Origin of the sequence: Serratia sp. BFP-2025 (assembly GCF_050880365.1) — a bacterium.
Classification (GTDB): domain Bacteria; phylum Pseudomonadota; class Gammaproteobacteria; order Enterobacterales; family Enterobacteriaceae; genus Serratia; species Serratia surfactantfaciens.
The window spans coordinates 451,660-508,800 of sequence record NZ_JBPAFV010000003.1; the positions used below are offsets into that span (position 1 = coordinate 451,660).

The 57,141-nt window shown below is 59.6% G+C and carries 49 protein-coding genes and 1 pseudogene (2 of these 50 cut by a window edge); 29 read left to right on the plus strand and 21 right to left on the minus strand.

The window, feature by feature from the left end; genetic code table 11:
* Positions 1–208, minus strand: the 5' portion of a protein-coding gene (locus ACRAWE_RS20165) for a DUF721 domain-containing protein (RefSeq protein WP_019455076.1). It extends 308 nt beyond the left edge of the window; 208 of the gene's 516 nt are visible here — the first part of the coding sequence; it begins with the start codon at positions 206–208; the stop codon falls past the left edge of the window.
* 26 nt (positions 209–234) lie between these two features.
* Here ACRAWE_RS20165 and secM point away from each other — a divergent pair, with 26 nt between their 5' ends.
* The 3 genes from secM to mutT all read left to right on the plus strand — a co-directional run bounded on the left by secM (position 235) and on the right by mutT (position 4,041).
* Entirely contained in the window at positions 235–765 is a 531-nt protein-coding gene (gene secM, locus ACRAWE_RS20170) for a secA translation cis-regulator SecM (protein WP_043128869.1), read from the plus strand.
* 82 nt (positions 766–847) lie between these two features.
* Positions 848–3,556 carry a preprotein translocase subunit SecA gene (secA, locus tag ACRAWE_RS20175; protein ID WP_025159645.1) on the plus strand — a complete coding sequence of 903 codons (2,709 nt, stop codon included), beginning with the start codon at positions 848–850 and terminating at the stop codon, positions 3,554–3,556.
* A gap of 80 nt (positions 3,557–3,636) precedes the next feature.
* Positions 3,637–4,041, plus strand: a complete 405-nt coding sequence (gene mutT / locus ACRAWE_RS20180; RefSeq protein ID WP_019455079.1) for an 8-oxo-dGTP diphosphatase MutT — start codon at positions 3,637–3,639, stop codon at positions 4,039–4,041.
* Between the two features lie 39 nt (positions 4,042–4,080).
* Here the strand turns inward: mutT and yacG are convergent, their stop codons facing one another.
* Together yacG and zapD are read right to left on the minus strand one after the other, a co-directional pair.
* Positions 4,081–4,272, minus strand: a complete 192-nt coding sequence (yacG, locus tag ACRAWE_RS20185; RefSeq protein WP_019455080.1) for a DNA gyrase inhibitor YacG — start codon at positions 4,270–4,272, stop codon at positions 4,081–4,083.
* A gap of 51 nt (positions 4,273–4,323) precedes the next feature.
* Positions 4,324–5,064, minus strand: a pseudogene (zapD, locus tag ACRAWE_RS20190) (cell division protein ZapD); the annotation flags it as partial.
* Here zapD and ACRAWE_RS20195 point away from each other — a divergent pair.
* On the plus strand, positions 4,952–5,182 hold the full coding sequence (locus ACRAWE_RS20195) for a hypothetical protein (protein WP_227414610.1): 231 nt from the start codon (positions 4,952–4,954) through the stop codon (positions 5,180–5,182). The pseudogene zapD and the gene ACRAWE_RS20195 sit on opposite strands and share 113 nt — an antisense overlap.
* Here ACRAWE_RS20195 and coaE read toward each other — a convergent pair.
* Positions 5,082–5,696, minus strand: a complete 615-nt coding sequence (gene coaE, locus ACRAWE_RS20200; RefSeq protein ID WP_019455082.1) for a dephospho-CoA kinase — start codon at positions 5,694–5,696, stop codon at positions 5,082–5,084. The two genes, ACRAWE_RS20195 and coaE, sit on opposite strands and share 101 nt — an antisense overlap.
* A gap of 351 nt (positions 5,697–6,047) precedes the next feature.
* Between coaE and ACRAWE_RS20205 the strand changes: the two genes are divergently transcribed.
* Positions 6,048–7,091: a GMP reductase gene (locus ACRAWE_RS20205; RefSeq protein ID WP_432525808.1), complete on the plus strand. Its 1,044-nt coding sequence runs from the start codon at positions 6,048–6,050 to the stop codon at positions 7,089–7,091.
* 54 nt (positions 7,092–7,145) lie between these two features.
* Here ACRAWE_RS20205 and hofC read toward each other — a convergent pair whose 3' ends face one another.
* The 4 genes from hofC to nadC all read right to left on the minus strand — a co-directional run bounded on the left by hofC (position 7,146) and on the right by nadC (position 11,308).
* Positions 7,146–8,345 (minus strand): protein transport protein HofC, encoded by a 1,200-nt coding sequence (gene hofC, locus ACRAWE_RS20210; RefSeq protein WP_432525809.1) that lies wholly within the window; start codon positions 8,343–8,345, stop codon positions 7,146–7,148.
* The gene (gene gspE / locus ACRAWE_RS20215) at positions 8,342–9,784 is read right to left on the minus strand and encodes a type II secretion system protein GspE (protein WP_019455084.1); all 1,443 of its coding nucleotides are present in this window, start codon (positions 9,782–9,784) and stop codon (positions 8,342–8,344) included. The genes hofC and gspE overlap by 4 nt, the downstream gene beginning before the upstream one ends.
* A gap of 5 nt (positions 9,785–9,789) precedes the next feature.
* A complete protein-coding gene (gene ppdD, locus ACRAWE_RS20220; RefSeq protein ID WP_063918162.1) occupies positions 9,790–10,227 on the minus strand; it encodes a prepilin peptidase-dependent pilin in 438 nt (145 codons plus the stop codon).
* Positions 10,228–10,417: 190 nt separating this feature from the next.
* Positions 10,418–11,308 (minus strand): carboxylating nicotinate-nucleotide diphosphorylase, encoded by an 891-nt coding sequence (nadC, locus tag ACRAWE_RS20225; RefSeq protein ID WP_074055940.1) that lies wholly within the window; start codon positions 11,306–11,308, stop codon positions 10,418–10,420.
* A gap of 84 nt (positions 11,309–11,392) precedes the next feature.
* Between nadC and ampD the strand changes: the two genes are divergently transcribed.
* Both ampD and ampE read left to right on the plus strand, forming a co-directional pair.
* Positions 11,393–11,989 carry a 1,6-anhydro-N-acetylmuramyl-L-alanine amidase AmpD gene (ampD, locus tag ACRAWE_RS20230; RefSeq protein WP_211129890.1) on the plus strand — a complete coding sequence of 199 codons (597 nt, stop codon included), beginning with the start codon at positions 11,393–11,395 and terminating at the stop codon, positions 11,987–11,989.
* Positions 11,989–12,843 carry a beta-lactamase regulator AmpE gene (gene ampE / locus ACRAWE_RS20235; RefSeq protein ID WP_063918164.1) on the plus strand — a complete coding sequence of 285 codons (855 nt, stop codon included), beginning with the start codon at positions 11,989–11,991 and terminating at the stop codon, positions 12,841–12,843. Before ampD ends, ampE begins: the two co-directional genes overlap by 1 nt.
* Positions 12,844–12,903: 60 nt before the next feature.
* On the opposite strand, the gene hemL is transcribed toward ampE, so the two are convergent.
* The gene (gene hemL / locus ACRAWE_RS20240) at positions 12,904–14,193 is read right to left on the minus strand and encodes a glutamate-1-semialdehyde 2,1-aminomutase (RefSeq protein ID WP_154747101.1); all 1,290 of its coding nucleotides are present in this window, start codon (positions 14,191–14,193) and stop codon (positions 12,904–12,906) included.
* A gap of 174 nt (positions 14,194–14,367) precedes the next feature.
* On the opposite strand from hemL, the gene clcA reads away from it, so the two are divergent.
* Positions 14,368–15,807: a H(+)/Cl(-) exchange transporter ClcA gene (clcA, locus tag ACRAWE_RS20245; RefSeq protein WP_432525810.1), complete on the plus strand. Its 1,440-nt coding sequence runs from the start codon at positions 14,368–14,370 to the stop codon at positions 15,805–15,807.
* 89 nt (positions 15,808–15,896) lie between these two features.
* Positions 15,897–16,241, plus strand: coding sequence for an iron-sulfur cluster insertion protein ErpA (gene erpA, locus ACRAWE_RS20250; protein ID WP_019455090.1), 345 nt, complete (start codon positions 15,897–15,899; stop codon positions 16,239–16,241).
* A gap of 56 nt (positions 16,242–16,297) precedes the next feature.
* Here erpA and ACRAWE_RS20255 read toward each other — a convergent pair whose 3' ends face one another.
* The 4 genes from ACRAWE_RS20255 to mtnN form a co-directional block, all read right to left on the minus strand.
* Positions 16,298–16,531, minus strand: coding sequence for a hypothetical protein (locus tag ACRAWE_RS20255; protein WP_432525812.1), 234 nt, complete (start codon positions 16,529–16,531; stop codon positions 16,298–16,300).
* Between the two features lie 201 nt (positions 16,532–16,732).
* On the minus strand, positions 16,733–17,347 hold the full coding sequence (locus ACRAWE_RS20260) for a TRIC cation channel family protein (RefSeq protein WP_019455092.1): 615 nt from the start codon (positions 17,345–17,347) through the stop codon (positions 16,733–16,735).
* On the minus strand, positions 17,347–18,102 hold the full coding sequence (gene btuF / locus ACRAWE_RS20265; protein ID WP_154747225.1) for a vitamin B12 ABC transporter substrate-binding protein BtuF: 756 nt from the start codon (positions 18,100–18,102) through the stop codon (positions 17,347–17,349). Before btuF ends, ACRAWE_RS20260 begins: the two co-directional genes overlap by 1 nt.
* A gap of 52 nt (positions 18,103–18,154) precedes the next feature.
* The gene (mtnN, locus tag ACRAWE_RS20270) at positions 18,155–18,856 is read right to left on the minus strand and encodes a 5'-methylthioadenosine/S-adenosylhomocysteine nucleosidase (protein WP_019455094.1); all 702 of its coding nucleotides are present in this window, start codon (positions 18,854–18,856) and stop codon (positions 18,155–18,157) included.
* A 128-nt stretch (positions 18,857–18,984) separates the two neighbouring features.
* Between mtnN and dgt the strand changes: the two genes are divergently transcribed.
* Together dgt and degP are read left to right on the plus strand one after the other, a co-directional pair.
* Complete coding sequence (gene dgt, locus ACRAWE_RS20275; RefSeq protein ID WP_432525813.1) at positions 18,985–20,502, plus strand: dGTPase; 1,518 nt, start codon at positions 18,985–18,987, stop codon at positions 20,500–20,502.
* Between the two features lie 181 nt (positions 20,503–20,683).
* Positions 20,684–22,123, plus strand: a complete 1,440-nt coding sequence (degP, locus tag ACRAWE_RS20280; protein ID WP_154747098.1) for a serine endoprotease DegP — start codon at positions 20,684–20,686, stop codon at positions 22,121–22,123.
* Positions 22,124–22,189: 66 nt separating this feature from the next.
* Here degP and barA read toward each other — a convergent pair whose 3' ends face one another.
* Complete coding sequence (gene barA, locus ACRAWE_RS20285) at positions 22,190–24,916, minus strand: two-component sensor histidine kinase BarA (protein ID WP_019455097.1); 2,727 nt, start codon at positions 24,914–24,916, stop codon at positions 22,190–22,192.
* Between the two features lie 66 nt (positions 24,917–24,982).
* Here barA and rlmD point away from each other — a divergent pair, with 66 nt between their 5' ends.
* The 3 genes from rlmD to mazG all read left to right on the plus strand — a co-directional run bounded on the left by rlmD (position 24,983) and on the right by mazG (position 29,468).
* Complete coding sequence (gene rlmD / locus ACRAWE_RS20290) at positions 24,983–26,332, plus strand: 23S rRNA (uracil(1939)-C(5))-methyltransferase RlmD (protein WP_432525816.1); 1,350 nt, start codon at positions 24,983–24,985, stop codon at positions 26,330–26,332.
* Between the two features lie 9 nt (positions 26,333–26,341).
* Complete coding sequence (gene relA / locus ACRAWE_RS20295) at positions 26,342–28,573, plus strand: GTP diphosphokinase (protein WP_025159647.1); 2,232 nt, start codon at positions 26,342–26,344, stop codon at positions 28,571–28,573.
* Positions 28,574–28,673: 100 nt separating this feature from the next.
* Positions 28,674–29,468: a nucleoside triphosphate pyrophosphohydrolase gene (mazG, locus tag ACRAWE_RS20300; RefSeq protein ID WP_063918170.1), complete on the plus strand. Its 795-nt coding sequence runs from the start codon at positions 28,674–28,676 to the stop codon at positions 29,466–29,468.
* Between the two features lie 97 nt (positions 29,469–29,565).
* Here mazG and ACRAWE_RS20305 read toward each other — a convergent pair whose 3' ends face one another.
* Positions 29,566–30,126, minus strand: coding sequence for a recombinase family protein (locus ACRAWE_RS20305; RefSeq protein WP_063918171.1), 561 nt, complete (start codon positions 30,124–30,126; stop codon positions 29,566–29,568).
* A gap of 279 nt (positions 30,127–30,405) precedes the next feature.
* Here ACRAWE_RS20305 and xyeA point away from each other — a divergent pair, with 279 nt between their 5' ends.
* From xyeA to ACRAWE_RS20355, 10 genes are all read left to right on the plus strand, one after another.
* Entirely contained in the window at positions 30,406–30,561 is a 156-nt protein-coding gene (gene xyeA, locus ACRAWE_RS20310; RefSeq protein WP_071891933.1) for a XyeA family cyclophane-containing RiPP triceptide, read from the plus strand.
* Positions 30,562–30,626: 65 nt separating this feature from the next.
* A complete protein-coding gene (gene xyeB / locus ACRAWE_RS20315; RefSeq protein ID WP_063918172.1) occupies positions 30,627–31,805 on the plus strand; it encodes a cyclophane-forming radical SAM/SPASM peptide maturase XyeB in 1,179 nt (392 codons plus the stop codon).
* Positions 31,802–32,665 carry a hypothetical protein gene (locus ACRAWE_RS20320; protein ID WP_063918173.1) on the plus strand — a complete coding sequence of 288 codons (864 nt, stop codon included), beginning with the start codon at positions 31,802–31,804 and terminating at the stop codon, positions 32,663–32,665. The genes xyeB and ACRAWE_RS20320 overlap by 4 nt, the downstream gene beginning before the upstream one ends.
* 4 nt (positions 32,666–32,669) lie before the next feature.
* Complete coding sequence (locus tag ACRAWE_RS20325; RefSeq protein ID WP_432525818.1) at positions 32,670–33,887, plus strand: HlyD family secretion protein; 1,218 nt, start codon at positions 32,670–32,672, stop codon at positions 33,885–33,887.
* 3 nt (positions 33,888–33,890) lie between these two features.
* On the plus strand, positions 33,891–36,014 hold the full coding sequence (locus tag ACRAWE_RS20330; RefSeq protein ID WP_063918175.1) for a peptidase domain-containing ABC transporter: 2,124 nt from the start codon (positions 33,891–33,893) through the stop codon (positions 36,012–36,014).
* 303 nt (positions 36,015–36,317) lie between these two features.
* Positions 36,318–37,955 (plus strand): glutamine hydrolyzing CTP synthase, encoded by a 1,638-nt coding sequence (gene pyrG, locus ACRAWE_RS20335; RefSeq protein WP_004932674.1) that lies wholly within the window; start codon positions 36,318–36,320, stop codon positions 37,953–37,955.
* 81 nt (positions 37,956–38,036) lie between these two features.
* A complete protein-coding gene (gene eno, locus ACRAWE_RS20340; RefSeq protein WP_004932670.1) occupies positions 38,037–39,332 on the plus strand; it encodes a phosphopyruvate hydratase in 1,296 nt (431 codons plus the stop codon).
* A gap of 297 nt (positions 39,333–39,629) precedes the next feature.
* Positions 39,630–40,820 (plus strand): NAD(P)/FAD-dependent oxidoreductase, encoded by a 1,191-nt coding sequence (locus tag ACRAWE_RS20345; RefSeq protein WP_049242070.1) that lies wholly within the window; start codon positions 39,630–39,632, stop codon positions 40,818–40,820.
* Positions 40,817–41,221, plus strand: a complete 405-nt coding sequence (locus tag ACRAWE_RS20350) for a hypothetical protein (protein ID WP_080286892.1) — start codon at positions 40,817–40,819, stop codon at positions 41,219–41,221. Before ACRAWE_RS20345 ends, ACRAWE_RS20350 begins: the two co-directional genes overlap by 4 nt.
* A gap of 30 nt (positions 41,222–41,251) precedes the next feature.
* Positions 41,252–42,448 (plus strand): methionine gamma-lyase, encoded by a 1,197-nt coding sequence (locus tag ACRAWE_RS20355; RefSeq protein ID WP_063918176.1) that lies wholly within the window; start codon positions 41,252–41,254, stop codon positions 42,446–42,448.
* A 36-nt stretch (positions 42,449–42,484) separates the two neighbouring features.
* Here the strand turns inward: ACRAWE_RS20355 and ACRAWE_RS20360 are convergent, their stop codons facing one another.
* The 4 genes from ACRAWE_RS20360 to ACRAWE_RS20375 form a co-directional block, all read right to left on the minus strand.
* Positions 42,485–43,879 (minus strand): amino acid permease, encoded by a 1,395-nt coding sequence (locus ACRAWE_RS20360; protein ID WP_025159648.1) that lies wholly within the window; start codon positions 43,877–43,879, stop codon positions 42,485–42,487.
* A 102-nt stretch (positions 43,880–43,981) separates the two neighbouring features.
* Positions 43,982–45,517 (minus strand): histidine ammonia-lyase, encoded by a 1,536-nt coding sequence (gene hutH / locus ACRAWE_RS20365; RefSeq protein ID WP_432525820.1) that lies wholly within the window; start codon positions 45,515–45,517, stop codon positions 43,982–43,984.
* The gene (gene hutU, locus ACRAWE_RS20370; RefSeq protein WP_025159649.1) at positions 45,514–47,205 is read right to left on the minus strand and encodes a urocanate hydratase; all 1,692 of its coding nucleotides are present in this window, start codon (positions 47,203–47,205) and stop codon (positions 45,514–45,516) included. The genes hutH and hutU overlap by 4 nt, the downstream gene beginning before the upstream one ends.
* A gap of 376 nt (positions 47,206–47,581) precedes the next feature.
* Positions 47,582–48,922: an MFS transporter gene (locus tag ACRAWE_RS20375; RefSeq protein ID WP_019455103.1), complete on the minus strand. Its 1,341-nt coding sequence runs from the start codon at positions 48,920–48,922 to the stop codon at positions 47,582–47,584.
* 323 nt (positions 48,923–49,245) lie between these two features.
* Here ACRAWE_RS20375 and queE point away from each other — a divergent pair, with 323 nt between their 5' ends.
* Complete coding sequence (gene queE / locus ACRAWE_RS20380; protein ID WP_063918177.1) at positions 49,246–49,917, plus strand: 7-carboxy-7-deazaguanine synthase QueE; 672 nt, start codon at positions 49,246–49,248, stop codon at positions 49,915–49,917.
* Positions 49,918–49,947: 30 nt separating this feature from the next.
* Here the strand turns inward: queE and queD are convergent, their stop codons facing one another.
* Positions 49,948–50,307, minus strand: coding sequence for a 6-carboxytetrahydropterin synthase QueD (gene queD / locus ACRAWE_RS20385; protein WP_004932638.1), 360 nt, complete (start codon positions 50,305–50,307; stop codon positions 49,948–49,950).
* 436 nt (positions 50,308–50,743) lie between these two features.
* Between queD and cysJ the strand changes: the two genes are divergently transcribed.
* The 3 genes from cysJ to ACRAWE_RS20400 all read left to right on the plus strand — a co-directional run bounded on the left by cysJ (position 50,744) and on the right by ACRAWE_RS20400 (position 55,057).
* Positions 50,744–52,546 (plus strand): NADPH-dependent assimilatory sulfite reductase flavoprotein subunit, encoded by a 1,803-nt coding sequence (gene cysJ / locus ACRAWE_RS20390; RefSeq protein ID WP_432525821.1) that lies wholly within the window; start codon positions 50,744–50,746, stop codon positions 52,544–52,546.
* Positions 52,546–54,261: an assimilatory sulfite reductase (NADPH) hemoprotein subunit gene (gene cysI / locus ACRAWE_RS20395; protein ID WP_432525822.1), complete on the plus strand. Its 1,716-nt coding sequence runs from the start codon at positions 52,546–52,548 to the stop codon at positions 54,259–54,261. Before cysJ ends, cysI begins: the two co-directional genes overlap by 1 nt.
* A 61-nt stretch (positions 54,262–54,322) precedes the next feature.
* Positions 54,323–55,057, plus strand: coding sequence for a phosphoadenylyl-sulfate reductase (locus tag ACRAWE_RS20400; protein WP_016929052.1), 735 nt, complete (start codon positions 54,323–54,325; stop codon positions 55,055–55,057).
* A 56-nt stretch (positions 55,058–55,113) separates the two neighbouring features.
* On the opposite strand, the gene ACRAWE_RS20405 is transcribed toward ACRAWE_RS20400, so the two are convergent.
* On the minus strand, positions 55,114–56,184 hold the full coding sequence (locus ACRAWE_RS20405; RefSeq protein WP_025159651.1) for an aminopeptidase: 1,071 nt from the start codon (positions 56,182–56,184) through the stop codon (positions 55,114–55,116).
* Positions 56,185–56,444: 260 nt separating this feature from the next.
* Between ACRAWE_RS20405 and cysG the strand changes: the two genes are divergently transcribed.
* A protein-coding gene (gene cysG / locus ACRAWE_RS20410; RefSeq protein WP_432525824.1) for a siroheme synthase CysG crosses the window boundary here: on the plus strand, positions 56,445–57,141 show its 5' end (the start). It continues 734 nt past the right edge of the window; 697 of the gene's 1,431 nt are visible here — the first part of the coding sequence; it begins with the start codon at positions 56,445–56,447; the stop codon falls past the right edge of the window.

Here is a 57,141-nt window from a genome sequence, read left to right on the forward strand (position 1 = left end):
CATTTGCCGTTTCGAGCACTAAAATACCCTGTCGGAAATTCGCGACGCGGCACCAGGGATGCAGGGGAGCGGGCAACAGGCCCTTCACTGCACGGTTAAGCTTGAGCAGCGCCACCGCGCGTTGCTGGACGTTATGCAGCGGCCCTTTGCTGCCGGCAGACGCGTCGTCGAACAGGACATCTAATAATTGTGGACGGCTATCGCGCATAATGGGCTCCGGCGGATTATAAACTCGTGATCGGTATTCTAAATCGTTGGCGACAATTTGGCAGACGTTATTTCTGGCCCCATCTCCTGTTAGGGATGGTTGCGGCCACGCTTGGCGCGTCTTCCAATTTGTCCGGCGCTCCCGATCAGGCCGCACTGCCGAGCACATCGTCCAGCCTTAACCGGCAAAATTCGGCCAACGGCGCCTTCAACAGCCTGGCCCTGCTGCAGGACGCGCATCGCCGCCCTACCTTCAGCGTAGATTACTGGCAGCAGCATGCGCTGCGCACCGTCATTCGTCACCTCTCTTTCGCGCTGGCGCCGCAGGCGGTTTATGCGCGGGTGCAGGAGAGCGAAGCCGAAGCGGAACCCCCTTTGCAGGTGGCGCAACTGGCGCTGCTTTCTACTCTCAACGCGCTGCTGACGCACGAGCCGAAGCCGCCGACCATCATTCGTCACACACACCTTGAGGTGCTGCCAACGCTGGCGCGGCACCAGACCGGCCTGTGGGTGGCGCAGGTACAGGGCATTCGTGCCGGGCCTGCCGCGCTCGTCTGACTCCGCCCTTAGGGCACAAAAACCATAAATAATAGCAAGTTGACTGCCGTATTCGGCCGTCATGACAGAGATATCAAACATCATGTTAGTGAAATTATTAACCAAAGTTTTTGGTAGCCGTAACGATCGTACCCTGCGCCGCATGCGCAAAGTGGTTGAGCAGATCAACCGCATGGAACCGGACATGGAAAAACTGTCCGATGACGAGCTGAAAGCGAAAACCAACGAGTTCCGCGCACGCCTGGAAAAGGGCGAGTCGCTGGAAAGCCTGATCCCCGAAGCCTTCGCCGTGGTGCGTGAGGCGAGCAAGCGCGTGTTCGGCATGCGCCACTTCGACGTGCAGCTGCTGGGCGGCATGGTGCTGAACGACCGCTGCATCGCCGAGATGCGCACCGGTGAAGGTAAAACCCTGACCGCGACGCTGCCGGCTTATCTGAACGCCCTGAGCGGCCGCGGCGTGCACGTCGTGACCGTCAACGACTACCTGGCGCAGCGCGACGCCGAAAACAACCGTCCGCTGTTCGAGTTCCTCGGCCTGAGCATCGGCATCAACCTGCCGGGCATGCCGGCGCCGGCCAAGCGCGAAGCTTACGCCGCCGACATCACCTACGGCACCAACAACGAATACGGCTTCGACTACCTGCGCGACAACATGGCGTTCAGCCCGGAAGAGCGCGTGCAGCGCAAACTGCACTATGCGCTGGTGGATGAGGTGGACTCCATCCTGATCGATGAAGCGCGTACGCCGCTGATCATCTCCGGCCCGGCCGAAGACAGCTCCGAGATGTACATCAAGGTCAACAAGCTGATCCCTAAACTGATCCGCCAGGAAAAAGAAGACTCCGACACCTTCAAGGGTGAAGGGCACTTCTCGGTGGATGAAAAGGCGCGTCAGGTGCACCTGACCGAACGCGGCCTGATCCTGATCGAAGAGATGCTGGTGGAAGCCGGCATCATGGATGAAGGCGAGTCGCTGTACTCACCGACCAACATCATGCTGATGCACCACGTGACCGCCGCGCTGCGCGCCCACGTGCTGTTCACCCGCGACGTCGATTACATCGTGAAAGACGGCGAAGTGATCATCGTTGACGAACACACCGGCCGTACCATGCAGGGCCGCCGTTGGTCCGATGGTCTGCACCAGGCGGTGGAAGCCAAAGAAGGCGTGGAGATCCAGAACGAGAACCAGACGCTGGCTTCGATCACCTTCCAGAACTACTTCCGTCTGTACGAGAAGCTGGCCGGCATGACCGGTACCGCCGATACCGAAGCCTTCGAATTCAGCTCGATCTACAAGCTGGACACCATCGTGGTACCCACCAACCGTCCGATGATCCGTAAGGACATGCCGGATCTGGTGTACATGACCGAGAAAGAGAAGATCGGCGCCATCATCGAAGACATCCGCGAGCGCACCGCCAAAGGCCAGCCGGTGCTGGTGGGCACCATCTCAATCGAGAAATCCGAAGTGGTTTCCCATGAGCTGACCAAAGCGGGCATCGAGCACAAGGTGCTGAACGCCAAATTCCACGCCATGGAAGCGGACATCGTCGCCCAGGCCGGCCAGAGCGGCGCGGTGACCATCGCCACCAACATGGCGGGCCGTGGTACCGATATCGTGCTGGGCGGCAGCTGGCAGGCCGAAGTGGCGCTGCTGGAAGCGCCGACCGAAGAGCAGATCGAAGCCATCAAAGCCGCCTGGAAAGTGCGCCACGACGCGGTGCTGGCGGCGGGCGGCCTGCATATCATCGGTACCGAGCGCCATGAATCGCGCCGTATCGATAACCAGCTGCGCGGCCGTTCCGGTCGTCAGGGCGACGCCGGTTCATCCCGCTTCTACCTGTCGATGGAAGATGCCCTGATGCGCATCTTCGCCTCGGATCGCGTGTCCGGCATGATGCGTAAACTGGGTATGAAAGAAGGCGAAGCGATTGAGCACCCGTGGGTGACCAAGGCGATCGCCAACGCCCAGCGCAAGGTGGAGAGCCGCAACTTCGACATCCGTAAGCAACTGCTGGAGTACGACGACGTCGCCAACGATCAGCGTCGCGCCATCTACAGCCAGCGTAACGAATTGCTGGACGTGTCCGATGTGAGCGAAACCATCGCCAGCATCCGCGAGGACGTGTTCAAGAGCACCATCGACAACTACATCACACCGCAATCGCTGGAAGAAGAGTGGGACATTCAGGGGCTGGAAGAGCGCCTGAAGAACGACTTCGATCTGGAGATGCCGATCGCACAATGGCTGGACAAAGAGCCGGAGCTGCACGAAGAAACGCTGCGCGAACGCATTCTGGAGAACGCCAAAGAGCAGTACCAGCGTAAGGAAGAAGTAGTCGGCAGCGAAATGATGCGCAACTTCGAGAAGGGCGTGATGCTGCAGACGCTGGACTCCCTGTGGAAAGAGCACCTGGCGGCGATGGACTACCTGCGTCAGGGCATCCACCTGCGCGGTTATGCGCAGAAGGATCCGAAGCAGGAGTACAAGCGTGAATCCTTCAACATGTTTGCCACCATGCTGGAATCGCTGAAATACGAAGTGATCAGCGTGCTGAGCAAGGTACAGGTGCGGATGCCGGAAGAGGTGGAGGCGCTGGAACAGCAGCGTCGTGAAGAGGCTGAGCGCCTGGCACAGCACCAACAGCTGAGCCACCACGACGAAAACGCGCTGGTGACCGAAGATCCGAATGCCCCGGCGATCGCCGAGCGTAAAGTGGGCCGCAACGATCCTTGCCCATGCGGCTCCGGCAAGAAGTTCAAGCAGTGCCACGGCCGCCTGCAGTAATGCCGGCCGCGGTTAACCGATAACATCCAGGGGTTCAGCTTGCTGAGCCCCTGTTTTTTGGCACCCATCAGGAGGGTGAGATGAAACATCTGAATATCGCCGTGGGCATTATCCGCAATGCTCAACAGGAGATCTTTATTACCCGCCGCGCCGCCGATGCGCACATGGCCGGTTTTTGGGAGTTTCCCGGCGGCAAGATCGAACAGGGTGAAACACCTGAACAGGCGCTGAGCCGTGAGCTGCGTGAAGAGACCGGTATCGAAGCCGAGCGCGCCGAACTGCTGGAGGTGGTGGAGCATCGCTTCAGCGATCGCATCGTGACGCTGAATTTTTATCTGGTTGAGCGTTGGGCGGGCGAGCCGTTTGGCCGCGAGGGGCAACCGATGCGCTGGGTCAAACAGGCGGAGCTGCAAGAAGAGGAGTTCCCGGAAGCCAACGCCGGTATTATCCAACTGCTGGTGGCACAGGCGAACGCCGCGCAATAACAAGATTGGCCTGGCGGGCGCCAGGCCTTCAACCGGCGACTAGCGGTCGTCGAGTTCGCTCCAGTCTTCGCTTTCCGACAGATCGCTGTTGCTCGGAATACGCTTCTCTTCATCGGCCCATTCGCCAAGATCGATCAGCTGGCAGCGCTTGCTGCAAAACGGCCGGAACGGGCTGACATCGCCCCAAACCACGCCGGTGCCACAGGTTGGGCATTTCACTACGGTCGTCATAACGGTTCCTTACGCCTTCTGACAGTGCTGAGAAGGCTTTCTTTCACGGGTTCAACAACAGGCCAGTTCGAACGTCAGGCGTTCAGGCACCACGCCGTTTTCACTGTCGAGCGGCAGGAAACGGATGGCGTAACGCGTCTTGTGGCCGGAAATCTGCGGATAAAGCTGCGGCGCCAGATGGAGACGCAGACGCAGCAGATCCGCCCCTTCGGCGTTGTCCTGGAAAAAGCCGTTCAGGCTGATTTGGTTGCGGAACGGCCCGGATTGACGGATCAGATCCAACACCATGATCAACGCTTGATTCAGCGGCTCCAGCGATTGCAGCCAGGCGGCGACGTCGGCGTCGCGATCCTGCTGCGGCGCGTGCATCCACATGTGCAGGGTCGGCAGATCGAAGCTGCAGCAGCCGCCAGGGATGTTCAGCCGCTGGCGCACCAGGGCGATCAGCCGATCTTCACGCAGCGCCTGACCGAGGCGAGGCGCCGCCATCAGCGCTGATGAACGCGACTTCAGCTGGCCGCGCAGCTGATCGATCAGCGCCATATCCACGCCCGGCACATCGGCCCAGGCCAACAGTTTCTGCTGCTGACGTTCCAGCTCCTTGAGCAGTTCGGTGCGCACCTCGCCACGCTCCAGTACGTCCAGCAAATCGGAGACGGTGCGGAAAAAGGTGAGGGCGATAGCGGTTTCACTCAGGGCACGTTGGCCGTGCAGCTGTTGCAGCAAAAATTCGATGCGCAGCCAGGTGCGCATCTTCTCGTTCAGCGGGTGTTCAAAGAGAACGGTTGGGGAAACATCACTCATGCAGTTTAATCCTGTTGGGGCGCTGTTGCCGCCAGTTCAAGGTAGCGACGATGCAGTGCGGCGACCCGTGGCTCTATCCCCTGAGCGGCGCCGCTGTTGTCAATAATGTCATCCGCCACGGCGAGGCGCTGCTGGCGCGTGGCCTGGGCGGCGAGAATGCTTTGCGCTTGCTCACGGCTGACGCCGTCGCGCGCGATGGTGCGAGCCAACTGGGTTTCGGCATCGACGTCGATCACCAGTACGCGATCGGCGCGATCCTGCAGGCCGTTTTCCACCAGCAGCGGCACCACCCACAGCGCGTAAGGGCTGGCGGCCTGCGCCAGCTGGCGCTGGGTTTCGCGGTGTATCAGCGGATGCAGCAGTTGGTTCAGCCAGGCTTTGTCATCGGGGTGGCTGAAAATGCGCTGGCGCAGCGCAGCGCGGTTCAATGCGCCGTCGGGCAGCAACATTTCATTACCAAATCGTTCGGCGATCGCGGCCAAAGCAGGGGTGCCCGGCTCGACGACCTGACGGGCGATCACGTCGGCATCGACGACGGTTGCGCCGTGGCGCGCGAAGGCGTTTGCGACGGTCGTTTTGCCGCTGCCTATGCCCCCGGTCAACGCAACAATGTAGGCCATGGTGTTAGGTGCATCCGATGTTCATAAAAAAATAATAGACGAATCATAAAGCGATCGCGCAGAAGTGCAAGTCGACAGGCGGCGGGCCTGCCAGGGCGGCGAGAAAAAGCGCAGCGGCACAGCAAAAATGAGCGGACAATCACACTGCGGTTATGCAGGTAAATTTGTCTGATTGTAGCGTAAATAAAGGCGAATTCGCAGTCTTGTTCGGCGATTATTAGCGCGTATTATAACGTCACTGGAACTGGCATTAATCTCGCCGCCGTCTTTCCGCGCCACTGGAAAGCCGTCGGGCAGAGGTGCGAATATCCTCCTTGCGATCCGTCGCCATTAACCAGGAAATCATGAGTCATGCGTATTGAAGAAGATTTGAAGTTAGGCTTTAAAGACGTGCTGATCCGCCCTAAGCGTTCCACGCTGAAAAGCCGTTCAGAAGTTGAACTGGAACGCCAGTTTACCTTCAAGCATTCAGGTTGCAGCTGGTCCGGCGTGCCGATTATCGCCGCCAACATGGACACGGTAGGCACCTTCCGCATGGCCGAGGCCCTGGCTTCTTTCGACGTTCTCACCGCCGTACACAAACATTACAGCGTCGAGCAATGGGCTGACTTCGTGCAGCGCATGCCGGAATCGGTGCTGCGCCACGTGATGGTGTCCACCGGCACCTCCGAAGCCGATTTCGCCAAAATGCAGCAAATCCTGGCGCTGTCTCCGGCGCTGAAATTCATCTGTATCGACGTGGCCAACGGCTATTCAGAGCATTTTGTCGCCTTCCTGAAAAAAGCGCGCGAAGCCTGTCCGAATCACGTGATCTGCGCCGGCAACGTGGTGACCGGCGAGATGGTGGAGGAGCTTATCCTTTCCGGCGCCGACATCGTTAAGGTCGGCATCGGCCCGGGTTCAGTATGCACCACTCGCGTGAAAACCGGCGTGGGCTACCCACAGCTGTCGGCGGTGATCGAATGCGCCGACGCGGCCCACGGGCTGGGTGGCCAAATCGTCAGCGACGGCGGCTGCTCGGTGCCGGGCGATGTCGCCAAAGCCTTCGGCGGCGGCGCTGACTTCGTGATGCTGGGCGGCATGCTGGCCGGTCACGACGAATGCGAAGGCACCGTCGTGGAAGAGAACGGCGAGAAGTTCATGCTGTTCTACGGCATGAGCTCCGAGTCGGCGATGAAGCGCCACGTCGGCGGCGTCGCGGAGTATCGCGCGGCCGAAGGCAAAACCGTCAAGCTGCCGCTGCGTGGCGAGGTGGAGTTTACCGTGCGCGATATCTTGGGCGGCCTGCGTTCCGCCTGTACCTACGTCGGCGCCGAGCGCCTGAAAGAGCTGACCAAGCGCACCACCTTCATCCGCGTGGCGGAGCAGGAAAACCGCGTCTTCGGCAGCAAATAAACCGCACCTTGCATTCGGGCGTCGCACAGCGCGGCGCCCGCTATCCTTTTTCCCTTATCCCAACACGCTGCCCAGTTGAAAGATAGGCAGGTACATGGCGATCACCAAAGCGCCGACAATGCCGCCTACCACCAGCATCAGCAGCGGCTCCAGCGTTTGCGCCAGCGTATCGGCCAACTCGTGGGTCTGCTGTTCATACCACTGCGCCAGTTTATCCAACAAGGCGTCCAGCGAACCGGACTCCTCGCCCACTCGCACCAACTGCCGACACAGCGGTGGAAACAGCGGTTGCAGGCCCAGGGCATGATGAAACGCTTCGCCTTCGGCGATCTGGCGCTGCACCTGTTCCAACGCCTGCCGGTACAGCAGGTGGTCTGCCGCCAGCGCCGCCGCGTTCAAGCCTTCTACCAGCGTCAGCCCTGCGCGTTGGGTCATGGTCAGGATGCGAAAGGTTTGGCTCAGCGCGCCGCCGCTCACCAGCCGGGCGAGCAGCGGCAGCTTCAGCAAGGCCGCCTGTTCACGTTGGCGCCACGGCGGGCGTGGATGCAGCCAGCGACAATAGCCGAACAGCAACGCGCCCAGCAGCAGCGCCAGATAGGGGCCGACGGCGATCAGTTGCGCAGACAACGCCAATAGCCCCAGGGTAAACCAGGGCAGCGGCGCATCGAACGACTGATAAACCTTGGCGAATTCCGGCAGCACCATCACCAGCATCAGCACGCTGACCAGCAGCGCCACTGCGCAGATGAACAGCGGATAACGCAGCGCTTTGGTCACTTTGCGGCGCAGCAACAGCTGAGCTTCCTGCTGCTGTGCCAGCTGCAGACAGCAGCCATCGAGGTTGCCGGTCAGTTCACCGATGGCGATCAACTGGCGATAGATAAGCGGAAAAATCCCCGGTTGTTCGGCGAGGGTTTCGGAAAGCGGTTGCCCTTCTCGCACCTGTTCCGTCAACTGGCGCAACAGGCAACGCCAGGCTGCCGAGGGATGTTCTGCCGCCAGCAGCCGCAGCGCATCGACCAGCGGTAACCCGGCCTGCAGCAGAATGGCGAGCTGGCGGGTGAAGTGGATTAAGGGCTCTCCGCGCCACTGGCCGGGCGGGACGCGTTTGCCGTGCCCAATCCGCCAGGGTTGCAGGCCTTGTTCGATCAGCCACTGGCTCACCTGGCGTTTTTCATCACTCATCAGTTCGCCACGGCGTAAGGCGCCCTGAGCGTCGAGAGCCTGCCAAAGGAACAGCCGGCGCGCTTTCATGGCGCGATTGCGCCGGGCTGGACGACGTCGATCACGCGGTACAGTTCTTCCAGTGAAGTCGTGCCTTCGGTGGCCAGCGCCAGACCCGCCTGCAGCAGCGAAAGCTGCCCCTGCTCGCGGGCGATATCCGCCAGCAGAAGAGGGGCGGCGTTCGCCAGCAAGGCCGCCTGTATTTCCGGCGTAATGGCCAGCAGCTCATACACGCCGATGCGACCATAGTAACCGCCGAAGCAGTGCTCACAGCCATCGGCGCGCCAGGCGGTCAGCGGTTCCGGCCAGATCGAGGCGGGAAAATGCGCCGGCTGGCTGTGCGGATAGCGGCAGTGGCGACACAGCCTGCGTACCAGCCGCTGCGCGACGACCAGCTTCAGGCAGCCGGCGAGCAGGTAGCCGGGGATCCCCATATGCATCAGCCGCGTCAGGGTTTCAGCCGTGGAGTTGGTATGCAGCGTCGACAGCACCAGGTGGCCGGTTTGTGCGGCCTTGACTGCGATCTCGGCAGTTTCCGCATCGCGGATCTCGCCGATCATGATGACATCCGGATCCTGGCGCAGCAGGGCGCGCAGCACCCTGGCGAAGCTCAGATCCGTTTTGGCGTTGATCTGGGTCTGATTGACGCCGAACAGCGGGATCTCGACCGGATCTTCGACGCTGCACAGGTTGCTTTGCGCATCGTTCAACTGGCGCAGCCCGCTGTACAGCGTTACCGTCTTGCCGCTGCCGGTTGGGCCGGTCACCAGGATCAAACCTTGCGGGCAGGCTAACGCCGCCGCGTAGCGCGCCAGATCCGCCCGACTCATGCCCAGTTGATCCAGCGGCAGATCCTGTTGCTCTCCCTGTTGAACGCGCAGCACCACCTTCTCGCCATGCAACGTCGGCAGGGTGGCGATGCGCATGGCATAGCGCGCACCGTCCAGCGTCAGGCTGAGCTGCCCGTCCTGAGGCTGCCGGCGTTCGGCGATATCCAACTGGCCGAGGATCTTCAGCCGGGCGATAAGGCGCGCGGTCAGCTGCGGCGGCGGTGAGGCGAAGGTTTGCAGCACGCCGTCGATGCGCAGGCGCAGGCGAAAATGCTGCCGAAAGGGTTCGAAGTGGATGTCCGAAGCGCGGCGTTGGATGGCCAGGCGCAGCGTCTGGTTGATGAACTGCACTACCGGTGCATCGCCGTCGTCGGCGTAGGCGATGTCGGCGGCATCCTCTTCGGCCGCCAGCGGCGCCGGGAGCGGCTCGTGGCGTTGGTTCAGCGCCAGCTCAAGCCTGGCCGCCGGCCACTGTTCCAGGTGGATGCGTTTGCCGGTAGCGAAGCGCAGCGCCGCCAGCAATCCTTGCGGCGCTTCTTCGCTGAGCGCGACCGTCAGGGTGGTCGGGTCTTCGTTCAGCGCCAGCGCCTGATAGCGCCGGCACAGGGCGTGAACCTCCTCGCTGATTTGTACGCTCATCGCCGTTACTCCGCTGCGTTATCGAAGCGGAAGACTTCCTGGCACACCTCAACCAGCGTGGCGTTTTCGCTGCTGCACAGCCGGCTCCAGCGGGTCAGCCCTTCGGCGTTCGCTGTGGGGGTTAACGCCACCGCCAGCCCCTGCAGCGTCTGAGCGCCGGTCAGCGTGATCACGCCTTTGACGACCTTCACTCCGCTGACGTAACGCGATGTGCCGCCGGTGGGAATGCCTTTGCTGCCGGCCTCGCAGCCGGCGGGGGCGCCTTCATCCAGCACGCACAGCTCAACCGCCAGCTTATACGGCGCCATGGTTTGCAACATGTCGGTCATCGCCGCTTTCTGAATGTAGCGCTGGTAGGCGGGAATGCCGATGGCGCTGAGGATGGCGATGATGGCGATCACCACCATCAGTTCTATCAGGGTAAAGCCGCGTTGCGTTTCCATACGTTGTTTCCTCCATTGGGGTGTGGAAGGCAACGGTAGCGGCTTGCTTGGGGGCACGGCGAGGGGCTTTTGCGCGTTTCTCGGCGCGCTTCCATCAGTAATGACGTTGTTTGCAGCGGTAAATAAAACAGTGCGAGGGGGGGCGCAATTTTACGGTAACGCCCCCGACAGCGGCCGGGGGCGAGGGGGATCACTTGAAGCGCATCGACAGATCGAGCGCGGTCACATGCTTGGTCAGCGCGCCGACCGAAATGTAATCCACGCCGGTTTCGGCGAAGGTGCGCAGCGTCTCGCTGGTGACGTTGCCGGACACTTCCAGCTGGGCGCGTCCCTGGGTCTGGGCGACCGCCTGGCGCATCATCTCGACGCTGAAGTTGTCCAGCATGATGATGTCGGCGCCGGCGTCCAGCGCCTGCTGCAGTTCATCGAGCGATTCGACCTCCACTTCCACCGGCACGTCGGCGTGCAGCCAGAAGGCTTTTTCCACCGCGTTCTTGATAGAACCGGAGGCGATGATGTGATTTTCCTTGATCAGGAAGGCGTCGGAGAGCCCGAGCCGGTGGTTGCTGCCGCCACCGCACAGCACGGCGTATTTCAGCGCGGTGCGCAGGCCGGGCAGGGTCTTGCGGGTATCGAGCAGGCGAGTCCGGGTGCCTTCCAGCAGGGCCACATAGCGGCTGACCTCGGTTGCCACGCCGGAGAGCGTCTGCACGAAGTTCAGCGCGGTGCGCTCGCCGGTCAGCATCACTCGCGCGGGGCCGCGCAGCCGGCAAAGCGGCTGGTTCGGTGCCAGACGATCGCCGTCCGCCACCAGCCACTCCACCTGCACCTGATTGCCCAGTTGAATAAAGACCTCATTCAGCCAACGGCGGCCGCAGAACACACCGGCTTCGCGGGTGATGACGGTGGCTTCGGCCTGCTTGTCAGCCGGTAACAATTGCGCGGTAATATCGCGCCCGGCGTCGACTTCACCCCCCAGGTCTTCGCGCAGCGCCTGGGCGACGGCATAGGGAATATCACTTTCAATTCGTTCAAGAAGCTCGGTGCGGCGACTGTCGGCACTGTAGCGGCGTGTCGGCATGGAAAACTCCGAAATGGACGGTTAGATCGTAGGGGAACATGCTACTCTGTTGCAGGAATAAGTACCACCGCAGAGAGGTGTCTGATGCAGTTGGAAAATGGCTGGATTGTCGGGGCGACGCGAGTGGTCTCGCCGCACTGCGATCGTCGCCCGGATGATGAGCTCCCCTCGCTGCTGGTCATCCACAATATCAGCCTGCCGCCCGGCGAGTTCGGCGGCCCCTATATCGACCAGCTGTTCACCGGCACGCTCGATCCTGCGCAGCATCCTTATTTCGCTGAAATCCATCAGCTGCGGGTGTCGGCGCACTGTCTGATCCGCCGCGATGGGGCGATCGTGCAGTATGTGCCCTTCGACCAGCGCGCCTGGCACGCGGGCGTGTCCCTGTATCAGGGGCGCGATCGGTGCAACGATTTCTCCATCGGCATCGAGCTGGAAGGCACCGATCGGCTGCCCTACACCGAGGCGCAATACCGCGCGCTGCAGGCGGTCACCGCGCTGCTGGCCGAATATTATCCGCCGCTGGCGGAAAATATCGTCGGGCATTGCGATATCGCCCCCGGGCGCAAGACCGATCCCGGGCCGGCGTTCGATTGGGATCGCTATCTGGCATCTCTGGAACAACGCGGCGCGCCCGCCGACGCTATGCTTGAGACAAGAAAAAGGGAGAGGAATCGCTAATGACGCTGTTTACGCTGTTGCTGGTTTTGGCCTGGGAGCGCCTGTTTAAGCTGGGTGAACACTGGCAGCTGGATCACCGTCTCGAAGTGGTGTTTCAGCGGCTGCATCGAGTTTCGCTGGCGCAGACGCTGGCGATGACGGCCGCCTGGATGGTGATCGTCTGGGGCATTCTGTGGTTGTCGCACGGGTTATTCTTCGGCGTGGTGACGCTGCTGCTGTGGATCGTCATCGATCTGCTGTGCGTCGGCGCCGGCATCAAGCGTAAACACTACCGGGCTTATCTGAAAGCGGCGCGGCAGGGGGATACTCACGCCAGCGATCAGATGGCGGAAGAGCTGGCGTTGATCCACGGCTTGCCGGTGGACTGCAGCGAAGAGCTGCGCCTGCGCGAGCTGCAAAATGCGCTGCTGTGGATCAACTTCCGTTATTACCTGGCGCCGCTGTTCTGGTTTGTGGTGTTTGGGCCTTATGGGCCGATAGCGCTGGCGGGGTATGCTTTCCTGCGCGCCTATCAAACCTGGCTGGCGCGCCACAATACACCGCTGGAGCGTTCGCAGTCGGGCATCGATCACCTGCTGAACTGGCTAGACTGGATCCCGGTGCGTTTAGCCGGGGCTGCCTATGCGCTGTTCGGCCACGGCGAGCGCGCGCTGCCGGCCTGGTTCGCTTCGTTGGGGGATCTGCACTCGTCGTCGTATCAGGTGTTAACGCGGCTGGCGCAGTTCTCGCTGGCGCGCGATCCGCATATGGATCCGGTGCAAACGCCACGGGCGGCGGTGACGCTGGCGCGCAAGGTGACGATGATCATCGTGGTGGTAGTGGCGCTGCTGACCATTTACGGCACGCTGCTTTAAGCCGCTGCGAAAAGCAAAACGGGCGCCGAGGCGCCCGTTTTTTTGGCCATTCGGCCGGGATTACAGCTTGGCGAAACAGCGACGCGCGGCGTCGATGGTGCGCTGGATGTCTTCCTTGCTGTGCGCCACGGACATAAAGCCCGCTTCAAAGGCGGACGGCGCCAGATACACCCCTTCTTCCAGCATCAGGTGGAAGAAGCGCTTGAAGCGCTCCACGTCGCACTGCATGACGTCCTGGTAGCAGGTGACCGCTGGCGCGTCGGTGAAGAACAGGCCGAACATGCCGCCGACGTTGTTGACCACCAACGGGATGCTCTCTTCCTGCGCCGCGTGCAGCAGGCCCGCGGCCAGCATTTCGGTCAGTTCGGTCAGCGTCTGGTGCACGCCGACCTGTGACACTTCGGTCAGGCAAGCGTAGCCCGCCGCCATGGCGATCGGGTTGCCGGACAGGGTGCCCGCCTGGTAGACCGGGCCGGTCGGCGCCAGCGCGTCCATTACCTCGCGACGGCCGCCGAAGGCGCCCACCGGCATGCCGCCGCCGATGATTTTGCCGAGGCAGGTCAGATCCGGCTCGACACCGTAATAGGATTGCGCGCCGGCCAGCGCCACGCGGAAGCCGGTCATCACTTCGTCGATGATCAGCAGCGCGCCGTATTTGTCGCACAGGGCGCGCAGGCCCGGCAGGAATTCCGGCAGCGGCGGCACGCAGTTCATGTTGCCGGCGACCGGCTCGACGATGATGCAGGCGATCTCGGATGGGTATTGCTCGAAGGCGGCGCGCACCGAGTCCAGATCGTTATAGGTGCAGGTCAGGGTGTGTTTGGCGAAATCGGCCGGCACGCCCGGTGAGTTCGGCTGGCCGAGGGTCAGTGCGCCGGAACCGGCTTTCACCAGCAGGCAGTCGGCATGGCCGTGGTAGCAGCCTTCGAACTTGATGATTTTATCGCGGTTGGTGTAGCCGCGCGCCAGACGAATAGCGCTCATGGTGGCTTCGGTGCCCGAGTTCACCATGCGCACCATATCCATGGTCGGCACCAGTTCGGTGACCAACTGCGCCATTTTGACTTCCATTTCGGTCGGCGCGCCAAAGCTCAGGCCGCGCTGCGCCGCTTCGATTACCGCGTCGCGGATAGCCGGGTGGTTGTGCCCCAGCACCATCGGCCCCCAGGAACCGACATAGTCGATATAGGCCTTGCCGTCGGCATCGAACAGGTAAGCCCCGTCTGCCCGCTCGATAAACAGCGGCACACCGCCCACGCCGGTGAATGCACGCACCGGAGAGTTCACCCCGCCGGGGATCAACTGTTGCGCCTGGGCGTACAGACTTTCGGACTTGCTGTGTAGGCTCATAAATCGGCTCCTGGATTCTCTTTTGAATGATTTGACCGCGCTATTCTAGAGGAGAGCGCCGCGTTATGAAACGATCACAGTCAGATACCATTAACGGCAGCGCCCGCCGCCGGGTTGGGGTAGAATAACCGCCTTGCCTATTTGTATTACAAATTACCTGACGAATCACTCGCGATGACTGAATCACAATCACAGCCTGCAGGGGCATTGAGCCCGCGTCTTAGCCGCAGCGATGCGGTGCGCCAGTTTATCCGCCGCGATAAAACGCCGGTGGCGATCCTGTTGATGGCCGCGCTGGTGGGAACGCTGGCCGGCTTGCTCGGCGTGGCCTTCGATAAAGCGGTGGAGTGGGTGCAGCAGCAGCGGCTGGCTTCACTGGCGCAGGTCGCCGACTCCTGGATCCTGGTGTGGCCGCTGGCGTTTATCCTGTCCGCCGCGCTGGCGGCGCTGGGTTATTACCTGGTGCGCCGCTTTGCGCCGGAAGCGGGCGGCTCGGGCATTCCGGAGATCGAAGGTGCGCTGGAGGAGCTGCGGCCGGTGCGCTGGTGGCGCGTGATCCCGGTGAAATTCATCGGCGGCATGGGCACGCTGGGGGCGGGCATGGTGCTGGGGCGCGAAGGGCCCACGGTGCAGATGGGCGGCAACGTCGGGCGCATGGTATTGGACATGCTGCGCATTCGCGGCGCCGAGGCGCGCCATTCGCTGCTGGCGACCGGGGCCGCCGCCGGCTTGTCCGCCGCGTTCAACGCGCCGCTGGCCGGCATCCTGTTCATCATCGAAGAGATGCGGCCGCAGTTTCGCTACAACCTGATCTCGATTAAAGCGGTATTCATCGGCGTTATCATGTCGAGCGTGGTGTTCCAGCTGTTTAACGGCCAGGGATCGGTGATCGAAGTCGGCAAGCTTTCTTCGGCGCCCATCAATACCCTGTGGCTCTATCTGGTGCTGGGGGCGATCTTCGGCGCGGTGGGCGTGGGATTCAACGCGTTGATCTTCCGCACCCAGGACATGTTTGCGCGCCTGCACGGCGGCAGAATGCGCAATGTCTTGCTGATGGGCGGGCTACTCGGCGGCGTGTGCGGCATTCTGGGGCTGATTCAGCCGGAGGCGGCGGGCGGCGGCTTTGGGCTGATCCCGATCGCCGCGGCGGGCAATTACAGCGTCGGCATGCTGATGTTTATCTTTATTACCCGTATCTTCACCACGCTGCTGTGCTTCGGTTCCGGCGCGCCGGGCGGCATCTTCGCGCCGATGCTGGCGTTGGGCACGCTGTTCGGCACCGCCTTCGGGCTGGCGGGGGCGCACCTGTTCCCGCAATACGGCATCGAGGCGGGCACCTTCGCCATCGCCGGTATGGGGGCATTGTTCGCCGCGACGGTGCGCGCCCCGCTGACCGGCATCGTGTTGGTGCTGGAAATGACCGACAACTACCAGCTGATTTTACCGATGATCATCACCTGCCTCGGCGCCACGGTGGTGGCGCAACTGCTCGGCGGCAAGCCGCTGTATTCGTCGATCCTGGCCCGCACGTTGCAAAAACAGGAGGCGCAGCTGGCGCGAGAAGCGGTGGAGAAAACAGGTAAGGAAAATACAACAAATGCGGTGAATACTTGAACGCAACACTCAGGTATCGGATAATCGTTAATATTAATCAGGCGGCCATAGTAGCGATCTGATGCTGAACAATGTTGGGAGTAAAGACTATGAGTGATGAAACGGCACTGCCCCTGCAATTTACCGAGGCAGCAGCAAACAAGGTGAAGTTCCTGATTGCTGACGAAGAAAACCCGAACCTGAAGTTGCGGGTTTACATTACCGGTGGCGGCTGCAGCGGATTCCAGTACGGCTTCACTTTTGACGACAAGGTCAACGATGGCGACATGACCATCGAGAAGCAGGGCGTAGCGCTGGTGGTCGATCCGATGAGCCTGCAGTATCTGGTGGGCGGTTCGGTGGACTACACCGAAGGGCTGGAAGGGTCGCGCTTCGTGGTGACCAACCCGAATGCCAAAACCACCTGCGGTTGCGGTTCTTCGTTCAGCATCTGAGTTCGCCTGTCAGAATATCAACCCGCTCGCCTGCCGGCCGGCGGGTTTTTTTATGTCTACCATTCCACCAGGATCACTTCCGCGCCATTCTCCTGCGTCGGTGGGGTGCGGATGACCTTGGGCTGCGCCGCCGCATGGCTGCATTCGGCCTGTGGCGCAGCGGCTTCGAGGCGCACGGCGCATTGCGATTCAATGGTCAGGGTAACGCCGATCTGGCCGCTGACGACATCGGCATAGACGGCGCCACTCAGCAGGGCGCCACAGCAGGCAAGCAGAAGTTTTTTCATCATTGCGGGAATAGCCATCCGTAAGCAATCTTGTGATGACTTATCGGCAAAAAGTTAAAAAGTTTTAACGGCGCGGGGAAAGCATTAACCTGAGGGTTACGGAATTTTACATCGTCACTACGCTATTTTTCGGGCGAAAATAATACCACCAAACCCGTTTTTAGTCTAATTAATCACCAGGCCGCCGTCCCGAAGGACGACGGCTCAGCGTTCGAGGATAAAGGCGGGCAGTTTGAGATGCCAACGAATGGCCGCCAGCCGAATGGCCAGGGTGATGAGCATGCCCAGCATCATGGCCTGCTGCAGTGGCATGCCGAAGGTATAAAACGCCGTGGCGTGCACGATACCGCCGATGATGCAGGCGGTGGCGTAAATTTCGGTGCGCAGGATCATCGGGATCTCGCGCGCCAGCACGTCGCGGATAATGCCGCCGCCGACGCCGGTGATCACCCCCATGCAGATCGCCACCAGCGGGCCGGTGCCGGCCGCGAAGGCCTTGTTGACGCCGATACCGACGAACACCGCCAGCCCGACGGCGTCCAGCACCGGCAGCACCCACTTCGGCAGGCGGCGCGGCTGGCGTACCAGCAGCAGCGTCAAGACGCAGGTGATCATCGCCACCACCAGGTCGGTGGGATCCTTGACCCAGAATACCGGGCCGTTGGCCAGCGCCATATCGCGGATGGTGCCGCCGCCGACCGCGGTGACCACGCCCAATACCAGCACGCCGAACGGATCCATGCGCAGCTTGCCGGCCAGCAGTACGCCGGAGACGGCGAACACCGCGGTGCCGAGAATATCCAGCCAGAACACCAACATCAGCGGATCTCCGCCAACTGGTGGCACAGCTGCTGCGCTGCCAACAGGATGCGCGGCCCGCCGCGATTGAACCAGTCTTCGTTCAGCGCGATCACCGGCACCTGCAGCTGCGGCGCCCAGAAGGCCTTCACATTGGCGGCCTCTTTTGCGCCGCCGGTGATGACGATGGCCTGCGGTTGACGCGCCAGCACCTGCTCGCGGCTGATCTGCGGCCAAGGGGTGCGGCTGTCGGCGAAGACGTTCTGCGCGCCGCACAGCGCCAGCACCTGGCTCTGCAGTGTGGCGCCGGAGCTGGTGAACAGCGGCTGGGTGCCGAACTGTAGCAGCACCCGCCGCGGCGGGTTGGCAGCGTACTGTTGCTTGAGAGCGGCGAACTGGCGGCGAAGGGCGTCTGCCGCCTGATGCGCCTGGTCCGGGTGCGGACTGTAGCGCGCCAGCTTGTCCAACAGGCCGGCGAGCCCTTCGAGATTGTCGGCGTCCGCATAGAAGATCGGGATGCCGAACGCGGCGAGCTGATCGAGCACGCGCTGCGGATTGCCGCCGCGCCAGGCGAGGATCAGGTCCGGCTTCAGCGCCAGCACCCGTTCCAGATTGATGCCCTGCCAGGAGGCCACCTGCTCCAGCCTGGCGGCCTGTGGCGGATAATCGGAATAGGCGCTCGCCGCCACCAAGACATCGCCCATGCCGGCGGCATAGGCGAGTTCGGTGGCGTTGGGCGCCAGGCTGATCACCCGCTGGGCGGCGCCGGCCGGCATGGCCAGCCAGAGCGCCAGCAGCCAGAACGCCGAGGTGAAGCGCAGCCTCACATCAACCGCGCTTGGCCAGGGTTTGCAGCATGGCGTTGACCATCAGCGTAGACTGTTTGGCCGCCACCACCAGGAACTCGTCAAAGCTCATGTGCGACTCGCTGTCGGCGACGTCGGAAATGGCACGCACCACCACGAACGGCGTGCCGAACAGATGGCAGACGTGGGCGATCGCTGCGGCTTCCATTTCTACCGCGGCGACGCGCGGGAAGGTAGCGCGAATGCGCGCCAGCGGCTCGGCGCCGTTGATGAAGGCGTCACCGCTGCAAATCAGGCCGCGCACCGCGTGCAGATCCAGCTGTTTGATGCAGCTTTCCGCCAGCGCGATCAGCGCGTCGTCGGCGACGAACGCCGCCGGGCAGCCGGCCATCTGGCCCGGCTCGTAACCGAAAGCGGTAACGTCGGCGTCGTGGTAGCGCACTTCTTCCGATACCACGATATCCCCCACGCGCAGCGTGCTGGCCAGGCCGCCGGCGGAGCCGGTGTTGATCACCACGTCCGGGCTGCAGTGTTCCAGCAGCAGGGTGGTGCCCATGGCGGCAGAGACTTTGCCGATGCCGGATTTCAGCAGGGCCACTTCAACGCCGCCGATCTGGCCGGTGTAGATTTCGCAGCCCGCACGTTGGATGGTTTGACGGTTTTCGATTTGATCGCGCAGCAGGGTGACTTCCTGCTCCATTGCGCCGATGATGCCTACTTTCATAAATAACACTCGCTGATTGGCCGTGAGAATTGCGGCATAGTCTATCATGGCTGTGTGTGAGAGATAATGCGTTGCATCCGCCGCCGGGAATTGTTATCACGGGGCAGGGCGTAACGGCGGAGGAACAGATGCCCGGGATCGACTTCAAGCAAAAAATCAGTTTCCAACGGCCTTTCAGCAAACCGATCGAGGCTGAGGAAGAGTACGACATCGTGCGGCAGTTCGAGAGCGATCGCGGTCGCATCGTCAACTCGGCCGCCATTCGCCGTCTGCAGCAAAAAACCCAGGTGTTTCCGCTCGAGCGCAACGCGGCGGTACGCAGCCGCCTGACGCACTCGATGGAGGTGCAGCAGGTCGGGCGCCACATCGCCAAAGAGATCCTCAACCGCTTCAAACAGGCAGGGAAGATTGACGAACTCGGCCTGGCCCGGCTGCTCGATCCGTTTGAAAGCATCGTGGAAATGGCCTGTCTGATGCACGATATCGGCAACCCGCCGTTCGGTCACTTCGGCGAGTCGGCGATCAACGACTGGTTTGCCCAGCGCCTCGATCCCGCCAGCTGCGGCAGCGAACCTGGCAGCCACGATCGCTGCCAGGTGGCGGCGCTGCGCCTGCATGAAGGGGAGAGCGATCTGAACCGGCTGCGCAGCCGGATCCGTCAGGATCTCAGCCACTTCGAGGGTAACGCCCAGGCGATCCGCATGGTGTACAGCCTGTTGAAGCTCAACCTGACCTACGCTCAGGTCGGCTGCATTTTGAAATACACCCGCCCGGCTTATTGGGCGGGCGATATTCCCGCCAGCCACAGCTATCTGATGAAAAAGCCCGGTTACTATCTGGCGGAAGAGGCCTTTGTCGATCGGCTGCGGCGAGAGCTGCACATGGGCGAGTTCGATCGTTTCCCGCTGACCTATATTATGGAGGCCGCCGATGATATCTCTTACTGCGTGGCCGATCTGGAAGACGCGGTGGAGAAGAGCATTTTTACCGTCGAGCAGCTGTATCAGCACCTGATTCAGGAGTGGGGCGAGGTGGTGCCGGGCGATCTGTTCGACAAGACCGTCGCCAGCGCGTTTCGCAAGATCGATCGCGGCGGCGCGCGGCGCAGCGCAGAAGATCAGTTCTTCATGTATCTGCGGGTGTTTACCGTGGCGCGGCTGGTGCCGCACGCGGCGCAGCGCTTTATCGACAATCTGGACGCGGTTTATCAGGGCAGTTTCAATCAGGCGCTGCTGGAGGATTCCAGCCCGGCCTATCGGCTGCTGAAAATATTTAAAAATGTGGCGTTCAAGCATGTGTTCAACCACCCCGAGGTCGAGCAGCTCGAGCTGCAAGGCTACCGGGTGATCAGCGGCCTGCTGGACATTTACAGCCCGCTGTTGGCGATGTCGCTGGCGGACTTCAGCCAGCTGGTGCGCGAGGACAGTCATCGCGCTTACCCGATCGAAACGCGCCTGTTCCACAAGCTGTCCACCAAGCATCGGCTGGCGTATGTGGAGGCGGTAGAAGGGCTGCAGCATTTATCGCCGGAGCAGCAAACCATTCGGGAATATTATTTCCGCGCGCGTTTACTGCAGGACTATATCAGCGGAATGACCGACCTGTATGCCTATGATGAATATCGTCGATTGATGGCGGCGGAATAATTAAGCTGAGGAATAATTGTCAGCAATTCCAACCGGTTGGCTGTCTCGAGTTTTGTAAAGACGGACAATATTTGTTTACTATTGCCAATCATCTGTGCCGGAACTTCAGGCTATTAATTAACTCTGAATAAGCACGCAAGACGGCCATTCTTTTTTGAACGACTTTATAAGAGACACACAGATGAAAAAAACCGCATTAGTTCTGAGCGCACTGGCATTCAGCATCGGTATGGCGATCGGCCCGGTCACGGCCAACGCCGCTGAAACCGCCTCTTCCAGCACCCAGCAGTTGCCGAGCCTGGCGCCGATGCTGGAAAAGGTAATGCCTTCCGTCGTGAGCATTAACGTTGAGGGCAGCACCACGGTCAATACGCCGCGCATGCCGCAGCAGTTCCAACAGTTCTTCGGCGAAGATTCGCCGTTCTGCCAGGACGGTTCGCCGTTCCAGGGTTCGCCGATGTGCCAGGGCGGCGAACAGCCCGGGCCGGATGGCCAGCCGCAGGGTACGCAGCAGAAATTCCAGGCGCTGGGCGCCGGGGTGGTCATCGATGCCGCCAAGGGCTATGTGGTGACCAATAACCATGTGGTGGACAACGCCAACAAGATCCAGGTGCAGCTGAGCGACGGCCGCCGTTTCGACGCCAAGGTGATCGGCAAGGATCCGCGTTCCGATATCGCGCTGATCCAACTGAAAGATTTCAAGAATCTGACGGCGATCAAGATGGCCGACTCCGATCAGCTGCGCGTCGGCGATTACACCGTGGCGATCGGCAACCCGTACGGGCTGGGTGAGACCGCCACCTCGGGCATCGTTTCCGCCCTGGGGCGCAGCGGCCTGAACATCGAAAACTACGAGAACTTCATCCAGACCGATGCGGCGATCAACCGCGGCAACTCCGGCGGCGCGCTGGTTAACCTGAACGGCGAACTGATCGGCATCAACACCGCGATCCTGGCGCCGGACGGCGGCAACATCGGCATCGGCTTCGCTATTCCGAGCAACATGGTGAAAAACCTGACGGCGCAAATGGTTGAGTATGGCCAGGTGAAACGCGGCGAGCTGGGCATCATGGGCACCGAGCTGAACTCCGAGCTGGCCAAGGCGATGAAGGTCGACGCGCAGCGCGGGGCCTTCGTCAGCCAGGTGATGCCGAAGTCCTCCGCCGCGAAGGCGGGCATCAAAGCCGGCGACGTGATCGTCACCATGAACGGCAAGGCCATCTCCAGCTTTGCCTCGTTCAGGGCGGAGATCGGCACGCTGCCGGTCGGCAGCAAAATGTCGCTGGGCATTATCCGCGACGGCAAGCCGGTAACGATTGACGTTACGCTGGAACAAAGCGCGCAGACCCAGGTGGCCTCGGGCAATATTTACACCGGCATCGAGGGTGCCGAGCTGAGCAACACCCAGGTCGGCAACCAGAAAGGCGTCAAGGTCGACAGCGTGAAAGCCGGCAGCGCCGCGGCGCGCATCGGCTTGAAAAAAGGCGATGTGATCCTGGGAGTGAACCAACAGCCGATCCAGAACCTGGGCGAGCTGCGTAAGATTCTCGACAGCAAGCCGTCGGTGTTGGCGTTGAATATTCAGCGCGGCGAGAGCCAATTGTACCTGCTGGCGCAGTGATAAGCGTCCGGCTTTAAAAAATAAAGGCACGCTGCGGCGTGCCTTTTTGCGTTATGGCCTGCGGATTCAAGCGGGCTGCGTCAGATGCGCGCGCGCCGCGTGGATCACCAGTTCAATCTCATCCAACAGCTCCAGCCACTCCGGCTCCAGCTCGTCGTTAGTGACGCCCTGGCGCAGCTGCCGCTCGAGGTAGAAACACAGCTGTTTGAGACGCGGCACGCCGCTGTAGCTGCAGCTGCCGTGCAGCTTATGCACCAGATCGAGGATCTCGTCGTCATGCTGTCCGTCGAGCAGCGTCTGCACCCGTTCGCGCACCTGCGGCAGGAAATCGAGCAGCATTTGCAGCAGATCGCGCGCCAGATCCGGTTTGTTGGCCGCCTGGCGCAGCGCCAGCGGCCAGTCGAGCGACAGCGGCGCATCGTCGGCGACGGCGCTTTCCGCGTCGCCGCTGTGGTAGCGCGACAGCACGCGGGTCAGCATTTTCTCGTCGATCGGTTTGGCCAGGTAGTCGTCCATGCCAGCCTGCAGCAGGTGCTCGCGCTCGCCGCTGGCGGCATGGGCGGTGACGGCGACGATCGGCGTGGAGTTGTGATGCGGCAGTTGGCGAATCAGCTCGCTGGCGTGAATGCCATCCATCTTCGGCATCTGAATGTCCATCAGGATCAGATCCAACACGTTGTCGCGCGCCAGCTCCAGCGCTTCCTCGCCGCTCTCGCAGAGCAGGGTTTTCTCCACCTGTTCACCCAGCAGCGTGCCGATCAGCTTCAGGTTGGCCGGATTGTCGTCAACCGCCATCACCGTCAGCGGCAGGCGTTTACGCTCCGGCTGCGCGGTGAGGCGCGCCGGCGCCTCCATCCTCAATAGCGGGAACAGCCGGGTGCTGGTGATCGGTTTGATCAGACAGCCGAGCGCGCCTTGCTGCTTAAGCAGCTCGGCGTCGATCTGCGCCTGGCACGGCAGCGCCAGAATCACCCTATCGGCCAGCTTCAGCGAGGCCAGCAATTTGTCCTCGTGCTGCGCCATGTTGTCGCGGAACGGGATCGGTACGCCGGCCAGCAGGAAGTCATAGTGGCCTTGCGGCAGCTGGCCCAGCGTCGGCGAGTGGGTGATCACCAACTGCGTGACGCTGAGCATGTTGAGCGTCGCCTGCGCCGCCGTCGGGTTGGACTCGATATAGGCCAGCGTTTTGCCGTTCAGATCCGGCAGGCTCGGTGCCAGCGACAGCATGCCCTCGTTCAGATCCAGCGTGATGTGGAACCAGAAGGTCGAGCCGCGATTCAGCTGGCTGTGGAAGCAGATGTCGCCTCCCATCTCCTTCACCAGTTTTTGTGTGATCACCAGCCCCAGCCCGGTGCCGCCGTGGCGGCGGGAGATGCTGGCGTCCGCCTGGCGGAATGCCTGGAACAGCTGCGACTGCTGGCGTTCGGAAATGCCGATGCCGGTGTCGTGGATCTGCACTTCCACTTCTACCCGGCGCTCCAGTTGTTTGCGCAGCTCGACGCGAATGTCGATATTGCCGGTTTCGGTGAATTTGATGGCGTTGCCCAGCAGGTTGGTGATGATCTGCTGCAGGCGCAGCGAGTCGCCGATCACCTGCTCCGGCACGTCGTTGTGCACATCCAGCGTCAGCTCAAGACCCTTGTCGTGGGCGCTCGGCGCCAGCAGCACCACCACTTCGTCCAGCGTTTCACGCAGGGCGAACGGAATGTGTTCCAGCACCAGCTTGCCAGCCTCCAGCTTGGAGAAATCCAGCACGTCGTTGATGATGGTCAGCAGGTTGTTGGCCGAGCGTTCGATGGTCTGCAAATAATCGGTCTGGGTCGCGCTCAGATCGGTTTTCAGCATCTGGCGGGTGAAGCCGATCACGCCGTTGAGCGGGGTGCGCAGCTCGTGCGACATGTTGGCCAGGAATTCGGACTTGATGCGCGCCGCCTCCTGCGCGCGTTTTTTCGCCAGATCCAGCTCGACGTTTTGGATCTCCATCTGCTCCAGCGTTTCGCGCAGATCGGACGTGGCCTGATCGATATTCTGCTGCATCTCTTCGTGGTAGGCGGTGAGCGACATCGCCATCGAGTTGATGCCGTTCTTCAGCATGTGCAGCTCGCCGAGCATGTAGCCCTCCACGCGGCTGTCGAGCTGGCCGCGGCGGATGCGGTCGACGGTGTTCACCATGTTGCGGATCGGGCCGGTCACGTCGCGCATCAGCCGGTAGGCGAACAGGATGGCGATGCACATGCACAGCAACAACAGCAGGGTAGAGACAAAGACCTCTTTATATTGCTGCAGCCGCACCGACTGCAGATCCAGCTCGATCGCCACATAGCCCAGGTTGTTGTCGGGATGGCTGCCGCCGTCGGCGTTTTCATCCGGATATTGGTTTTCCGACAGGATCGGCGTGCGCAGGATCAGCGAATCGCCGCGCCGGGTGAGCATCAGGTCGGTGGGCAACGGTACGCCTTTCGGCAGCTGCAGCTGGGCGAAGTTGTGATGATAATTGGAGGTGACGAACAGGTTGTTCTGCGCATCGAACACGGTGATCGAACGCACGATGTCCGAATGGCGGCGATGCAACAGACTGACCAACTGCCTGACCGACTCGCGGCTGCGGAACGTCATGCCGTACTCGCTGGCCACCGCCAGCGGCTCGATGATGCTGGCGCCGGCGTCGACCAATTGCTCCTGCAGCTCGTTGTAGCGATGCACCACGAAGAAGGTGCTGAGCAGCAAACCAATCAGCAAGGTCGGGGCCAGAATCAGGATCATCATGCGCGCACGCAGGCTGTATTTGGTCATGGGATTCCAATGTGGGAGAATTGACAGCTGACACTAGCTTAATGAACCAGCACACAATCGACAAATATGGCGCAATTCTACTCTCCCAAACGCCGCGTGACGACCCGGCAGAGCTCACAAATCTTCACCGTGACGGTGAGCGATCTCGATCCTTTCGGCCAGGGCGTGGCGCGCCACGACGGCAAAGCGGTGTTCGTGCCGGGCGTACTGCCGGGCGAGCAGGCAGAAATTCAGCTGACCGAAGACAAACGCCAGTTCGCCAAAGGCAAGCTCAAGCGCCTGCTGAGCCGCAGCTCGCAGCGGGTGGAGCCGCGCTGTCCGCATTTCGGCGTATGCGGCGGCTGCCAGCAGCAGCACGCGGATGAGGCGCTGCAACAGCAGAGCAAGGCGGCGGCGCTGGTGCGCATGATCGCCCGCGAAACCGGGGTAACTCCGCAGCAGGAACCGGTGATCGCCGGCCCGGAATACGGCTATCGTCGCCGCGCCCGCCTGAGCCTGGCGTGGCAGCCGAAGCAGCAGCGCCTGATGATGGGTTTTCGCCAGGCGGCCTCCAGCGAGCTGGTGGCGGTGGCGCACTGCCCGGTGTTGCGGCCGGAGCTGGAACAGCTGCTGGCGCCGGTGCGCACCTGCCTAAGCGGGCTGCAGGCGGTGCGGCGGCTGGGGCATGTGGAGCTGGTGCTGGCGGATAACGGTCCGCTGCTGGTGCTGCGCCATCTCGATGCGCTGAAGGACGCGGATCGGCAGGCGCTGTTGGCGTTTGGCGAGCGGGAAAACGTCGCCGTTTACCTGGCGCCGGACAGCGAGCGGTTGGAAAAACTGTGCGGTGACGCGCCGTATTATCAGGTTGACGGGCTACGCTTAGACTTCAGCCCGCGCGACTTTATTCAGGTCAATGACGCCGTAAACCAACAAATGGTGGCGCAGGCCCTTGAATGGCTCGACATTCAACCCAATGATCGGGTGCTGGACCTGTTCTGCGGCATGGGCAACTTCACTCTGCCGCTGGCGCGCCGCGCCGCTGCGGTGGTGGGCATCGAAGGTGTTGCCACGCTGGTAGCGAATGGGCAATATAATGCACATAAGAATAAGCTGAATAATGCGTCGTTTTTCCATGAGAATCTGGAGGACGACGTTGAGCGGCAACCTTGGGCAGCACAAGGGTTTGATAAGGTGATGCTGGATCCCGCCCGCGCCGGTGCGGCCGGGGTGATGTCACATATTGTAAAACTGGCGCCGGCGCGGGTGGTTTATGTTTCCTGTAACCCCACCACGCTGGCTCGCGACAGCAAAGTGCTGTTGAGCGCCGGTTATCGTCTTGCGCGCGTGCGGATGTTGGATATGTTTCCGCACACGGGGCATCTTGAATCAATGGCGCTGTTTATCAACGAGCGCGCGCCAGAGGTCGCTGCAAAGTAGGGAGAGGTTATGGTTGCGGTAAGAAGTGCACATCTGAATACGGCGGGTGAGTTCGCTCTCGATGAGTGGATCGCCAGCTTGGGGCTACCTAACCCGCAGTCATGTGAGCGATTGGCCGCAACCTGGCGTTATTGTGAGCAGCAGACCCAAAACCATCCCGACGCCTCGCTGCTGCTGTGGCGCGGCCTGGAGATGGTGGAAATCCTCTCGACGCTGAGCATGGACAACGACAGCATGCGCGCCGCGCTGCTGTTCCCGCTGGTGGACGCCGGCATCGTGCAGGAAGAGATCCTGACCGAAGCGTTCGGCAAGGGCATCGTCGCGCTGGTGCACGGCGTGCGCGACATGGACGCCATTCGCCAACTGAAAGCCACCCAAAACGACTCGATGGCTTCCGAACAGGTCGACAACGTGCGCCGCATGCTGTTGGCGATGGTAGAGGATTTCCGCTGCGTGGTCATCAAGCTGGCGGAGCGCATCGCCCACCTGCGCGAGGTGAAAGACGCGCCGGAAGACGAGCGCGTGCTGGCGGCGAAAGAGTGTTCCAATATCTACGCCCCGCTGGCTAACCGGCTCGGTATCGGTCAGCTGAAATGGGAGCTGGAAGATTTTTGCTTCCGCTACCTGCACCCGGAAGAATACAAGCGCATCGCCAAGCTGTTGCACGAGCGCCGCATCGATCGCGAACAGTTCATCGACGATTTCGTCGCCGGGTTGCGCGCCGAGATGGCCAGCGAAGGCATTCGGGTGGAGATCTACGGCCGGCCGAAACACATCTACAGCATCTGGCGCAAGATGCAGAAAAAGCACCTGGCGTTCGACGAACTGTTCGACGTGCGCGCGGTGCGCATCGTGGCGGAGCGTCTGCAGGATTGTTATGCGGCGTTGGGCATCGTGCATACCCACTTCCGCCATCTGCCGGACGAGTTCGACGACTACGTCGCCAACCCGAAACCCAACGGCTACCAGTCGATCCATACCGTGGTGCTGGGGCCGCGCGGCAAAACCGTCGAGATTCAGATCCGCACCCGGCAAATGCACGAGGACGCCGAGCTGGGCGTGGCCGCGCACTGGAAGTACAAAGAGGGCGCGGGGGTTACCGTGCGCTCCGGCTACGAAGAGCGCATCGCCTGGCTGCGTAAGCTGATCGCCTGGCAGGAAGAGATGGCGGACTCCGGCGAGATGCTCGACGAAGTGCGCAGCCAGGTGTTCGACGATCGGGTCTATGTGTTTACCCCGAAAGGCGACGTGGTGGATCTGCCGGCCGGCTCCACGCCGCTCGACTTCGCCTACCATATTCACAGCGACGTCGGTCACCGCTGCATCGGTGCCAAGATCGGCGGCCGCATCGTGCCGTTCACCTATCAGCTGAAGATGGGCGATCAGATTGAGATCATCACCCAGAAGCAGCCGAACCCGAGCCGCGACTGGCTGAACCCGAACCTGGGCTACGTCACCACCAGCCGCGGGCGCTCGAAGATCCACAACTGGTTCCGCAAGCAGGATCGCGACAAGAACATTCTTGCCGGCCGCCAGATGCTGGACAACGAACTGGAACACCTCGGCATCAGCCTGAAAGAGGCCGAAAAGCTGCTGATCCCGCGTTACAACATGAACTCGCTGGACGAGGTGTTGGCGGCGATCGGCGGCGGGGACATTCGCCTGAACCAGATGGTGAATTACCTGCAGGGCAAGTTCAACAAACCGAGCGCCGAAGAGCAGGATCGCGAGGCGCTGCGCCAGCTGGTGCAGCAAAAAGCGCCGCCGCCGACCCGCAACAAGGACAACGGCCGAGTGGTGGTGGAGGGGGTGGGCAATCTGATGCACCACATCGCCCGCTGCTGCCAGCCGATCCCGGGCGACGACATTGTCGGCTTTATCACCCAGGGGCGCGGCATCTCGATCCACCGTGCGGATTGCGATCAGCTGGTCGATTTGCAATCGCACGCGCCGGAACGCATTGTCGACGCGGTATGGGGCGAAAGCTACTCCAGCGGTTATTCGCTGGTGGTGCGTGTGATGGCCAATGACCGCAGCGGCTTGCTGCGCGATATCACCACTATTCTGGCCAACGAAAAGGTCAACGTGCTGGGCGTCGCCAGCCGCAGCGACACCAAGAAACAGCTGGCCACCATCGACATGGATATCGAAATCTACAACCAGCAGGTGCTGGGGCGGGTGTTGGCGAAGCTGAACCAGCTGCCGGACGTGATAGACGCCAAGCGTCTGCACGGCAACTAAGCCCACGGCACTTTTCGGGCCACATCCGATGTCGATGCGGCCCGAACTCCATCAGTTCCGGCGGGCATATCAGCACGCCCTTTTTTCTCAGAGATTTTTTATGACCCAATCCACTCCGCTGCAGCGTCTGTTGAACATCATGAAAACGCTGCGCGACCCACAGGTCGGTTGCTCGTGGGACCGCAAGCAAACCTTCGCTACCATTGCGCCCTACACGCTGGAGGAAACTTACGAGGTGCTGGACGCCATTGAGCGGCAAGATTACGCCGATCTGCGCGACGAGTTGGGCGATTTGCTGTTCCAGGTGGTGTTCTACGCCCAGATGGGGCAGGAACAGGGGCTGTTCGATTTCGATGAGGTGTGCACCGCCATCAGCGATAAGCTGGAGCGTCGTCATCCGCATATCTTCGGCGACGCCGAGGGCGGAGACAGCGAAACCGTCGCGGCGCGTTGGGAGCAGCTGAAGGCGGGCGAGCGCGCCGAAAAAGCGCTGCACTCGGTGCTGGACGATATTCCGCAGGCGCTGCCGGCATTGATGAAAGCGCACAAGATCCAAAAACGCTGCGCCTCGGTCGGCTTCGACTGGAACACTCTGGGCCCGGTGCTGGACAAAGTGTACGAAGAGATCGATGAAGTGATGCACGAAGCCCGCCAGGCGGTGGTCGACGAGAGCAAGCTGGAAGAGGAGATCGGCGATCTGCTGTTCGCCACGGTGAACCTGTCGCGTCATCTGGGGCACAAGGCGGAGAACGCGCTGCAGGCGGCGAACCGCAAGTTCGAACGCCGCTTCCGCCAGGTGGAAGAGATCGTTCAGCAACGCGGGCTGCGGTTGGAAGACGCCACGCTGGAGCAGATGGAAGAGGCCTGGCAGCAGGTGAAAAAATCTGAAATCTGAATGGATGGAGGCACACGGCGAGTGAGTTTCTTGACCCGCCGGTTCAACATCAGTCGATATCGCTCTTCTGCGTAGGGGACCTGTCGCAGAAGAGCCATTAACCGCATCTTTTCAGGTATTGGTAAAGCGTCTCTCTGCTGATGCCAAATTCGCGAGCAAGCTGCGTTTTCCTCTCACCGTTTGTTGCGCGTAACCGCAATTCAGCCTGTTGCTCGGAGGACAGCAATTTTTTTCTACCCCGGTAAGCGCCGCGCACTCTGGCCAGCGCGATGCCTTCGCGCTGGCGTTCACGAATTAAAGCTCGTTCGAATTCGGCAAATGCGCCCATGACAGACAGCATTAGCTTATCCGCTGATGAATCTTTACCGGTAAACGTCAAACTCTCTTTCACAAACTCAACGGTGACGCCTTTATCGGTCAGTCTGTGGACCTGACGTTGCAGATCATTCAGGTTGCGTGCCAATCTATCCATGCTCTGAACCACCACGGTATCGCCGTTGCGCACTGCCGAGAACAGGGCATCCAGCTCTGGGCGTTGTAGATCCTTGACTGACGCGTTATCAATGAAAGATTTATCTACCAGAGTTCTTTCCAGTTGCTGTTCGGGACTCAGTTCACAGTGACTAATCCGAATGTAGCCAATACGTTGACCGTTCATACGCCTCCGATGCTGAATATGTCATGAATAATCTATGACTTTAATTTCCTGTGTCAGTAAATAATATTTAAACCTTATTCTGACACTTTTAGTTTTTGGATTTATATTGCGTTAGAGGTATAGCTCAACTTTTTGAAATAGTCTTTAAATTATCAATCCAGTAACAAAAAACTTATCCTGTGTAACATTTTTGGTTTTTTCTTCTTTATCTTTAACAATGTTTAAGTAAAGGTAATTGCGCACATCAATTCCGGTGTGCAATACAAAAAGGATTATGTGATGTCTAAATTAGCCAAAGAAATTAGCATGAATAAAGCAGCCGTCACCGTTGCAGCTGATAAAAAAGACGCACGAAAAGCACTGGCTCAATCTATGCTGGATAGCGTTTCTGGCGGTTGGGTCAACGCCTTTGCGCGTTGGTCTAAGAGTTTCTAATTAGTCTTGGTGCAGGGTGGGAAACCACCCTGCATTTCCTCATTTGTTGAACCGTGGTGCAGGCAATGACGAATAAGAAAAAAATAAAGCATCTTGAAATAATTCTAAAGGTTAGTGAACGATGCAACATTAACTGCACGTATTGCTATGTATTCAACCTGGGCAATGATTTGGCAATAAATTCAAAACCAATTATTTCTCATAACATCATTAAAGACCTGAGGGGGTTCTTCGAGCGGGCCTGTCAGGAGTATGAAATAGAAACGGTACAGGTTGATTTTCATGGTGGCGAACCATTAATGATGGGGAAAGAGCGTTTCGATAACGCCTGCAAAGAGCTTATTTCAGGTGATTACCAAGGCGCCAGGCTCAACCTGGCCTGCCAAACAAACGCTATCCTTATTGATAATGAGTGGATTGATATTTTCTCGAAATATAATATCAGCGTGGGTATTTCTATTGATGGTCCTAAGCACATTAACGACAGGCACCGTCTGGATAGAAAGGGCCGCAGCACCTACGAAGGTACGGTAAAAGGGCTGGAGATGCTACAGGCAGCCTGGAAGGCGGGTCGGCTTATCGATGAACCCGGTATCCTGTGCGTCGCCAATCCCTCGGTAAAAGGTGCTGAGATTTATCGCCATTTTGTTGATGTGCTGAAATGCAAAAAATTTGACTTCCTCATTCCTGATGAAAGCCATGATACGTGTACCGATCCTGACGGACTGTCAGATTTTTATTGCTCAGCGTTGGATGAGTTCTTTTTGGATGCGGATAAAGAGGTGTATGTACGCTACTTCCATACGCACATTCAATCCATGTTGAGTTCAGAATTCAGTCCAGTAATGGGGGTGAGTAAAGCCGGAAGCGACACTCTCGCTTTCACGGTGAGCTCCGATGGCGATCTGTATGTGGATGATACGCTCAGAACGACTAATGACGCTATATTTACGCCTATTGGCAATGTTCAGGATTTAATGCTGTCAGGCACGTTGGCTTCATGGCAGATGAAAAAATATATGGCGGTGAATAATCAGCTTCCTACCGTTTGCGCTGATTGCGTATGGCAAAAAGTTTGCGGCGGTGGCCGCCATATTCAACGCTATTCCTCAGGCGATGATTTCAACCGTGAAACCGTGTTCTGTCCGTCGATAAGAAAGATTATGAGCCGCGCGGCTTCGCATTTGATTGAATCGGGTGTGAGTGAAGATATAATCATGAAAAACCTAGAGGTTAACTCATGATCAAACGGCTATCCTTGTTGGCATTCTTTTTTTCCGGCATTAGCATGGCGGATCCACCCGCTGATTTTGGGCGTTTGCGGTATGATGAGCGTGGGTTGCCGCTAATTGATGTGCGGATCGATAACCGCCTTCATACCTTAATGCTGGATACCGGCAGCGGGGAGGGGATGCATCTTTATAAACACGATCTTGACAACTTGGTGGCTAATCCGAGTCTGGAAGTGTCGAAACAAGCGCCTCGTCGGTTGATGGATGTTTCCGGTGGAGAAAATAATGTCTCCGCCTGGAAAATTAGCCGGTTATTTATTTCAAACATTCCTTTCGATAATGTTGAAACGGTCAGTTTCAAACCATGGGGATTAAGCATTGGCGGTGATGTCCCCGTGAATGAAGTTATGGGATTGGGGCTTTTTCGAGAGCGCCGGGTGCTGATGGATTTTAAAAACGATCGGTTGCAACTGTTGGCCGATTTGCCTTCTGACATAAAGAAATGGTCATCTTACCCTATTGAACCCACCGCCTCTGGGCTACGCGTTATCGCCTCTGCAGGCGATACGTCTTTGCATCTGATTGTCGATACGGCGGCCAGCCATTCTCTGTTGTTTTCCGACCGTTTGCCGCCAGGCCTCCTGTTTTCTGGCTGTCGCGACATTGAACCTGAAGCATCAAACCTGGATTGCAGGGTGACAAAAATCGCTTTTACGGATCGTGAAGGGACGACTCGTGATGATCTGGCCGTTGTCACCCTTGGCGCAACGCCTCAGGAACTGGATTTCGACGGCTTGTTGGGAATGAAGTTCATGCGGGGACATCAGGTGATCATCGATATGCCTGAGCGCCTGCTCTATATCAGTCGTTAGCGCGATGGACAAAGAAAACTCTCTTTTCCGCCCGGAGGCGTTGCAGCATAAAAAAAATGCCTGGCTGGGCGATTTTACCGTGTCGGCACCATCAGTGTTGCCAATTGCCTTATGGAGCGCCGCTGCTGTTTTGCTGGTGGCTATTCTCCTGTTATTTACCACCTATGCCAAAAGGGTCCCTGTCACCGGGCGAGTGATCTATACCCCCTCCGCAGCGGAGGCGGTATTCAATCATGAAGGCATCATCGGCCGCATCGAAGTCCGCCAGGGAGAAAGGGTGAAAAAAGGCGATGTTATCGCAACGTTTTCACGCGACGTCGCCTATGCGGGGGGAGGAATGAATCAGGCGTTGCAAGATGCGGCTCAGCGTCAACTTACTGAATTGCAAAAGCGTGCGGAAGAACGGCGTAAAGAGGGGGAAGAAGAACGCCTGCGTTTGCGTGAGAAAGTCGGCGCCAAAGAACGGGAAATGGTGGCGATTCAAGCCGCGGCGGCGGCAGAGTCGGAGCGTGTCGCCGGTTTGAAGAAGCGCATGGAGCTTTATCAACAGCTGTTACAGAAAGGTATTACGACCGTACAAGAGAAAATTGAGCGGGAGAACGAATACCATGATTCCATCGCGCAGTTGAACACGCATCGAATCAATATCGCGCGGGTGAAAGGCGAGCTGCTGCAATTCCTGGATGAGCTGGCTCGCTCTGAATCGCTGGAAAAACAGTCTATTACTGACATTCAACAGCAGAAGGTTACGCTGCAACAACAGGTGATTAATGCTTCTGCGGTCGTGGAGTCGCGGGTAGTGGCTCCACTTGATGGCGTCGTCGCTTCAATGAGCATTTTGGAAGGGCAGAGAGTGGCTGCGGGTGCCGTTGCTGCGGTCGTGGTGCCGGAAAACGCGCGCCCATTCGTGGAAATGTGGATCCCGCCTTCCGCGTTGCAGGAAGTGAAAGCGGGTCAGCATGTTTTCATGCGTGTCGCATCATTGCCTTGGGAGTGGTTTGGGAAAGTGTCCGGTACGGTTGCTGCCATCAGCGCAAGTCCTGAGGCCCTAACGGGAAACAACCGGCGCTTTCGCGTGTTGATAACGCCCGATGTGGGCACGCGTGCGCTCCCGGTGGGCGTGGACGTCGAGGCCGATATCTTGACGACGCATCGGCGCATCTGGGAATGGCTGTTTTTACCATTAAAACAAAGTATTAACCGTATGACGGCTGAGAGTTGACACATGGTTTTTTCCTGGCAAAAAACGCCGCTTATCCTGCAGTCGGAAATGAATGAGTGCGGGCTGGCCTGTTTGGCCATGATGGCCGGCTATTTCGGCAAACGCATCGATCTCGCCTCGGCGCGCACCCTCCACGGCGCAAGCAGCCATGGGATGACGCTGCGGGATCTCATTACGGCGTTTGAACGGGTGGGGATGACGGCCCGCGCTTCGCGCGTGGAGCTCGATGAACTGCGTTCGCTGACCCGCCCCGCAATTCTTCATTGGTCATTCAATCATTTTGTGGTGCTGGTGAAAGTCACGCGTCGAGGCGCCGTGATCCTCGATCCCGCCATTGGTCGGCGCAGTATCTCCCTGCGCGAACTTTCCGATAAGTTCACCGGCATTCTGATGGAGGCCTGGCCGGCGGAGACCTTCGATAAAAAACCGCTGGAAATGAATGTTACCGTATCCGATCTTTTTCGTGGCGTACGGGGCTTAAGACGCATTTTTACCGGCGTTCTGATGCTTTCGGTTTTGGTGGAACTGCTCTCAATTGCCGTGCCGGCCGCTTCGCAATTTACTATCGATACATTAGTGCGTTCATCGGATCGTGAAGGGATATTTTTTGTCGGTATCGTGGTCATTGCAGCATTGCTGATTAAGTCCGCCTTTTCCGTGGTACGTGCCTGGATTTTGATGAACCTTCGCTATACGCTGGGCGTCAAATGGGCCGAAATGTTCTTTAACCGGCTTATCAGGCTCACGCTGTCATTTTTTGAAAAGCGCCATACCGGCGATATCGCGTCGCGTTTCCAATCGTTGACCGCCATTCAGGAAGCGTTCACGGCCGATATGGTTGCCTCGCTCCTTGATGCGATTGTGATTGTCATTTCGATGGCGATTATTTTTACCTATTCTCCTGTGCTCGCTATCGGTCCCCTGATCGCCGCCTGTGCATATGCCGCCTTAAAAGCGGGCCTGTTCTCGACATACCGCAATCGTAAAATCGAACATATCGCTTTTGAAGCGGTGCAATCCTCCCACTTCCTTGAGACGGTTAGAGCGATAAGCGCGATCAAAATGTTGAATTTGACGCCGGTTCGCCGCCGCGAATGGGTCAACCATGTGGTCAACAGCACACATGCAGGGAACCAACTGTTTAAACTTGATTTGCTGACCAATACGGCGGCTGTATTGCTTGTGGGTTTTTCCGGGATTTACGTACTTAGCGTCGGCGCCATCGGGTTCGATAAAGGCATTACGACTGGCGCCTTGTTGGCTGTGATGCTTTATGCCGATATGGTGATTACCCGCACGGTGAAGTTAGTCAATGCGGTTTCCGACTTCTGTCTGGTATCCATGCATAGCCAGCGTCTGACAGACGTGGCGGTTTCACCTGTGGAACGGGATGAAGGGGAGCATGTATCGCCACAGCTGAATGGGCATATCGTGATCCGCAACTTAGCGTTCCGCCATTCCCAGGCCGAGCGCAACATCTTCGAGGGGATCAATCTTGAGGTCATGCCAGGGGAAAACGTGGCGATTGTCGGGCCGTCCGGGTGTGGCAAGTCAACATTCCTCCATGTGTTGGCGGGGTTGTACGAATCTACCGAAGGGGATGTTTTCATCAATAATGTGGGGATGTCCGGCATGGGCAAACGAGACATTCGTGAACATGTCGCTTTTGTCATGCAAGACGACAAACTCCTGGCCGGAACCATACAGCAGAATATTACCGGTTTTACCGCATCACCCGATATGGAACGCATGGCTGAGTGTGCCAACCATGCGTCCATTGACGAGGAGATCAGCGCATTTCCGCAGGGATACGATTCGATGATTGGTGATATTGGCAGCACGCTTTCTGGCGGGCAACGCCAGCGTATTTCTATCGCCAGAGCGCTGTACCGGCAACCTCATGTGCTGTTGCTTGATGAGGCAACCAGCGATCTTGATATTGATAACGAAAAAAGGATCACTCGCGCTATCGGGCAATTGCCAATAACCCGCATTTTTGTTGCCCATCGCCCGGAAATGATCAAGTCAGCGGATAGGGTCTTTAATCTTCATTTGAACGCTTGGGTAAAGCAGGAAAGCCGGGGGACCGCTACAATGTTGATCGCCGACAAGGTTCACTCAAGCTGAAACGGTTAAGCTCGTGGTCAGGTCAGAGGCGCATGGCTGCCGTCGGCAGCAAAAGGCCAACAAACTGAAATCTAAGGCGTTTTATCGCTCCTGAGGGGCGGTAAAAAGAAATATTCTCCGCTAACTCTTTGTATTTCCTGGAGGGTTTTCGGGGCGCCGGCGGAGTAAACCCTGATGAACACGGGAGGGCGGCCGAGATGATGGACAGCAAAACGATCGTTTGTAGGTCAGGAGAGGTTCGGGTATACTACTTTCCCGTCCTGGTTCTTCCATCGTCTTTAAACCTAAACTCTCAGGTTCAGCATGACAACTAATTATATTTTTGTGACCGGCGGGGTCGTATCCTCTCTGGGTAAAGGCATTGCCGCAGCCTCTCTGGCGGCTATTCTTGAAGCCCGTGGCCTCAACGTTACCATCATGAAACTGGACCCGTACATCAACGTGGATCCGGGCACCATGAGCCCGATTCAGCATGGGGAAGTTTTCGTCACCGAAGACGGCGCAGAAACCGATCTGGATTTGGGTCACTACGAGCGCTTCATCCGCACCAAGATGTCGCGTCGCAACAACTTCACCACCGGCCGCATCTACTCCGACGTGCTGCGTAAAGAACGCCGCGGCGACTATCTGGGCGCGACCGTGCAGGTCATTCCGCACATCACCAACGCGATCAAAGAACGCATCATCGAAGGCGGCGAAGGCCACGATGTGGTGCTGGTGGAGATCGGCGGCACCGTCGGCGATATCGAATCGCTGCCGTTCCTCGAAGCCATCCGTCAGATGGCGGTGGAAGTGGGCCGCGAGCACACCCTGTACATGCACCTGACGCTGGTGCCATACATGGCGGCGGCCGGCGAAGTGAAAACCAAGCCGACCCAGCATTCCGTAAAAGAGCTGCTTTCCATCGGTATCCAGCCTGATGTGCTGATTTGCCGTTCCGATCGCGCTGTTCCTGCTAACGAACGCGCTAAAATCGCGCTTTTCTGCAACGTGCCGGAAAAAGCGGTTATCTCTCTGAAAGACGTTGATTCTATTTATAAAATCCCAGGCCTATTGAAATCTCAGGGGCTGGACGATTATATTTGTAAACGATTCAGCCTGAACGCGCCGGAAGCCAACCTGGCCGAATGGGAACAGGTGATCTACGAAGAAGCCAATCCGGGCGGCGAAGTGACCATCGGTATGGTCGGCAAATACGTTGAGCTGCCGGATGCTTACAAGTCGGTGATCGAAGCGCTGAAGCACGGCGGGCTGAAAAACCGTCTGACCGTGAACATCAAGCTGATCGACTCGCAGGACGTGGAAACCCGCGGCGTGGAAGTGCTGAAAGGGTTGGATGCGATCCTGATCCCGGGCGGCTTCGGTTACCGCGGCGTGGAAGGCAAAGTGATGACCGCACGCTATGCGCGCGAGAACAACATTCCTTACCTGGGTATTTGCCTGGGCATGCAGGTGGCGTTGATGGAGTTCGCTCGCAACGTGGCCGGTATGGAAAACGCTAACTCCACCGAGTTTATGCCAGACTGTAAGTACCCGGTGGTGGCGTTGATCACCGAATGGCGCGACGAAGACGGCAACGTCGAAGTGCGCAGCGAAGAAAGCGATTTGGGCGGCACGATGCGCGTAGGTGGCCAACAGTGCAACCTGAGCGACAACAGCCTGGTGCGTCAGCTGTACGGCGAACCGACCATTGTCGAGCGTCACCGTCACCGTTACGAAGTTAACAACATGCTGTTGAAGCAGATCGAAGCCGCAGGGCTGCGTGTCGCCGGCCGTTCCGCCGACAACAAGCTGGTTGAGATCATTGAACTGCCGAATCACCCGTGGTTTGTAGCCTGTCAGTTCCACCCGGAATTTACATCTACTCCGCGCGATGGGCATCCGCTGTTCGCCGGCTTCGTGAAAGCCGCTGGCGAGCATCAGAAGCGCCAGGTGAAATAAAATATTTGGTAGGCGGCGCGCGGTGAGAACCGCGCGCTGTTTGTCTGGAGTTTTAGTTTAACTTGTACTGAGGAAAACCTAATGTCCAAAATCGTTAAAGTCATCGGTCGTGAAATCATCGACTCCCGCGGTAACCCGACTGTAGAAGCCGAAGTTCATCTGGAAGGCGGTTTCGTCGGCTTGGCTGCTGCGCCGTCAGGTGCTTCTACCGGTTCCCGCGAAGCGCTGGAACTGCGTGACGGTGACAAGTCTCGTTTCCTGGGTAAAGGCGTACTGAAAGCCGTTGCTGCAGTAAACGGTCCGATTGCTCAGGCAGTACTGGGTAAAGATGCCAAAGACCAGGCGAACATCGACAAGATCATGATCGAGCTGGACGGCACCGAAAACAAATCCAACTTCGGCGCCAACGCCATTCTGGCGGTTTCTCTGGCAGCAGCGAAAGCAGCCGCAGCCTCTAAAGGCATGCCGCTGTACGAGCACATCGCTGAACTGAACGGCACCCCAGGCAAATTCTCCATGCCACTGCCGATGATGAACATCATCAACGGCGGCGAGCACGCTGACAACAACGTCGACATTCAGGAATTCATGATTCAGCCGGTTGGCGCGAAAACCCTGAAAGAAGCGGTGCGCATCGGTTCTGAAGTGTTCCACCACCTGGCGAAAGTTCTGAAAGCCAAAGGCATGAACACCGCTGTGGGCGACGAAGGCGGCTACGCGCCAAACCTGGGTTCCAACGCCGAAGCGCTGGCGGTTATCGCTGAAGCGGTAAAAGCGGCGGGCTACGAGCTGGGCAAAGACGTTACTCTGGCGATGGACTGCGCGGCTTCCGAATTCTACAAAGACGGTAAATACGTGCTGGCTGGCGAAGGCAACAAAGCCTTCACTTCCGAAGAGTTCACTCACTTCCTGGAAGAGCTGACCAAACAGTACCCAATCGTGTCTATCGAAGACGGCCTGGATGAATCCGACTGGGCGGGCTTCGCTTACCAGACCAAAGTACTGGGCGATAAAATCCAGCTGGTTGGCGACGATCTGTTCGTGACCAACACCAAGATCCTGAAAGAAGGCATCGAGAAAGGCATCGCTAACTCCATCCTGATCAAGTTCAACCAGATCGGTTCTCTGACCGAAACCCTGGCGGCTATCAAGATGGCGAAAGACGCCGGTTACACCGCAGTGATCTCTCACCGTTCCGGTGAAACCGAAGACGCGACCATCGCCGACCTGGCGGTAGGTACTGCGGCTGGCCAGATCAAAACCGGTTCCATGAGCCGTTCTGACCGCGTTGCCAAGTACAACCAACTGATCCGTATCGAAGAAGCGCTGGGTGACCGTGCGCCATTCAACGGCCTGAAAGAAGTTAAAGGCCAGTAAGTTCGACCGATTCGGTTGCTAAATAAAAACCCGCCGCGGCGGGTTTTTTTATGTTTTAAATTCGTGATGATTGTCATTTTAATAATAAGTTTTTTATTGAAAGCGTGGTTTTGTTTAACCCGATAATTTCATTAAAGATAGTAAACGCGATTATTTTATATTCCCATTTTGTTTGCTTTATAACTATTCGTTACTAGACTGCCAATAAGGCAGTTTATTTTCGCCGTTCTGCCGTAGACCTTGAACATCACCATACCTTAATACTGCCGGCTTGCTGGCCGGTTGAGCGAGGGCTTGATGCGACAACGAATCATCATTGTCGGCGGTGGAACCGGCGGCACCATCCTGGCCAATTTATTGGCTGCAAAATTACACCGGGAAATTATTAATAATAAAGTCGAGTTATTAATGATATCGGATTCACCGCTGCATTATTACAAACCGGCGTTTATGTATGTGGCATTCAATTCTTTTTTCAAGCAGGAGCTTACGCGCTCACAGCGGAGTTTATTGCGGCCTGAAATACAGTTTATTATTGATAAAGCAGAATCTTTCGATTTAAAACAGCGAAGTATAGCGACACAAAGCGGTAAATTTTATTCCTATGATTTTCTGGTTTTCGCCACCGGCTGCGTACCCTGGCCAGAGCGCATCGAAGGGTTGGCGCAGGCGGGCGATCATTTCTACCAGTATCAGGCCGCGCAGCAGTTGGCGCATAAGCTGGCGACGATCGAGAAAGGCCGCATTTTCATCACCGTGTCCTTCCCTGAAACGCCCAACGTGCCCCACCAGTGCGGCATCGCCCCGATCGAAACCACCCTGATGCTGGACGACTACCTGCGGCGGCGCGGCGTGCGCAAGGCGGTGGAGATCGTTTATACCTACCCAACCATTTCTCAACTGCTGCGTAACTGCCTGTTTTTACAGCGCCCGACCGGCGAAGCGTTGCCCGCCATTTTTGCCGCACGTGACATTCTCCACCAGCGTGGGTTTACCCTCAGCCGGGTAGACGCCCAACGTAACATCGCCTATTCCGCTGAGGGGGAAGAGCAGTCGTTCGACATTCTGATGGCAACGCCGCCGATTCGCGCAGTCGAAGCGGTGCGCAATACAGGGTTGAGCGAGAGTCAAAACGGTGAAGGCTGGCTGCCGACCGATCATCAAACGCTGCAGGTCTACGGCCAGCAGGGCGTGTATGTCATAGGCGATACCGTGGATTTGCCGGTCAGCAAGGCCGGCGGCTCTTGCCATAATCAGGCGCCGGTCATTGCCGACAACATCGTGGCGGAAATGCGGCTGGGCCAAACCGTGAGCCATTATGACGGCAAGGTGCAGGCGGTCGCGCAAATGGGGCTGAATGCCGGCATGCCGCTGGTGTACGACTACCGTCACGACGTGCTGCCGACGCCCGCCACCAAGGTGGGCGGCATGCTGCGCAATGGGTTTAACCGCGGCCTTTACTGGGCCACGGTAAGGGGGCTGATATGACGGAAAGCACGGTGCATGCGGCTGACCTGCAATCATTGGCGGCGTTGCTCGAGAAACTGCAGCCGCTGCTGGCGGGTGGCCGGTTGGATAACGTGGTCGATCTGTTGTCGCTGTTGTCGGACGTGGTGGATATTGCCGACAACGCGCTGGTGGAGAAATTAGCCGGCGTCTTTGAAGGTTTGGTGACCCTCGGCTGGGAAGGCGGAACGGCGCTGCAGATGGCGCACAGCGAGCTGCAGTTGAATCCACCACCGGCCAGTTTTCGCGCGCTGTACGCCTTGCTGAAGCAGCCGGATACCCTGCTGGGGTTAACGTTGCTGCTGCGTACTTTACAAATCATCGGCCAGCGCACGCGAGACAGCGCGTTGCCGTCAGCCCTGCCAGATGAATCGTCGAATTAAGCTTCACCCACTCAGGTAAGGAGTTGTGTTATGTCCGCTACAGCAGTTGGCCACGACTTTGCCACCCGGGCTATTCATTACGGCTACGATCCTCAGCGGTATCAGGGGGCACTGTCTCCGCCGGTGTTTATGAGCTCTACGTTTGCTTTTCCCACGGCGGAATACGGCGGCGCCTGCTTTGCCGGCACCGAGCCGGGGTACTTTTATTCGCGTATCGCCAACCCGACGTTAAACCTGCTCGAGCAACGCATCGCCAACCTGGAGGAAGGGGAAGCTGCGGTGGCGTTCGCTTCCGGTATGGGGGCGATCACCGCGTGTTGTTGGACGCTGCTCAGACCGGGTGATGAGCTGATTGTCGACGAAACCGTCTATGGTTGCACCTTCAGCTACTTTCATCATGGTCTGGCGCGCTTTGGCGTCAAGATAACCCACGTTGATCTGACCCGGCCGGAGCGGTTGGCGGCGGCTATTGGACCGCGTACCCGCCTGGTGTATTGCGAAACGCCGGCCAATCCCAATATGCGTTTGATCGATATCGCCGCCGTGGCGGAGATTGCCCATCGGCATCAGGCGCTGTTGCTGGTGGACAACACCTACTGTACGCCCTATCTGCAGCGGCCTTTGGCGCTAGGCGCCGATATCGTGGTGCACTCGGCGACCAAGTACCTCGGCGGGCATGGGGATCTCCTGGCCGGGATCGCGGTGACGCGTCAGGCGTTGGCCGAGGCGATCCGTCTGGAGGGGCTAAAGGACATGACCGGGGCGGTACTGTCGGCGCAGGATGCCGCGCTGGTGCTGCGTGGGATGAAAACCCTGCCGCTGCGCATGGATCGTCATTGCGATAATGCGCAGCGCCTGGCGGAGATGTTGGCGGAGCATCCGGCGGTCGAGCGGGTATATTACCCCGGCCTGGCGAACTTCCCGCAGCATGCGTTGGCGCAGCGGCAAATGGCGCGCCCCGGCGGCATGCTGGCGTTTGAGCTGCGGGGTGGCCTGCATGCAGGCATTCGTTTCCTCAACGCGCTGCAGCTCATCTTGCGCGCGGTCAGCCTGGGCGATTGCGAAAGCCTGGCGCAGCACCCGGCCAGCATGACGCACTCGGCCTACACGCCGGAAGAGCGGAAACGGCACCATATCAGCGAGGGGCTGGTGCGGCTGTCCGCCGGGCTGGAGGCGTTTGACGATCTGCAGGCGGATATCCTGCAGGCGTTGGCGCAGGCGCAATAAAAAACCCGCTGCAGCGGGTTTTACCTTCAGCGAACGCTACATCTGCTGCGTTGCCGCAGTGACCGGCGAGCCACCGCCTTTCTTGCGCACCCACAGCCAGTAAGCCACGGTGAGGAGGGCTATCCATACCAGCCCGACGTACAGCGCGATGCGGCTCTCTTCGAAGTAGCCGAGCAGGCCGATGACGAACGCCATAAAGGCGGTCGCCAATGCCGGCGCTACCGGCCACCACGGTACCGGGAAGCTTAACTGACGAGCTTCTTCCGGCGACAGCGTGCGGCGCATGACGATCTGCGACAGCAGGATCATCAGCCATACCCAGACGGTGGCGAAGGTGGCGATCGAGGCGATGATCATGAAAACTTTCTCTGGAATCAGATAGTTGAGCACTACCGCCAGCAGCAGAGCGACCGACATCACCAGCACCGTCATCCACGGCACGCCGCTGGCGGTCAGTTTGGTGAAGCTGCGCGGCGCCTGGCCGTCCTGCGCCATGCCGTACATCATGCGGCCGGCGCCGAAGATGTCGCTGTTGATGGCCGAGATGGCGGCGGTGATCACCACCACGTTCAGCACGTTGGCGGCGGAGCTGATGCCGAGGTTGCTGAAGATCTCAACGAACGGGCTGCCGTTCTGGCCGATGCTGTTCCACGGGTAGATCGCCATCAGCACCGTCAGCGTCAGCACGTAGAACAACAGAATGCGCACCGGCACGGCGTTAATCGCTTTCGGCAGCACTTTGGCGGGGTCTTTCGCCTCGCTGGCGGTGATGCCGATGATCTCGATGCCGCCGAAGGCGAACATCACTACCGCCAGCGACGCGACCACGCCGCCGATGCCGTTAGGCATAAAGCCGCCGTGTTGCCACAGGTTGCTGATGCCGGTGGCGTGCTGGGTCTGTCCGAAACCGAACAACATCACCGCCGCGCCGCCGACGATCATCGCCACGATGGCGGCGACCTTGACCAGCGACAGCCAGAATTCCATTTCACCGAAGACCTTGACGCTGCACAGGTTGAGCGCGCCGATAAACAGGATGATGCTGAGTACCCAGACCCACTGAGCGACGTCCGGGAACCACAGCCCCATATAGATGCCGAAGGCGGTGACGTCCGCCAGGGCGACGATCACCATTTCAAAGGTGTAGGTCCAGCCGGTGAGGAACCCGGCCAGCGGGCCGAGGTAGTGGCTGGCGTAGTGGCCGAACGAGCCGGAGACCGGTTGGTGCACCGCCATTTCACCCAGCGCGCGCATCACCATGAACACCGCCGCGCCGCCCACCAGGTAGGCCAGCAGCACGGCCGGACCGGCCAGCTGAATGGCGCCGGCGGAGCCATAGAACAGACCGGTGCCGATCGCCGAGCCGAGAGCCATGAAACGGATATGCCGCGCGTTTAGTCCGCGTCTGAGTTGTGTTGTTTCGTTACGCATGTTGCTTCCCGTTAAGTGTTTGCCGAACAGGCACGCGCTGCCCGCGCCGGGTGGAACGCACCCGGCGGGGCAGAACAAACTGCGTGATTCAGTGTGTGATGATTATGCCTGGCTAGGCAGCAGCGCCGCAGGCAGCAGCGATGTCAGGTGACCGGCCGCCAAGAGTTGGCTGGCGGCTTCAATGTCGGGGGCGAAGAAACGATCCTTGTCATAGAAACTGACATGCTCGCGCAGCAGACGGCGCGCCTGCTCCAGACCTTCCGAGGTCTTCAGGCCGTTGCGGAAATCCAGGCCCTGGCAGGCGGCCAGCCATTCGACCGCCAGAATGCCGCGTACGTTGTCCGCCATGCTCCACAGGCGGCGGCCGGCGGCCGGTGCCATGGAGACGTGGTCTTCCTGGTTGGCGGAGGTTGGGATGCTGTCGACGCTCGATGGATGTGCCAACGCTTTGTTTTCGCTGGCCAGCGCCGCGGCGGTGACCTGGGCGATCATGAAGCCGGAATTCACGCCGCCGTTCTCCACCAGGAACGGTGGCAGCTGCGACATGTGTTTGTCCATCATCAGCGAGATGCGGCGTTCGGACAGCGAACCGATTTCGGCAAACGCCAGCGCCAGATTATCGGCGGCCATCGCCACCGGTTCGGCGTGGAAGTTGCCGCCGGACAGCACGTCGCCCTGTTCGGCGAACACCAGCGGGTTATCGGAGACGGCGTTGGCTTCGATCTCCAGCACCTCGGCGGCCTGGCGGATCTGCGTCAGGCAGGCGCCCATCACCTGTGGCTGGCAGCGCAGGGAGTAAGGATCCTGCACTTTTTCACAGTTGCGGTGTGAGTCGGAGACTTCGCTGCGTGCGCCGAGCAGGTGGCGGTAGGCGAGGGCGGCGTCGATCTGGCCGCGCTGGCCGCGCACCTCGTGGATACGCGCGTCAAACGGGCTGCGGGAGCCCAATGCCGCTTCCACCGTCAGGCTGCCCGCCACGGTCGCGGCGGCGAACAGGTCTTCCGCATCGAACAGGCCGCGCAGCGCGAAGGCGGCGGAGACCTGGGTACCGTTCAGCAGCGCCAGGCCTTCTTTCGCCGCCAGCGTCAGCGGTTTCAGGCCGGCCTTGGCCAGCGCTTCTGTTGCCGGCAGCCATTGGCCCTGATAGCGCGCCTGGCCTTCGCCCAGCAGCACCAGGCTCATGTGCGCCAGTGGCGCCAGGTCGCCGGAAGCGCCGACCGAGCCTTTCAATGGGATATGCGGATAAACTTCGGCGTTGACCAGTGCGATTAGCGCCTGGATGACTTCCAGACGAATGCCGGAGAAGCCGCGCGACAGGCTGTTGATCTTCAGCACCATGATCAGGCGCACCAGATTGTCGTCGGTCGGCTCGCCCACGCCGGCAGCGTGCGACAGCACGATCGAACGCTGCAGATTTTCCAGATCGTCGCGGGCGATACGCGTCGAAGCCAGCAGGCCAAACCCGGTGTTGATGCCGTAAGTGGTGCGGTTTTCTTCAACGATGCGCTCTACGCAGGCCACGCTCTGCTGGATAGGGGCATAGGCGTTGTCGTCCAGCGTCAGCGTCACCGGATGTTGGTAGACATCACGCAGTTGGGCCAGCGTCAGTTTGCCTGGGCGAATAGTCAGCGCTTTCATGCTTTTTCTCCTTGGGTGGCGGCAACCATCGGCAGGTTCAGGCCTTGCTCGCGGGCGCAGTCGATAGCGATATCGTAACCGGCGTCGGCGTGACGCATGACCCCGGTAGCCGGGTCGTTGTGCAGGACGCGGGCGATGCGCTCGGCGGCCTCATCGGTGCCGTCGCAGACGATCACCATGCCGGAGTGTTGGGAGAAGCCCATGCCGACGCCGCCGCCGTGGTGCAGTGAAACCCAGGTGGCGCCGCTGGCGGTGTTCAGCAGGGCGTTCAGCAGCGGCCAGTCGGAAACTGCGTCGGAACCGTCTTTCATCGCTTCGGTTTCACGGTTCGGGCTGGAAACGGAGCCGGAATCCAGGTGGTCACGGCCGATGACGATCGGGGCGGACAGTTCGCCGCGGCGTACCATCTCGTTGAACGCCAGGCCCAGTTTGGCGCGCTGGCCGAGGCCAACCCAGCAAATGCGCGCTGGCAGGCCCTGGAAGCTGATGCGCTCGCGCGCCATGTCCAGCCAGCGGTGCAGGTGTTCGTCATCCGGGATCAGCTCTTTCACCATGGCGTCGGTTTTGTAGATGTCCTGCGGATCGCCGGACAGCGCCGCCCAGCGGAACGGCCCGATGCCGCGGCAGAACAGCGGACGGATGTAGGCCGGCACGAAGCCCGGGAAGTCGAAGGCGTTGTCGACGCCGGTTTCTTTTGCCATCTGGCGAATGTTGTTGCCGTAGTCGAAGGTCGGCACGCCCATCTGCTGGAAGGCCAGCATGGCTTTGACGTGATCGGCCATCGACTGTTTGGCGGCGGCGACCACTTTAGCCGGCTCGGTCTGAGCGCGCTGGCGATACTCTTCCCAGCTCCAACCCTTCGGCAGGTAGCCGTTCAGCGGATCGTGGGCGCTGGTCTGGTCGGTGACCATGTCCGGGCGCACGCCGCGGCGCACCAGCTCCGGCAGGATTTCCGCCGCGTTGCCGCACAGGGCGATGGAGATGGCTTTGCCTTCTGAGGTGTATTTTTTGATGCGGGCCAGCGCGTCGTCCAGATCTTTGGCCTGCTCATCGACATAGCGGGTTTTCAGACGGAAATCGATGCGGCTCTGCTGACATTCGATGTTCAGCGAGCAGGCGCCCGCCAGCGTGGCGGCCAGCGGCTGCGCGCCGCCCATGCCGCCCAGACCGGCGGTCAGCACCCAACGGCCCTGCAGGCTGCCGTCGTAGTGCTGGCGGCCCGCTTCGACGAAGGTTTCGTAGGTGCCCTGAACGATGCCCTGGCTGCCGATGTAGATCCAGCTACCGGCGGTCATCTGGCCGTACATGGCCAGGCCTTTGGCATCCAGTTCGTTGAAGTGTTCCCAGGTCGCCCAGTGTGGCACCAGGTTGGAGTTGGCGATCAGCACGCGCGGCGCGTTGCTGTGGGTTTTGAATACGCCGACCGGCTTGCCGGACTGCACCAGCAGGGTTTCGTCTTCTTCCAGCGTTTTCAGGGTTTCGACGATCTTGTCGTAGCAATCCCAGTCGCGCGCGGCGCGGCCGATGCCGCCGTACACCACCAGCTCGTGTGGGTTCTCCGCAACTTCAGGATCGAGGTTGTTCATCAGCATGCGTAACGGCGCTTCGGTCAGCCAGCTTTTTGCGTTTAATTGTGTGCCGCGTGGCGCGCGTACATCGACATTGCGAACTTTGTTATTTGTAGTCACAGCATTTTCCTCAAACAGTATCGGTGCAGATTCCATGCCGCGGTGGGGATGAGAACCACGGCATAACAATGCGTAGGGCTTATTAACATATACTTGTATGTACAAGCATATGCAACACTGACCAGTTGCCGCTGAAAAGTGGCATAAGAAAAAGTTATTTTCTTTTTATATCAGGTTGATATGCGTTTTTTTATCGCCGGCCTCATGTGCACAAGGCCGGAGAAAAGTGAGCTATTCGGCAAAAATGAATTAAAAATGACTCATTTTTGGGCGGCTAGTCACAATATTTTTACAGACTGATTACAGTTGGCGGCGGAGGATAAACAACCCCTATCACCGCAGGAAAAAAAGCCCGCCATGAGCGGGCTGGCAAGGATCAGGCGGCCGGTTGCAGCGTCGGTTTGCGGCTCATCTTGCATACCGTCGCGATGGCGGCGATCAGCGCCGGCACGCACAGGAACATCAGGATGCTCTGCACTTCCCATTGCATGGCCAGCAGTTGAGCCCCCATCATGGTGCCGGCGACGCCGCCGAAGCGGCCGATGCCCTGCATCCAGGCGATGCCGGTGGCGCGGCTGTGGGTGGGGTAGAAGGTGGCCGCCAGCGTTTGCAGGCCGGACTGCGCGCCGTTCATGGTGACGCCCATCAGGAAGATGAAGGCGCCAAGCAGCACGATCTGCTTGTCTTCGGTGGCCATCGCCACGATCAGCAGGGCGGTGACGACAAAGCCGCTCGAGACCACCTTATGCGCATTCCAGCGATCCATCAGCCAGCCGGCCACCAGAATGCCCAGCGTGCCGCCGAAGGTGAACAGCGAGGTGAGCATCGCCGATTGCTCCAGCTGATAGCCCAAGCCCTGCATCAGGATCGGCATCCAGCTCAGCAACACGTAGTAGATCACCAGCCCCATGAAGTAGGTCACCCACAGCATCAGCGTGCCGAGCAGGTAAGGGCGACTGAACAGCAGGCCGATGCTGGTCTTGGTCTGCGCCAGCTTCTCTTCGTACAGGTAAAAACGCGTCACGCCGTCGAGGCTCTGGCTGACGAAACGCTGCGCGATGCGTTTGATCTTCGCCGCTTCCTGTCCACGGTTAACCATATACTTGACCGATTCCGGCAGCAGCAGGATCAGCAACACCGTCAGCGCCAGCGGCGCGATGGCGCCGAGCAGCAATACGCTGTGCCAGCCGTAGTTCGGGATCAGCCACGACGAAATGGCGCCGCCGCCGGCCGCGCCCAGCGGAAAGCCGCAGTACATGGTGTTGATCGCCAGCGAACGGCAGCGCTGCGGCGCGTATTCGGAGATCAGCGTGATGGCGTTGGGCATCGCCGCTCCCAGCCCGAGGCCGGTGAGGAAACGCCACAGCGTCAGGCTATTGAGCGAACCGGCGTAGGCGGTGGCCAGGCTCGACAGGCCGAAGAACAGGCAGGAAAACACCAGCACGCGCTTGCGGCCGATGCGGTCGGAGATCGGCCCGGCGATCAGCGCGCCGAGCGATAGCCCCAGCAGCGCGGCGCTCAGCACCGGCCCCAGGTCCTGTTTCACGATGCCCCAGTCTTTGGCGACCGACGGCGCGATATAGCCCATGGCGGCGGTATCAAAACCGTCGATGGCGAGGATCAGGAACCCGAGAATGATCAGTGTCCAGTGAAACAGCGAAAACTTGCTGTCGTCGATGGCCTGTTGAATGTTTAACTCGCTGGTGGAATGAGTCATGGCACCCTCTAAACGCAGATGTAGTCGTGATGGAACGTGGCCGGAACTGTCGCCCGGCTTGTGTTTGCTTGTATATACATCTGCGCGTCGGCGCTTTATGTCAAATATAATTATCTTATTTGTTAACTGCGTGTTGTTTTCTGTGGAGCAGCTTGCACCGCCGATGAAATGCCGAAGGCCGGTTAACAAATTAAATGAACGCCATTAGCGGTGAGATATGCTGACGGCGGCGCCGAGGATAAAATTTAATACATTTTTGGCCGTTTGGTCGCCGGGCCGGAATCTGCGATAATCGCTTTTTACTTTTCCAGATTGAGAAACCGATGCAGTACCCGATCAATGAGATGTTCCAAACCTTGCAGGGCGAAGGCTTTTTCACCGGCGTGCCGGCCATTTTCATCCGCCTGCAGGGCTGCCCGGTAGGGTGCAGCTGGTGCGACACCAAACATACCTGGGAAAAGGAAGCCCATCGGGAAGTAGACCTGCAACGGATCCTGGTCAAAACAGAAGAGAGCGACGCCTGGGGCAACGCCACCGCCGAACGGCTGTTGGCGGTAATGCGCCAGCAGGGCTACACCGCGCGCCATGTCGTGATCACCGGCGGTGAACCCTGTATCTACGATCTGACGCCGCTGACCGAGCTGTTCGAACAGCATGGCTACAGCTGCCAAATTGAGACCAGCGGCACCCACGAAATCCGTTGTTCCGCCAACACCTGGGTGACGGTTTCGCCGAAGGTGAACATGCGCGGCGGCATGAAGGTATTGGATCAGGCGCTGCGGCGCGCCGACGAGGTGAAACATCCGGTGGCGCGTGAGCGCGACATCGAGGCGCTGGATGCGCTGCTGGCGACGTTGCAGGACGACAAGACCCGCATTATCGCGCTGCAGCCGATCAGCCAAAAAGAAGAGGCGACCCGCCTGTGCATCGAAACCTGCATCGCGCGCAACTGGCGGCTGTCGATGCAGACCCACAAGTATCTGAACATCGCCTAAAATCAGGGCGCCATTGCGGCGCCCTTTCTTTTAACCTTTATATACGCATCCCGCAGTACAGGTCTCTTTCACCATCACCGCCGTCAATTCCGGCAGCTGGGGCTTGAGCTGCTGCCAAATCCAGGCGGCGAGCACTTCGCTGGTGGGATTTTCCAATCCTGGAATATCGTTCAGATAATGGTGATCCAGCCGTTCCCAGATCGGGGAAAACACAGCCTTGAGCTCGGCGAAATCCATCACCCAACCGGTGTGGGGATCCACTTCACCGGTCACTTCCAGACGCACCATAAACGAATGCCCATGCAGACGGCCGCATTTATGGCCCTCCGGCACGTGCGGCAAACGGTGTGCGGCTTCAAACTGAAAATCTTTAAACAGCGTGGTTGCCATTATTACGGCCTCATTGACTCAAAAACCGCCGCATAGTACCGGAAAGCGCGTCTGCTTGCCATTTATACCGTTATGGTCTACCGCCACGGCCAACGCGCCCGGTTAACACTTTTTTTGTTTGGTGTTTGCGGCACCTATCGGCTGGGGTTATGAGCCGAAATGTTGAACGGTGAAAAAATGATGAAAAAAAGTGCTTTATTTTCATCTGGATAAAAAACTTTGTTTAACGGTTTAAGCGTTATCCCTTACCGGAAAAACAGCTTAGTCATTTTGGTTATGATTTATTGCTATCCCTTATTTAATCGTTGCTATTCTGCTCGGTAACCTTACAAACTCTCCTGATCTTTTCCGCACACCCGACGCAGCGAAGAGACAGCGACTGACACTGGCGCGCGCCTGGCAGCAAAGGCGCTAAGTATAGGAAATAAGTACAGCAATGACGACTCAGGCTCCTCCAACATCTTTGCTCCCGCTGACGCCCGAACAGCTGGCGCGCCTGCAGGCGACGATCGGCGATTATTCGCCGACGCAGCTGGCGTGGCTGTCCGGCTATTTTTGGGGAATGGTCAATCAACAGCCCGGAGCCGTGGGCATTGCGCCTGTCGCCCCAGCGGCGGCTGCCGGCATCACCATCATTTCCGCATCGCAGACCGGCAATGCGCGCCGCCTGGCGGAGCAGCTGCGAGACGATCTTTTGGCTGCCAATCTGAGCGCCACGTTGGTCAGCGCCGGCGACTACAAATTCAAACAGATAGCGCAAGAGCGCCTGCTGGTGATCGTCGCCTCCACGCAGGGGGAGGGCGAACCGGCGGAAGAAGCGGTGGCGCTGCATAAATTCCTGTTCTCGAAGAAGGCGCCGAAGCTGAATGATACCGCTTTTGCGGTGTTCGGGCTGGGCGACACCTCTTATGAGAATTTCTGTCAGTCTGGTAAAGATTTCGACGGCAAGCTGGCCGAACTGGGCGCCGAGCGCCTGGTGGAGCGCGTGGACGCCGACGTGGAGTATCAGGAACTGGCCGCCGCATGGCGCAAACAGGTGGTGTCAGTGCTGAAGGCGCGCGCGCCGGCGGAAAGCGCCGCGCCGGGCGTGCTGGCCAGCGGCGCGGTCGATCTGATCGACAGCAGCCCGTACAGCAAGGAACAACCGCTCACCGCCCAACTGGCGGTTAAGCAGAAAATTACCGGTCGGGCGTCGGATAAAGACGTGCGGCATATCGAGATCGATCTGGGCGACTCCGGCCTGCGTTATCAGCCGGGCGATGCGCTCGGCGTATGGTTCGACAACGATCCGGCGCTGGTGGACGAACTGGTGCAGCTGTTGTGGCTGAAAGGCGACGAGCCGGTCGAGGTGGAAGGGCAAACCCTGCCGCTGGCGCAGGCGCTGCGCAGCCATTTCGAACTGACGCAGAACACCACGCCGATCGTCGATAAATACGCCGCGCTGTCGCGCGATGAAACGCTGATCGGCCTGTTGGCGGATAAAGCCGCGCTGCAGCACTATGCGCACAACACGCCGATCGTCGACATGGTGCGTCAGGCGCCGGCGGACCTGAGCGCCGAACAGCTGGTCGGTCTGCTGCGCCCGCTGACGCCGCGCCTGTACTCCATCGCCTCTTCACAGGCGGAGAACGAAAGCGAAGTGCACATCACCGTGGGCGTGGTGCGTTACGACATCGACGGGCGCGCCCGCAGCGGCGGCGCCTCCGGTTTCCTGGCGGATCGCCTGGAGGAGGACGGCGACGTGCGAGTGTTTATCGAACACAACGACAACTTCCGCCTGCCGGCCAACCCGGAAGCGCCGGTGATCATGATCGGCCCAGGCACCGGCATCGCGCCGTTCCGCGCCTTTATGCAGCAGCGCGACGCCGACGGCGCCGGCGGCAAGAACTGGCTGTTCTTCGGCAACCCGCACTTTACCGAAGATTTCCTGTATCAGGTCGAATGGCAGCGCTACGTGAAAGACGGCTTGCTGACCCGCATCGATCTGGCCTGGTCCCGCGACCAACAACATAAAATATACGTACAAGACAAACTGCGCGAACAGGGCGCGGAAGTGTGGCGCTGGATTGAGGAAGGCGCGCACATTTACGTCTGCGGCGATGCCAATCGCATGGCAAAAGACGTGGAAAACACATTACTGGAACTGGTGGCCGAGCACGGTGGCATGGATACCGAGCAGGCAGATGAATTTTTAAGTGAGCTGCGCCTTGAGCGCCGTTATCAGCGAGATGTTTACTGATGAGTGATAAACACCCCGGGCCTTTGGTAGTCGAAGGCAAACTGGCCGATGCGGAGCGCATGAAGAAGGAGAGCAACTTCTTGCGCGGCACCATCGCCGAAGATTTGAGCGACGGCCTGACCGGCGGCTTCAACGGCGACAACTTCCTGTTGATCCGTTTTCACGGTATGTACCAGCAGGATGACCGCGACATTCGCGCCGAACGCGCCGAGCAGAAGCTGGAGCCGCGCCACGCCATGATGCTGCGCTGCCGCCTGCCGGGCGGCGTCATCAGCCCGCAGCAGTGGCTGGGCATCGACAAGTTCGCGCAGGAAAGCACGCTGTACGGCAGCATTCGCATCACCAACCGCCAGACGTTCCAGTTTCACGGCATTCTGAAAGGCAACGTCAAACCGGTGCACCAACTGCTGAACCGTCTGGGGCTGGACGCGCTGGCGACTGCCAACGACGTGAACCGCAACGTGCTGTGCACCTCCAACCCGGTGGAGTCCGAGCTGCATCAGGAAGCCTACGAGTGGGCGAAGAAGATCTCCGAACACCTGCTGCCGCGCACCCGCGCCTACGCAGAAGTGTGGCTGGATCAGGAGAAGGTGGCCACCACCGACGAAGAGCCGATTTTGGGATCGACCTACCTGCCGCGTAAATTCAAAACCACGGTGGTGATCCCACCGCAAAATGACGTCGATCTGCACGCCAACGACATGAACTTCGTGGCGATCGCCGAAAACGGCAAGCTGGTGGGCTTCAACCTGCTGGTGGGCGGCGGGCTGTCCATCGAGCACGGCAACAAGAAAACCTACGCGCGCCAGGCCAGCGAGTTCGGCTACATTCCGCTCGAGCATACGCTGGCGGTGGCGGAAGCGGTGGTGACCACGCAGCGCGACTGGGGCAATCGTACCGATCGCAAGAACGCCAAGACCAAATACACGCTGGAGCGCGTCGGGGTGGACGTTTTCCGCGCCGAAGTGGAAAAGCGCGCCGGCATCACCTTTGCACCGATCCGGCCGTATGAATTCACCGGCCGCGGCGATCGCATCGGTTGGGTGAAGGGCATCGACGATCAGTGGCACCTGACGCTGTTTATCGAGAACGGTCGCCTGCTGGACTATCCGGGGCGCCCGCTGAAGACCGGTATGGCGGAGATCGCCAAGATCCATAAAGGCGACTTCCGTCTGACGGCGAACCAAAACGTGATCATCGCCGGCGTGCCGGAAAGCGAGAAGGCGAAGATCGAAGCCCTGGCGCGCGAACATGGCCTGATCGACGACCAGATCAGCGAGCAACGCAAAAACTCGATGGCCTGCGTGTCTTTCCCGACCTGCCCGCTGGCGATGGCGGAGGCCGAGCGCTTCCTGCCGCAATTCGTCACCAAGGTGGAAGGGATCATGCATCGGCACGGGGTGGGCGACGAGCATATCGTGCTGCGCATCACCGGCTGCCCGAACGGCTGCGGCCGCGCGCTGCTGGCGGAGCTGGGGCTGGTGGGCAAGGCGGTCGGCCGCTATAACCTCCATTTGGGCGGCAACCGCGAAGGCACGCGTATTCCGCGCATGTACCGCGAGAACATCAACGAAGACGAGATCCTGAGCGAGATTGACCTGCTGGTGGGGCGCTGGGCGAAGGAGCGCAACGCCGGCGAAGGCTTCGGCGACTTCACCGTTCGCGCGGGCATCGTCAAACCGGTGCTGGATCCGGCGCGGGATTTCTGGGAGTGAGGCCGGGCGGCCTCTGGGCAGAGGGGCCGCACAGGCAATTTCAAGTAGCAGGAGAGACAACATGGCTGAATTCGATCTGGCGGCGCTGAACGCGCTGCCCAAATCCGGGCAGGCGCTGGCATTGGCGGTGGTCAACGGCCAACTGGAGACCCTCAGCGCCGAACAGCGCGTTGCATGGGCGCTGGAGCATCTGCCCGGCGAGTTCGTACTCTCGTCCAGTTTCGGCATTCAGGCGGCGGTATGTCTGCACCTGGTGACGCGCATCCGGCCGGATATCCCGGTGATCCTGACCGACACCGGTTACCTGTTCCCGGAAACCTATCGCTTTATCGATCAACTGACCGACCAGCTGAAGCTGAATCTGCAGGTGTTCCGCGCCGAACAGTCTCCCGCCTGGCAAGAGGCGCGCTACGGCAAGCTGTGGGAACAGGGCGTGGAAGGGATTGAAAAGTACAACCAGATCAACAAGGTTGAGCCGATGAATCGCGCGCTGGAGACGCTGGGCGCGCAGAGCTGGTTCGCCGGCCTGCGGCGCGAACAGTCCGGCAGCCGCGCCAATCTGCCGGTGCTGGCGGTGCAGCGCGGGGTGTTCAAGATCCTGCCGATCATCGACTGGGACAACCGCAAGATTTACCAGTATCTGACCGAGCACGGACTAAGCTATCACCCGCTGTGGGAGCAGGGCTACCTGTCGGTAGGCGATACCCACACCACCCAGAAGTGGGAGCCGGGCATGAGCGAGGAAGAGACGCGTTTCTTCGGGCTGAAGCGCGAGTGCGGTCTGCACGAAGGCTAAACGAGGCGAATCACACGACAGGGCTCAGCAATGCTGGGCCCTGTTTTTTTTGCGGGCTACTTTTTCTTTTTCGCTTTCGGCGGGTGCGCCTGCGCCAGCTCTTTGATCAGCGGCAGCAGGATCTGCACGCTGTCGCGGCTGCGTTTATCGATCCGCCCCGGCAGGTAGCGATCCAGATACTGCAGGTTGTCATACTGCGGGCGGTGCCAGGTGACGCCCTGCGGGAAGTGCGGGCTGACGGCGCGTTGCTGGTAACCGTCCTTGTCGCCCAGCGACCAGTTGGTGGCTTCCACCGACAGCACCGGGATGCCCGCCGCATCGAATACCTCTTGATCGGAGCAGCAGCCGGTACCCTGCGGATGCTGTGCATTGCCAGGGTTGGTGGCGGCGGCGATGCCGTAGCGGTGGGCGATATCCAGCGCGCGATCGCGGGAGCGCTTCGCCATCTGCGGCGGCGTGTTGCGCCCGGCGTTGAAGTACAGGCGATCGCCGGTGATCAGACTGTCGAGGTTGATCACCAGTACGGTGTTGCTTTTCTCTTCCGCGCTCATGCGCTGCAGGTAGTTCTGCGCCCCCAGCGAACCGATCTCTTCGGCGCTGGTGGCGACGAAGCGCAGGCCGTAGGCGGTGGGGATGTTCTTCAGGCGTTCCGCCAGTTCCAGCATCACGCCGATGCCGGAGGCGTTGTCGTCGACGCCCTGCAGCGTCAAGCCGCCGAGATTGTTATCCAGATCTTCGTCGCTCTGCGGCGTATAGGTGTCGAAGTGGGCGACGATCACTATCTGTTTCGGGCTGTCGCCGTTGCGGGCGGCGATCACCGAGCTGGCGGTGACGTTGTTCCAGTTCTTCTTGCCGTCTTTGCTGGTGTAGAGATAGCGCGTATTGACGCTGCGAATATCGCTTTGGTAGCCCATCTTGCTGAACTGCTGCTTCAGGTAGTCGGCGGTGAGCAATTCGGCCGGGCTGCCCGCCATGCGGCCGGGGAAGTAAGTGGCGATGTGGCGGGTCTGTTCGGCGGCGAAACGGCCCATTGGCGCGTCTTTGGCGGGCTGTGCGGCACACACGCTGAAGACGCCGCCGAGTGCGAGGGCCAGCAGGCTGGTCTTCAGGTAAAAACGGGAAAACATACCGAAAAATCCTTCTTTGCTATCGGCGCTGCCGATCATTTTTCTGCGGCACCCAGTATGAGACGCCGGGCGGCATTACACAATTTCCCTGTCTCTTAATTTCGCGCGAACGCGCAAAGCATCGCCTCGATTATCACCGTTTGCCTCCTGCGCTGCGGCCTATATTCCATAAAGGAACTAATCATTCCTTTTCGTCATTTCAGAGGCTAAATCTCAGCCCGTATAGTCACACTATCTTTCTGTTATATGAAAAGGCTGTTGTGGACTATCTACCAATATTCGCCGACCTGAAACAACGTCCGGTGCTGGTCGTTGGCGGTGGTGACGTGGCTGCGCGCAAAGTCGATCTGCTTCAGCGCGCCGGGGCTGAAATACGGATAGTTGCGCAGTCGCTCTCACCGGAACTGGAACAACAACGTCAGCTGGGGCGGGTGCTCTGGCTGGGGGAAAGCTTTGACCCGCAGCAGTTGGACGACGTGTTTCTGGCGATCGCCGCCACGGACGACAACGCCCTGAACGCCGCGGTGTTCGCCGAGGCGGATAAGCGCCGGGTGTTGGCCAACGTGGTGGACGATCAGCCGCGCTGCTCGTTTATCTTCCCGTCGATCATCGATCGCTCGCCGCTGGTGGTGGCGGTGTCGTCCAGCGGCCAGGCGCCGGTGCTGGCGCGCCTGCTGCGCGAAAAGCTGGAGGCGTTATTGCCCGCCAGTTTGGGGCAGATGGCGCAGGTAGCGGGCCGCTGGCGCGGCCAGGTCAAACAGCGGTTGGCTTCGATCGGCGAACGTCGCCGTTTCTGGGAGAAAACGTTCGGCGGCCGTTTCGCCACGCTGGTGGCCAACGGCCAGACGGCGCAGGCGGAACGGCAGCTGGAGCAGGATTTACACCACTTCGCCGCAGGCGATGAAGGCGCACAGGGCGAGATCGCCCTGGTGGGCGCCGGGCCGGGCGACGTGGGGC

What these genes read in the sequence shown, in the direction of transcription:
- secA (WP_025159645.1), top strand. Translation starts at nt 848, where the DNA reads ATGTTAGTGAAATTATTAACCAAAGTTTTTGGTAGCCGTAACGATCGT.
- mutT (WP_019455079.1), top strand. Translation starts at nt 3,637, where the DNA reads ATGAAACATCTGAATATCGCCGTGGGCATTATCCGCAATGCTCAACAG.
- yacG (WP_019455080.1), bottom strand. Translation starts at nt 4,272, where the DNA reads ATGACGACCGTAGTGAAATGCCCAACCTGTGGCACCGGCGTGGTTTGG.
- coaE (WP_019455082.1), bottom strand. Translation starts at nt 5,696, where the DNA reads ATGGCCTACATTGTTGCGTTGACCGGGGGCATAGGCAGCGGCAAAACG.
- ACRAWE_RS20205 (WP_432525808.1), top strand. Translation starts at nt 6,048, where the DNA reads ATGCGTATTGAAGAAGATTTGAAGTTAGGCTTTAAAGACGTGCTGATC.
- hofC (WP_432525809.1), bottom strand. Translation starts at nt 8,345, where the DNA reads ATGAAAGCGCGCCGGCTGTTCCTTTGGCAGGCTCTCGACGCTCAGGGC.
- gspE (WP_019455084.1), bottom strand. Translation starts at nt 9,784, where the DNA reads ATGAGCGTACAAATCAGCGAGGAGGTTCACGCCCTGTGCCGGCGCTAT.
- ppdD (WP_063918162.1), bottom strand. Translation starts at nt 10,227, where the DNA reads ATGGAAACGCAACGCGGCTTTACCCTGATAGAACTGATGGTGGTGATC.
- nadC (WP_074055940.1), bottom strand. Translation starts at nt 11,308, where the DNA reads ATGCCGACACGCCGCTACAGTGCCGACAGTCGCCGCACCGAGCTTCTT.
- ampD (WP_211129890.1), top strand. Translation starts at nt 11,393, where the DNA reads ATGCAGTTGGAAAATGGCTGGATTGTCGGGGCGACGCGAGTGGTCTCG.
- ampE (WP_063918164.1), top strand. Translation starts at nt 11,989, where the DNA reads ATGACGCTGTTTACGCTGTTGCTGGTTTTGGCCTGGGAGCGCCTGTTT.
- hemL (WP_154747101.1), bottom strand. Translation starts at nt 14,193, where the DNA reads ATGAGCCTACACAGCAAGTCCGAAAGTCTGTACGCCCAGGCGCAACAG.
- clcA (WP_432525810.1), top strand. Translation starts at nt 14,368, where the DNA reads ATGACTGAATCACAATCACAGCCTGCAGGGGCATTGAGCCCGCGTCTT.
- erpA (WP_019455090.1), top strand. Translation starts at nt 15,897, where the DNA reads ATGAGTGATGAAACGGCACTGCCCCTGCAATTTACCGAGGCAGCAGCA.
- ACRAWE_RS20255 (WP_432525812.1), bottom strand. Translation starts at nt 16,531, where the DNA reads ATGATGAAAAAACTTCTGCTTGCCTGCTGTGGCGCCCTGCTGAGTGGC.
- ACRAWE_RS20260 (WP_019455092.1), bottom strand. Translation starts at nt 17,347, where the DNA reads ATGTTGGTGTTCTGGCTGGATATTCTCGGCACCGCGGTGTTCGCCGTC.
- btuF (WP_154747225.1), bottom strand. Translation starts at nt 18,102, where the DNA reads ATGCCGGCCGGCGCCGCCCAGCGGGTGATCAGCCTGGCGCCCAACGCC.
- mtnN (WP_019455094.1), bottom strand. Translation starts at nt 18,856, where the DNA reads ATGAAAGTAGGCATCATCGGCGCAATGGAGCAGGAAGTCACCCTGCTG.
- dgt (WP_432525813.1), top strand. Translation starts at nt 18,985, where the DNA reads ATGCCCGGGATCGACTTCAAGCAAAAAATCAGTTTCCAACGGCCTTTC.
- degP (WP_154747098.1), top strand. Translation starts at nt 20,684, where the DNA reads ATGAAAAAAACCGCATTAGTTCTGAGCGCACTGGCATTCAGCATCGGT.
- barA (WP_019455097.1), bottom strand. Translation starts at nt 24,916, where the DNA reads ATGACCAAATACAGCCTGCGTGCGCGCATGATGATCCTGATTCTGGCC.
- rlmD (WP_432525816.1), top strand. Translation starts at nt 24,983, where the DNA reads ATGGCGCAATTCTACTCTCCCAAACGCCGCGTGACGACCCGGCAGAGC.
- relA (WP_025159647.1), top strand. Translation starts at nt 26,342, where the DNA reads ATGGTTGCGGTAAGAAGTGCACATCTGAATACGGCGGGTGAGTTCGCT.
- mazG (WP_063918170.1), top strand. Translation starts at nt 28,674, where the DNA reads ATGACCCAATCCACTCCGCTGCAGCGTCTGTTGAACATCATGAAAACG.
- ACRAWE_RS20305 (WP_063918171.1), bottom strand. Translation starts at nt 30,126, where the DNA reads ATGAACGGTCAACGTATTGGCTACATTCGGATTAGTCACTGTGAACTG.
- xyeA (WP_071891933.1), top strand. Translation starts at nt 30,406, where the DNA reads ATGTCTAAATTAGCCAAAGAAATTAGCATGAATAAAGCAGCCGTCACC.
- xyeB (WP_063918172.1), top strand. Translation starts at nt 30,627, where the DNA reads ATGACGAATAAGAAAAAAATAAAGCATCTTGAAATAATTCTAAAGGTT.
- ACRAWE_RS20320 (WP_063918173.1), top strand. Translation starts at nt 31,802, where the DNA reads ATGATCAAACGGCTATCCTTGTTGGCATTCTTTTTTTCCGGCATTAGC.
- ACRAWE_RS20325 (WP_432525818.1), top strand. Translation starts at nt 32,670, where the DNA reads ATGGACAAAGAAAACTCTCTTTTCCGCCCGGAGGCGTTGCAGCATAAA.
- ACRAWE_RS20330 (WP_063918175.1), top strand. Translation starts at nt 33,891, where the DNA reads ATGGTTTTTTCCTGGCAAAAAACGCCGCTTATCCTGCAGTCGGAAATG.
- pyrG (WP_004932674.1), top strand. Translation starts at nt 36,318, where the DNA reads ATGACAACTAATTATATTTTTGTGACCGGCGGGGTCGTATCCTCTCTG.
- eno (WP_004932670.1), top strand. Translation starts at nt 38,037, where the DNA reads ATGTCCAAAATCGTTAAAGTCATCGGTCGTGAAATCATCGACTCCCGC.
- ACRAWE_RS20345 (WP_049242070.1), top strand. Translation starts at nt 39,630, where the DNA reads ATGCGACAACGAATCATCATTGTCGGCGGTGGAACCGGCGGCACCATC.
- ACRAWE_RS20350 (WP_080286892.1), top strand. Translation starts at nt 40,817, where the DNA reads ATGACGGAAAGCACGGTGCATGCGGCTGACCTGCAATCATTGGCGGCG.
- ACRAWE_RS20355 (WP_063918176.1), top strand. Translation starts at nt 41,252, where the DNA reads ATGTCCGCTACAGCAGTTGGCCACGACTTTGCCACCCGGGCTATTCAT.
- ACRAWE_RS20360 (WP_025159648.1), bottom strand. Translation starts at nt 43,879, where the DNA reads ATGCGTAACGAAACAACACAACTCAGACGCGGACTAAACGCGCGGCAT.
- hutH (WP_432525820.1), bottom strand. Translation starts at nt 45,517, where the DNA reads ATGAAAGCGCTGACTATTCGCCCAGGCAAACTGACGCTGGCCCAACTG.
- ACRAWE_RS20375 (WP_019455103.1), bottom strand. Translation starts at nt 48,922, where the DNA reads ATGACTCATTCCACCAGCGAGTTAAACATTCAACAGGCCATCGACGAC.
- queE (WP_063918177.1), top strand. Translation starts at nt 49,246, where the DNA reads ATGCAGTACCCGATCAATGAGATGTTCCAAACCTTGCAGGGCGAAGGC.
- queD (WP_004932638.1), bottom strand. Translation starts at nt 50,307, where the DNA reads ATGGCAACCACGCTGTTTAAAGATTTTCAGTTTGAAGCCGCACACCGT.
- cysJ (WP_432525821.1), top strand. Translation starts at nt 50,744, where the DNA reads ATGACGACTCAGGCTCCTCCAACATCTTTGCTCCCGCTGACGCCCGAA.
- cysI (WP_432525822.1), top strand. Translation starts at nt 52,546, where the DNA reads ATGAGTGATAAACACCCCGGGCCTTTGGTAGTCGAAGGCAAACTGGCC.
- ACRAWE_RS20400 (WP_016929052.1), top strand. Translation starts at nt 54,323, where the DNA reads ATGGCTGAATTCGATCTGGCGGCGCTGAACGCGCTGCCCAAATCCGGG.
- ACRAWE_RS20405 (WP_025159651.1), bottom strand. Translation starts at nt 56,184, where the DNA reads ATGTTTTCCCGTTTTTACCTGAAGACCAGCCTGCTGGCCCTCGCACTC.